Below are 57,062 nucleotides of genomic sequence, written 5' to 3' on the forward strand. Positions count from 1 at the left end.
ATAGTGAAAGGCAGCCATTCGTAGGGGAGAATGAAGAAAGAGAGAATAGGAGAGGAGCCGGGTGAGGCACACCTACACGCACCGGGCGCACCGGTTACCTGCAGCCTCTGGTTGTAGGGGCAGTGCTTACTCAGCCGTAAGAAAATCAGGCGCTATAGCTGTAGCAGTGGCACGCCGCGCATAGCCTGCTGAAATAATACCACTACTAAGCCAGTGTAGGCAGCAGCGCCCAGCCAGGTCAGGAGCACGGCGCGGCGCGGCAGCCGGCTGCTTAGCCACCAGCCCAGCAGCGGCACCACCTGCAGACTGTGCAGGCCCAGAAAATGGGCAATGCGCAAGTCGCCGGCGCGGGTGCTCCAGCCGATGCCGGGCAGGCCGGCGCCACCATCCGGTGCGCCCACCGTGTGCTGGTTCAGATGAATCATCATACCGCCCAGAATACTGCCTGCCAGAAACAGCAGCAGACCCAGACGCACGCCCCAGACGTAGCCGGCCGGGCCGTGGGGCCGGTGCCGCCATACCAGATACACGGCCCAGACGGTCAGCAGCGTGTTCAGCATAATCATCACGCCCATCACCTGAAACAGGGTGGCATCGAAGGTACTGGCGATGTTGAAGTGTGACGTAGTGCCGCGGGCTGCCTGCACGAAAATGCACGCTTGCTCGGCCAGCATGCTCAGGGCCACTCCCCAACTCAGCACACGTACCGAGCGTTGCGCTTGCGCCGGCAGGTCGGCCAGCAACCAGCCTAGTGTCCAGACAAAGGCTATAATGGACAGGCAGAACTTGATGGGCTTAATCCAGACGAGGCTGCCGGTTACTACCCGTGTATCGAGCGGGAGCAGTACCAGCGCTACCGCCAGCAGCCCCACGTTCAGCCAGCCGGCCCAGCTAAGCACCGGATTCGCGCGGTGCAGTGTGCGCAGCCAGGCCGCGACGTTGGAAACTAGGGAAGTAGTGCTGCCAGCCGCTGCGGTGGCGGGGGAGGCAGTGGTTTTCAGGGAGAGGGAAGCAGCAGACATGGCGCAGAAAGGCTAAAGGACAGCAGCAGAAACCGAAGCGGCAGACACAGAGGCAGCGCGCGGATAGAAGCGCCGCACCAAGGCGTAGAGCAGTAGCCCTACCGGCCCAAACAGAAACGTAAGCAGCAAGCACGGCACCAGCAGTAGATGGGGCACGCCACGCCGCCGCGCATCCAGGCTTTCCCAGATGCCCATACCCAAATCGAAGCACAGATAATGTACCCAGCCGGCCAGCAAGGCCCACGGGCTGCGGAACAGCGCCGCTACCTGCTGCAGCGAACTGAACCCACCTTCTGACGCGTGCGGCCCCAGGTAGTGGCTCCCAATCAGAAGCGCGTAGGCCGCGGCCAGCACCAGTGGTAATGCCCCGCTCAGCACTAGCCGCCGCGTGAAGCTCCAGCGTGGGGCCAGTACCAGCAGCGCCCAGCCCAGCATGGCAACCGGGTTAGCCAGCGAAAATAAAAAGTCGGGAGTGAGCAGCATAGTAGTGAGTCTGGATGACAATTCTAAAGTACAAAGTGCCCGGCCTAAAGTCAGCGGCAAAAGCGGTGAACCGTCACCAGCGCTAGGGTGAACCGGAAGGCTGGATCAGTGAACCGGATGCCCGTTCGGCGGTTAGTAAAGCCAGCTTCAGTAACTCCGGCCCGATTCGGCCGTACCTTTGCCCCGTGGAAGAGTCAAGTTCGCCTATCCGATGGCCCGTAGTGGGCGCGCTCAGCCTGGTGTTGCTGGCCGGCTCCGCTGCTGCCCACCCCCTCACGGCTCCTTCCGCTCCCGATGATGACAGCGTAACTGTGCGCCAGCCGCACCGCCGCCCGGTGTTTCAGCTGGATATCCGCAACTCCATCATCAACCATCAACTGGTAACGGTACCGGGCCTGAAGCTGGGCATTGAATGGCGCGGCCGGCTCCGCACGGGGCTTGGGGTGTACCTGCTTAGCAACGGTATTCCCTCGCGGCAGCCTATCCCGTCGGAGCTGCCGGCTGCTACTACCTCGGAGCTGCGGCTGCGCTATGTGGCCGGCTATGGCGAGTATGTGGTACTAGGTAATCCGCGCTGGGAAATTGCCAGCCAGCTCCAAATTGGGGTGGGCAAAACCTACGCCCGCTATGCGCTGCCTGATGGCAGCCTCGTTCGTTCACCCAAACGAATTATCTGGCTGGTTGAGCCTTCCCTAACGGCCCAAATGCGGGTCTACCGTTGGCTGGCCCTGGGCACCGGCGTGGGCTGGCGCCAGCCGGTATTTATCAACCGATTTACCCAGCGCGAACTGAACGGGCCCGTGTTTTACGGCCGCGTCAAGCTTTCCCTCGGCGACGTGTATAAGGTAATGCGAGGCCGGCAGCGCCTGTTCACGCAGCAGGGGCTGCGCCGTGCTGACTGGTAACGCACCCTGTCGCCTACACTACCTACGTGTTTAGCGCTACCAACTTCCAACTGCAAAAAGCCCCCATTCCGCTGACCGAAATGGGGGGTTTTGCTGGTGAAAATTTCCCGGAAGTGTGCTTAGGGCTTGCTTACGTTTACACCCTGTGAGGAACGCAGGCGGCGCAGCATGAAGAACTGCTCCTTGTTGCGCAAGTTGCCCTGCGCCACATCACCGTACACCTGCACTACGTCCCAGCCCAGGGAGCCCATATAGTTGAGGGCGCTGATGTGGGTGGCAAATACCTGCAACTTGCCCGCTTCCAGCTTGGAGAGGGAGCCGCCGCCCAGCTTCTCGGGGCCAAAACCGAAGTCCACGAATACGTCACCGCTTTTCAGATGTAGCTCGCAGTATTCGTAACGGGCAACAGTTGGGGCGTTTTGGGCGTGCAGGGCAGGTGCCGTCAGAAGCAGAGTCAGCAGCAACAAGCAAGCAGAAAGGTGTTTCATGTAGAAGGTGGTTGTGAGGAGAGCGAAAAGTGTGCGTCATCCTGAGCGCGCTCAGGATGACGCACGGCATATCAGCTAGTTGTAGTTTGGCAGCAGACGGTATTTGCGACCGTAATCCAGCATTTGCTTAGCAAAGTCGGTGGGGTATTCCACCTTCACGTCCACGATTTTGCCGTCCTGCTCCACCGGCACCAAGCGCGGCTGAATGAAGCCAGCATAGGGCGCTATGTTGAGCGTGGCGTAGCGAGCCAGCACTTCCTTGTGCAGCACAGGGTCTACTTTCACGCCGTAGGTTTCGATGAGGGCTTTGCCGGCGGCGTAGTCGCCTTCACTCGTGATGCGCTGCAACTCGCGCAGCAACTGCCCAAACAGGCCACGTAGCTTCTCATAGTCGTTCACGCGGAAGTAGGTTTTGCCGTCGCGCATCACCTTCTCCACCACTTTCTCCTGCTTGCCTTTCTCAAACACCCATTTGGCCACCATCTGGCGGTTGCGCATGTGGGCTTCCTCCACGGTTTCGCCCAGCTGCAGCCGCACAAGCTGGGTCATCAGGCCGTTGCGGATGTAGTTGTCGTACTCGGCTTTGGCTACATCAGCCGAAGGCACCACGCCCAATTGCTGAAGTTTGGCATCGGGTAGGTAGTAAAGGGCCACGAGGTCAGCGCGGGCTTCTTCCAGCGCCGAAGCGTAGCTTTTCAGGGTTTCCTTGGGTGTGCCTACGCCTTTGTTGATCTGGCCCGAAGCATGCCCGATTACTTCGTGCATATCCGTGTGGAGCTTGCCGGCCAGGCCCGCATACTGCCGGGCGCGCTGCTTCTCAGCTTCGTCGTAAGCAAACTCGTCGAGCATGCCACCAGCATCGGCCGCGCCGTAAGCATCCACAATGTTGCCCAGGTTTACCGACTTCGAGCCGTGCTCTTTGCGAATCCAGGTGGCGTTGGGCAGGTTGATGCCGATGGGCGTGCTGGGCGCGGCATCACCGGCTTCTACTACCGTCGTAATCACCTTAGCCGTGATGCCCACCACGTTTTTCTTTTTGTGCTCAGACTTGATCGGCGAATTGTCCTCGAACCACTGGGCCTCGTCGCCGATGGCACTGATGCGCTTCGTCGCCTCCAGATCCTTGAACGACACCACCGACTCGTAGGAGGCCCGGTAGCCGAGCGGGTCGCCGTACACTTCGATGAAGCCGTTCACCACATCCGTTAGCGACTTGGTATCGTGCACCCAGGCTATGTTGTACTCGTCCCACTTCTTCAGGTCGCCGGACTGGTAGTATTCCACCAGCTTCTGCAGCGCCAGCTTCTGTTCAGGATTTTCGGCTACGTCGGTAGCTTTTTTGAGCCAGAACACTATCTGCTTCAGGGAGCGGCTGTACATGCCTTCTACGCGCCACACCCGCTCCTGCACCACGCCCTGCTTGTCCTTCACCAGCTTCGAGTTGAGGCCGTAGGAAATGGGCTGCGGGTCTTTCTGGTTGATTTTCTTCTTGTAGTACGCCTCAGCTTCGGCCTGGCTCACGCCTTCGTAGAAGTTCATGGCCGACGTCTTTAGCAGGTCCTTACCGGCCTCTTGGTTTACGCGCTTGGCCGCCACGTTCGGGTCGAACAGGATAGGCGTCATCGAGGCCACAAACTGGTTTACCGACTCGCCTTTTTCCAGCGGCAGCAGCTTGGAGTCGGTGGCAAAAATCAACTCCTTGAAGTAGGCCGGCGTGCATTCCGGCACAAACTTGCGGGTGCTGTAGTGGTGATGAATGCCGTTGCTAAACCACACTCGCTTGGTGTAGGTGGCAAAGCCGTTGGCGTGGGCAATCTGCTGCTGGTTAGTGCTGGCCGTGCGGCGCTCTTCGTTAGCGGCCCACACCGCTTCCAGCGTACGTAGCACGCGCAGGTTGTGCTTGTAATTCTGGTCGTAGATGATGTCGCGTCCGCTCAGTGCCGCCTCGTAGAGGTAATAGAGCAGCTCTTTCTGCTGCGCGCTCAGGGCCTCGAATCCGGGCACCTGGTAGCGCAGAATGCGCAAATCAGCAAACTGCTCGCTCACCACCTCAAACGGCGGCGTGGTGGGGGTAGACGCTGCTGGTGCCGGCTCTGCCGCTACGGCCGTAGCCAGCTGACTTGCAGCCTCCGTAGTGGCCGTGCTGACGGCAGTGGTGGGGGTAGTAGTGGTGCTGGAAGTGCTGGCACAGCCGCCGCCAAGCTGAGAAGCCAGCAGCAGCGCCGCCACAGAAATACGGGTACGCTTCATGGAAAACAGGCAGAAAAGGAACAGCCGCAAAGCAACGGAATATTTCCCGATGTATAGGTGGAAATTGTACTATAGGTGGGCTTGTGGCTTTTGTGGAGTAATACAAATGAGTACACACTCCAATAACCAGCCTTCCACCTGACCTGCTGCCTGCTACCGGCCGCCGGTGCTGGGGGCGGCTGTGAGGCTACGCACCGTGTTCAGCCTGTCAAGCTTTCCGGAAGCCGTGGTACGAAACTGGGGCACGTACACAAAGTCACGGGGCACTTCGTATTTGCTGAGCCGCTGGCTGAGCAGGGTGCGCAGGTGTTCCTGCTGGGCGTGGGTCAGCTTGGTGCCTTCTAAAAACGCCGTCACCTGCTCGCCAAGGCGGACATCGGGGCGGCCGGCCACAAAGGCCCGGCGGCCCTGGCCTAGTTCGGTGAGGGCCACTTCCAGCACCTGTTCCACTTTCTCGGCTTGCACCTTCACGCCGCCGCTGTTTATCACGAAGTCGGCGCGGCCCAGCCACTCAAACGTGTGCGCATCGAGCAATTGTATCCGGTCGTTGGTGGTGATAAGCTGGTTGTCGGTCACGTCGGCGCGCACTGTCAGGCAGCCGCGGGCGTCCTGTGCTACCTCTATGCCGGGCAGCACGTGGTAGGTAGTTTGCACATCGGGGCCATTGAGGCGGCGCAGGGCAATGTGCGAGGCAGTTTCGGTCATGCCGTAGGTGAGGTACACCGGCACCTTCAGCTTCTGAATTTCCTTCTCTAGGCTTTTCTCCACAGCCGCGCCACCCACCAGAATGCCTTTCATGCGGTTGAGGCGCGGCGCGTGGCCAGCCTCCAGCACTGCGCGCAGCTGCAGCGGTACAAAAGAGGCAAAATCGAACTCTGCGCCCTGCGGCAATAACGCCAGCGGATCGGCGTGCGGCTCCACAATAGTCAAGTGCATGTTCCGCTCGAAACCGCGCACCAGCATCATAATGCCGCCTACATACTCGCAGTTCAGGCACACCAGCATCCGGTCGCCGGGGCCCAAGTCGAAGTAGTCGCCGGTGCGGCGGGCCGACGCTGTCAGCTGCTGCCGCTTCATCGTAAGCGACTGGGGCTGGCCTGTGGAGCCGGAAGTGCGCAGCCCAAACTCCAGAGTGCCATTGAGCCACTGCCGGCAAAAGTCGAGGACGCGGGCCTCATAGCCGTTGAGGTCTTTGGGAGCCTGCGCGGGATACTTCTGGATATCGGCGTAGCGGAATTCGCGGCCATTAAGCAGCAGGGAGTCGGGCAGGGTAGGAGTATGGAGAGCAGCAGCCATGGAAAGGAGCGAAAAGCGGAGGCGTAAAGATTTTCAGAAACAACCACATCCGCATACGAAGCTCCCACCCAAATGGCAGGAAAATCAGCTATGGCTTGACATTGAGAGGATTAAAGCCGTAACTTAACCTTGTCCACCAAGCCTCAACCGCCATGACTACTCCCGTCGCCAGCCCTTTTGCCTTGGTCCGCACCTTCGTCTTTCGGCGCTACCTCACGCTGCGCCGCCATATTGCCACGCCCGCCGTTGATCTGGCTGCCAAAGCGGCCCGCCGCGCCCGCAAGCTGCGGAAGAAAGAAGCCAAGGATGAAAGGTTGCGCAACTTCTTCGGCTGGTGTGCCGGCTGCGAGGCCTATGGCTCCATATTCTAACGAACCTGCTAGCAACAGAAAGCGCCATTCCTGAATAGGAGTGGCGCTTTCTGTTGCTAGCAGGTTCGGTGAACAAGCCCTTACGCCGTTGCTGCAATGACTGTCATCCCCGTTACGATGCTCATGTAGTAGTTCGCACAGTGTACGGTTGTCAGCAGCAGCAATGCGTGGTTGTCAAAGGCATCAAACTCAGCGGTAGCCGAAAGACTATAGTCGTGGTTGATGTTGCTCCACTTGAAGTCGGGCTGAATGGTCAACATTTCTTGGCCGTCCTTATCCTGGAGGATATACGTGTTTTTAAACAGGCTTTTCTGTTTAAAAATGAAAGCTTTTCGGTGAATTCTTGACTTGATAAGAATATTGCCGCCCCAGTTCATTCTGAAGTTCAGGACGACAGTATCATGAGCTTTTACCTCGATTGTGGTTCCCCAAGCACCACGAGGCGCAATTTGAAAAGTGGAACCGTCTGCGAGTGTGATGACGGCTTTAAACGAAAACCACTCGGTATACTGCAAGGTCCCCAATACCAGCTCATCGGCCACCAGCTGGAAGTCCCGTTTTCCGCTAGCTGTTACCTTATATGCTGCCATAGTATTCATACATCAGGGTGCCAAAACAGTACAAGATGGCCTCGCTTTATCGGGTGCGTTCCGGCTTTGGCAGGAGTTGAAAATATGTGGCTCGAAATCGGTTGTTCACCACTTCGCCCTGCACCTCCGCCTTGCGGATGGCATTGCAGAACCCATCAGTGGCATGGGCGTCGCCGTGCGAGTCGATAGTAGTCCCGTCCACGAAGTAGGCCTTGCCATCCAGCCGTACCGCCAGGTCGCAGCCCTTACCGGGCAGTCCGAGGCGGCACTGCCCACAGCCCGCCTCCGCCAGCAGCACTGGTTTGGCCGAATCGGGTGCAGGCGCGCTAGCAACTGGTTGGGTAGATTGAGCCTGTACGGTAGCCGCCGTAGGCAAGCTAAGCAGAAGCAGCATCCACAAAGATTTCATAGCCAGAGGAGTTGAGCGTTGGTCAAGCGAAGATAGGTACGCGTGGATAAGCTAGGTAAAAAAACTGCCCGCCCGCAAGCGGGCAGGCAGCAATCCGGCAACTGCTAACTGCAGTGGCTCATGGGAACTTGGGGTACTTCGAGAAGTCGGGCTTGCGCTTCTCGATGAAGGCGTTTTTGCCTTCTTTGGCTTCCTCCGAAAGGTAGTAGAGCAAGGTGGCGTTGCCAGCCAGTTCCTGAATACCGGCCTGGCCGTCCAACTCCGCGTTGAAGCTGGATTTTAGCATGCGCAGGGCCAAGGGGCTTTTCTCCAGAATCTTGTGGCACCAGGCCACCGTGGTTTCCTCCAGCTTGTCGAGGGGCACTACCTTGTTCACTAGACCCATGTCGAGGGCTTCCTGGGCGTCGTACTGGTCGCAGAGGAACCAGATTTCGCGGGCCTTCTTCTGGCCTACCACGCGGGCCAAGTAGGAGGCGCCAAAGCCACCGTCAAACGAGCCCACGTTCGGGCCAGTCTGGCCGAAACGGGCGTTATCGGCGGCAATACTCAAGTCGCAGACCACGTGCAGCACGTGCCCGCCACCAATGGCCCAGCCAGCCACCATGGCTACCACCGGCTTCGGGATGGAGCGAATCATTTTCTGCAGATCCAGCACGTTCAGGCGCGGCACGGTGTCCTCGCCGATGTAGCCGCCGTGGCCACGCACGCTCTGGTCGCCGCCCGAGCAGAAGGCTTTGCCGCCTTCGCCAGTGAGAATGATGACGCCGATATCCGTGCGGTTGCGGCAGATATCCATGGCTTCAATCATCTCCTGCACCGTGAGCGGGGTGAAGGCATTGTGCACCTGCGGGCGGTTGATACTGATTTTGGCGATACCGCCAGCCTGCGTGAAGAGAATTTCGCGGAACTCCTTGATAGGGGTCCAGGTAAGTTGTTCGGCCATAAGGAAAGAGGAAAAGAGAAACAAAAATACCTGTCATCCTGAGCCTGCGAAGGACCTGATTATGTCACTGCGAGTCGTTGTGACGATACTCGTGGGAAGTGCATAAGGTCCTTCGCAGGCTCAGGATGACAACGGCATGGTATTACGCAAAAGATGACTTTACCGCGGCGCGGTACTGTTCGAAAAACTCGGCGTTGGTCTTGCTGTCGGTGGTGATTTCGAGCAGACTGGCGCCGGATTCGGGTGCAAAGAAAACGGGTAGCACCGATTCCAGCTCCGCGAAGCTCTGAGCTGTGAGGTAGCGCAGGTTGAAATCCCGCGCCGTATTGGCGGCCGTAAGTGGCTGGCGCGTCTCGAAAAACTCCTCCAGCTCCGGTTGCTGGCGCGGTCCGTCAATGAGACGGAAAATGCCACCGGCGTGGTTGTTGAGCAGAATCACGCGCAGGTTGGGCGTGGCGTAGTTGTGCCAGAAGGCATTCCGGTCATAAAAGAAAGCCACGTCGCCGGTCAGCAGGACCACCGGCCGGCCGGGTTGAGCTAGTGCCGCCCCTACAGCCGTACTCGTGCACCCATCAATGCCACTGGTGCCGCGGTTAGCAAATACCTCCACGAAGCGGCCGGCCGGCACCCCCAGAATATTGGCGTAGCGCACAGCCATGCTGTTGGCCAGGTGCAGCGCCGTACGGTCAGGAAGCTGCTGCAGGGCGTGGTAAATGGCCGTAAATTCGTTGAAGGGCTGTTTTGGCGCCCGCATAAAGTCCTGCAGAAACCCGGTAGCCCAGTTCTCGGCCGCCAGCCAGGGCTTGAGATAAGCCGCTTTGGCCAAAGCCTCAGTGTCGCTGAGCTGCCCGCCGCTGCCGGGCCACACCAGCCGCGGCGTTCCGGCCGGAGCAGCGGGTCGGGCTACGCGCGTGGCGTCCTGCGCGGCCGTGTGGTTGGGTGTGGTCGTGTAAGAAGCTGAACCGGTAGAAGTGGTGGTCCCGCTAGGAATCGAACCTGGATCTGAGGACTTTGAGCCTATTATACTCTCCGTTGTGCCAGGCATCTCCGTTAGCGCGGCGAAAAAGTCTGCTGGCTCCATGCGCACCACTTTCGTGAGCGACTGAAACGTGTCGGCTACGGGGCCGGCTGATTGAATGTGCCAATGCTGAGCCGGCCGGGCGTTGCGCAGATACAGCTTGAGGGCTTTGGAGATGAGCGACTGGCCGAAGGTGATGAGCAGCTCCGGTTTCAGGGCTTCCTTCAGGCCCGGCTCCGGCACCGCCATAAACACGTCCTGGCGGCCCAGCGGGCGCAGACGCTGGTCGTAGTCGGGCGCGGCAGGCAGGTGCAGATTCGCAATCAGGTCGCCCACTACCGGCACCTGGAAGGCGGCGGCAAAGCGGTGCAAAGCCAGCAGCAGCTCCGTATCGGCCGGGTGCTGGCCGGCTACCAGCAGCACGCGGCTGGTACTCCGGATAGCGTCGCGCAGCTCGGCCAGCGCGGTGGCTGGCAGCTGCGGCCGCCCGGGCAGCTCGCGCGTCACCTTCACCGCTTCAAACCGCAGCTCCTCGCCGGGTTTAGGGTAGAACGGCTCCCTCAGCGGCACGTTAATCTGCACCGGTCCGGCCGGAAACTGCTCAGCCAGCCCAATGGCCTCCGACACAATGCGCGCGGCATGCCACTGCGCATCTGCATGAGACGTGTCGGCCGGAAACTGGAACGAGCCTTTGGCGTGGGCTCCGTACAAATCAGCCTGCCGGATGGTCTGGCCATCAAGCTGATCTACCCACTCCGGGGGCCGGTCGGCAGTGAAAACTATCAGCGGAATCTGCTGGAAGTAGGCTTCGGCCACGGCCGGCGCGTAGTTCAGCCCAGCCGTGCCGGAAGTGCACACTAGCGCTACTGCCCGCCGTTGTGCCTGCGCCAGCCCCAGCCCGATGAAGGCCGCGGCCCGCTCATCTGGCACCGTGCGCACCTGTATGCTTGGGTGGCGCGCAAACGCAATGGTGAGCGGCGCGCACCGGGAGCCGGGCGAAAGCACCACGTCCGTGATACCCAGCTGGGCGCAGATTTCGGGGATGTTGTGGATGGCTTGCAGCGACATAGGAACAGATAACCGGCGGAAGAGAAAAAAGTAACTGCCTTATCAACCCCGATGGCAGCACTTGACCACGTTGAAAACAACCTTAACTACTCATGCAGAATAGCCCCGGCCGTGCGCAACTTCAACTCCGTTTCCTGCCACTCGCGGGCAGGGTCGGAGTCTATAGTGAGGCCGGTGCCGGCGTAGAGAATGGCCTCGGTAGGACGTAGCTGGAAGCACCGCAAATTCACGAAAAGGTGAGCCGCGCCGGGTTGCGGCAGGTTTACAGGGCCCAGAAAGCCGCTGTAATACGCTCGGTCGTAGCCTTCGTGCTTCTCGATAAAGTCCAGGGCTGCCTGCCGGGGCATGCCGCCCACGGCAGACGTCGGATGCAGGAGCCGCAGCATATCGGTGCCGAGCGTGGGAAACGGTACCTTGCGCAGGTCCACCATAAAATCGGTGCGTAGATGCAGCACCTCGCCGGCCGCCACCGTGCGCGGCCCGGTTTCCTGGTAGTCGCGCAGGCGCAACTGCTTGAAGCAGCTCACCACGTAGCGTGCCACTAGGGCCTGCTCCTCAATTTCCTTCTGCCGCCAGATGGCTTCACTGGGTTTGTGGCCCGGTTGCAGCGGCTGCGTGCCGGCCAGCGCCATCGTGCAGAATTTGCCATCCTGCGTTACCTGGGCCAGTATTTCGGGGGTAGCGCCGAGCCACGTACCGGCGCCGGGTGCACTCACCAGAGAGCAGAAGGCGGTAGGATAGCGGCGGGTCAGCTCCAGGAAGGCGTTCAGGGCATCGAAGTGAGGCGGCAGCGGCTGGCTGGCGGCCCGGCTGCTTACCACTTTCAGCACTTCACCGTTTTCTATGGCCTCCACGCTGCGCCGCACCAGCGCAGCATATTCTTCCTGCGGTGCCATGTGCGGTACCGGCTGCGGACTGATATGCCAGGGAAGGGACGGATTATACTGCTGAGCAGAAAAAGAGTTTGGATTGAGCCACTCCAGCAGCGCGGGCGCCAAGGTGTCGGCTCCTTCCGCGTCCTCGTTCACCTCCAGCAGTTCTAGGTGTTCTGTATTGAACACCACATCGGCCGGTAGGAAAAGGGCGGGGTTATGGTCGGTGTCGCGGAAGGGGAAGAAGGCGAAACCGGCCGGCGCGGTAGGCTCCAGGGCCGGCGTCAATCCAATGAGAGCAGCCTCCGCCGAAAAGCTCAAACACAGTTGCACTGCCTCAGCATTCGGCAGGCGCCACAGGGCTACGGGCAACCCGTGCTGCAGCGCAAACGCCACCAGTTGCCGTAGCCGCTCCGGTGCAGAGCTCGTGCCGGGCCAGGTCAGGCGGCTTCTCATGCCTGAGGCTGGGCCGCAGGTGGCAAATCGATGACGGCCATGGTGATCCGGCTTACACAGACCAGCACGCCCGTTTCCTCGTGCGTAATCCGGATTTCCCAGACCTGCGTGCTGCGCCCCACATGTAGCGCCGTAGCGCGGCCCACCACATAGCCCGAATGCACGCCTTTGAGGTGGTTGGCATTGATTTCCAGCCCCACGCAAGCCTTCTTCCGTATATCCACCTGCAGTTGAGCTCCGATGCTGCCCAGGGTTTCGGCCAGGGCCACCGAGGCGCCACCGTGCAGCAGGCCCATGGGCTGGTGGGTGCGGTGGTCAACAGGCATGCGGCCGGTCAGCGTCCGCTCACCTACTTCCGTCAGCTCTATACCCAGGTGCTCGCCCAGCGTATTGCGGCACCAGGCATTGAGCTGGGCCAGATCAGGAGAAAGGCGTTCGGTGTCCATTGGCAGAGAAAAAGATGTCGAATCAGGGATTTGGGGGGTGAGAAACTACTTTTGCCCCCAAACCAGCAAAGCTAGCGGGAAAGTGAGCGTCAAAAAAATATACCTTATCCGGCACGGCCAAACCGATTTCAACGTGCGCGGCATCGTGCAGGGCAGCGGCGTTGATTCGAGCCTGAACGAAGCAGGTCGCCGGCAGGCGGCGCGTTTTCACGCGGCCTATGCGCACCTGCCATTCGACAAAGTTTACACCTCGGCGCTACGCCGTACCCACGAGTCGGTGCAAGGGTTTCTGGATATGGGCCTGCCGCACGAGCAGCATACAGCCCTGAACGAAATCAGCTGGGGCGTGCGTGAAGGAACGCGCATCACACCTGAAGAAGACGCCGAATACCAAGGCGTGCTAGACCAGTGGGGCGCCGGCCAGACCCACGCCCGCCTTACTGGTGGCGAGAGTCCCGACGAAGTAGCTGCCCGCCAGCGCCCGTTCATTGAGTTGCTGAAAGCGCGGCCCGAAGAAGAAACGGTGCTGGTGTGTATGCACGGCCGCGCCATGCGGGTGCTGCTCTGCCAGCTGCTCAACTACCCGCTGCACCACATGGACTCATTTGAGCACCGCAACTTATGCCTGTATCGGCTGCATTATTCAGGTGGCATGTTCACGGTGAGTAGTTTTCTGGATGTGGCGCACCTGCAGGAAACAACCGCGTGACAGGGAAGCTGGCGGCATAGTGAAAGAGCTTGCCGACCCCCATGCAGGCGCCTCAAACAGGCCCGAAGCAAGCGGGCCCTGCGGGTGGGCTGACCAGTGAAAAAGCAGTTTAAACCCGTGCAGGCGAAAATTCGCTTAGTCGAAGGTCTTTCCGGAACACAGAGTTTCGTTTGCACCCCCGGATTTTCGGGCTAATTTTGACCCCACTCAATTCAACCGCAGACGCAGATGGCCGAAATCATAAAAATGCCCAAAATGAGCGACACGATGACCGAGGGGGTCATTGCTTCGTGGCTCAAAAAAGTAGGCGACAAAGTGAAATCCGGGGACATTCTGGCCGAAGTCGAAACGGACAAGGCTACGATGGAACTCGAAAACTACGAGGACGGCACCTTGCTTCATATCGGTCCGAAAGAAGGTGATGCCGTGCCTGTAGACGGTGTGCTGGCCATTGTAGGCCAGGAAGGCGAAGATATTTCTGCTTTGCTCAGCGGCAATGGGGCGGCTCCCGCGGCAGCTGCCCCAGCACCTGAAGCCCCGGCTCCTGAAGCTCCAAAAGCCGAAGAGCCTAAAGCGGAAGCCCCGGCTCCAGCTCCTGCTGCCCCAGCCGCTGCTCCTGCAGCCGCTCCAGTGGCGCCTGCAGCTAGCAATGGCAAAAAAGCCACCGTTATCCGGATGCCCAAAATGAGCGACACGATGACGGAAGGTACTATTGCTTCCTGGCTCAAGAAGGTAGGCGACAAAGTGAAATCAGGGGACATTCTGGCCGAAGTCGAAACCGACAAAGCCACGATGGAACTCGAAAACTACGAGGATGGTACGTTGCTCTACATTGGCCCCAAGGATGGAGAGTCGGTAGTAGTAGACGGTATCTTGGCTATTATCGGTGAAGAAGGAGCCGACGTGCAGGCCCTATTGGGTGGTCAGTCAGGCGGCAGTGCTGCACCGGCTGCTGCCGAGGCCCCCGCGCCAGAAGCAGCTCCAGCTGAGGCTGCTCCAGCTCCAACTGCTGCAGCACCTGTTCCGGCGCCAGCGGCGGCCGCTCCTGCGGCATCGGCTACGGTGGTTGCGCCGGCTCCTGCTGGCACCCGCATCCTCGCCTCACCGCTGGCCAAAAGCATTGCCAAAGACAAGGGCATCGACCTGAGCAACGTAAAAGGCTCCGGTGAAAACGGCCGTATTGTATCCCGCGACCTGGAAACGGCCCAGCCTGCTGCAGCTCCTGCTGCTCAGCCGGCCGCTGCTCCCGCTGCGGCCCCGGCTCCTGCTGAAGCACCCAAAGCCGAAGCTACACCTGCCCCGGCTGCTACTCCGGCCCCAGCTGCCGCCGAGGGCACCTACACCGACACTCCTGTGTCGCAGATGCGCAAGGTTATTGCCCGCCGGCTGTCGGAAAGCCTCTTCACGGCTCCTCATTTCTATCTGACGATGGAAATTCTGATGGACCGCTCGATGGAAGTGCGTACCCAGCTCAATGCTCTGTCGCCGGTGAAGCTCAGCTTCAACGACTTGGTTATCAAAGCGGCAGCTGTGGCTCTGAAGCAGCATCCTGCTGTAAACTCGTCGTGGCTCGGCGACAAAATCCGCCAGAACAAGGTGGTGAATATCGGGGTAGCCGTGGCCGTGGACGAAGGGCTGCTGGTGCCTGTAGTGCGCAACGCCGACGGCAAAGGCCTCTCCACTATTGCTACTGAGGTGAAGGAACTGGCCGGCAAAGCCAAGAGCAAGAAGCTGCAACCCGCCGAGTGGGAGGGAAGCACCTTCACCATTTCCAACTTGGGTATGTTTGGCATTGAGGAATTCACGGCCATCATCAACCCACCGGATGCCTGCATCCTGGCTGTGGGCGGCATCAAGCAGACGGCCGTCGTGAAAGACGGACAGTTGGCCATCGGCAACGTTATGAAAGTAACCCTCTCCTGTGACCACCGCGTAGTGGATGGTGCTACTGGCGCCGCCTTCCTGCAGACGCTGAAAAGCTTGCTGGAAGACCCCATGCGCATGCTCATCTGATAAGTTGAGTGGGATAGTATCAAAAAAGCCGACCTGCAAGGGCCGGCTTTTTTGCTGTTTGCTAGCCACACGTTCTGGGCCTCGCATAGCGGAACAAGACGCTGGTACCTGTGCTTCGGGAAAGTCCGCAAGAATCGGGTTGAGGCCAGGAGGCTGGTGCGGTAGTTTTGTGTAGCATCAAGCACGTTTCTTATGTCACAATCCCAAGCTGAACTGGACTATGCCCGCGTGGAGCAGGCCATTGAATACATTGCAGCGCACTTCATGGAACAGCCTGCACTTGAGGATATTGCGTCCCATGTGCACCTGAGCCCGTTTCATTTCAACCGCCTGTTCACGCGCTGGGCAGGAACCAGCCCACAACGGTTTCTGCGGTTTCTTACCAAAGAATATGCCCGGCAGATATTGGCTGACTCAGGCAGTGTGCTGGACGCCGCCTACCAGGCGGGCTTGTCGGGGGCCGGGCGGCTGCACGACTTGTTTGTGACCTACGAAGCCATGACGCCAGCGGAGTATCGGGGGCAGGCTGCCGGACTGGTTATTCGCTACGGATTTCACCCAACTCGCTTCGGCGAATGTTTACTCAGCCTGACCGACCGGGGTATTTGCGGCCTCACATTCCAGCCGGCAGCTGACTGGGAAGCGGCCCTGAATCAGTTGCGTGCTGCCTGGCCGGGCGCTACCCTACAATCAGATTCTGCCGAAACAGGTAGCGTTGCGGCCCAGCTTTTTGCAGCAGAACAAGTCCGCAATAAGCCACTGCCGCTGCTGCTGAAGGGCACCAACTTTCAGATTAAAGTGTGGGAAGCATTGCTCCGGATACCGGCTGGTGCGCTGGTTTCTTACCGCGACGTAGCAGCGGCTATTGGGCAGCCCGGCGCAAGCCAGGCGGTAGGCGGAGCGGTAGGGGCCAACCACATCGGCTACCTGATTCCCTGCCACCGGGTGATTCAGCAGCACGGCGGCCCTGGCGGCTACCGCTGGGGAAGCGCCCGCAAACAGGCACTACTGGGGTGGGAAGCTACGCGTACAGAGCACATGCAGTCAGTAGACACATGCAGTCAGTAGAGTAGAGCTGCTCCTTAGTCTACCCTCGACGGTCAGTGCCATTCGCCATACACAGCACGAGGAAATAGCCGCAACTGAGCTGCGGCGTAGATGGAAGATGATGGTCGGTTTACTTCGCTAAATTGCAGCCCCGTTTCTGAGCAGAGGCCAGATGGTTTCATTAGACACGGCCGCTAACGGCAAACCCTCTTCCTTATATGAAAATACGTTCCACAACCGTGCTCGGCGTGCGCCACAACGGCGAAATTGCCCTCGGTGCCGACGGGCAGGCTACCATGGACAAGCACGTGGCCAAGAGCAATGTGCGCAAGGTGCGCAAGCTGCAGGATGGCAAAGTAGTGACTGGTTTTGCTGGCTCCACTGCCGACGCCTTCATGCTGCTCGATAAGTTTGAAGAAAAGCTTAACGGCTACGGTGGCCAGTTGCGTCGCGCGGCCATTGAGCTGGCCAAGGAGTGGCGCAAAGACCAGTACCTGCGCAAGCTGGAAGCCATGATGGTGGTCTGCGACAAGGACGAGTTGCTCATCATTGCCGGCACCGGCGACGTGCTGGAACCTGATTCCGACGTAGCTGCTATCGGCTCGGGCGCCATGTATGCCCAGGCCGCCGCGCTGGCCCTGAAAAAGCATGCGCCCCACCTCACGGCCCGCCAGATGGTAGAAGATGCCCTGCACATTGCCGCCGACATCTGCATCTACACCAACCACAATCTGATGATCGAACAGCCCAGCTAGGCTGGTTCTGCGTCATGGCTGAAGACCTGATTTACTACAACTCCCGCAAGCGTTATGCGCTGTTAGCTTTGGCTGGACTAGCGTTTGTCGCCATGGGGGTGTTCATGATTGTGACAGAAGGCAAATGGGGGCTGGGATTGGTAACCATTGCCTTTTTTGGGGCCTGCGCTGCCGTTGGAGCTTGGCAGTTTTTTGATACCCGCCCTCGGCTGCAAATCTCCGACGAAGGCATCCTGGACCGAACTTTAGGTGTGGGACTGATTCCTTGGGCCGACATTACGGGAGCCTATGTACAGTCTATCAACCAGGAATTCTTTATCTGCTTGCAAGTGCGCGATGAGCAAGCATACAGTAGCCGCCTCTCCCCATTGAAGCGCCGGCTGGCCAGTGCCAATAAGGCCTTGGGCTTCACTATGCTTTCCGTAAACCTGAGTGGCGTTGACCTTAACCCGGAGCAGCTTTTGGAGTATATCATAAAGCAAAGTGCTATGGCCCAACGTCCATCTGCTTCTGCTCTCACCTCCTGACCAAGTACTGCGGCGAAGCTTGCTTTTGTGAGCAACCCAGCCGCAATGGCACCTTATTCAGAATCTTCGATATACGAGTAACGTATTGAACGATTCCGAGGCCTTTTTTGATAGAACACGACACCCATTTACTTCTGAACCACGATTCGATGAACGTAACGAACTTCCTCAAGCACCACTACCGCCACTTCAACGCCGCCGCCCTGATTGATGCCGCCGAAGGCTACAATAAGCACTTGGCGGAAGGTGGCAAGATGATGATTACCCTCGCTGGTGCCATGAGCACCGCCGAAATGGGCATCCAGCTGGCCGAGCTAATCCGTCAGGACAAGGTGCAAATCATCAGCTGCACGGGTGCCAACCTGGAAGAGGACATCTTCAACCTGGTAGCCCACGACTTCTACGAGCGGGTGCCCAACTACCGCGACCTGACGCCCGCCGACGAGCAGGCCCTGCTGGAGCGCCACATGAACCGCGTGACGGACACCTGCATTCCGGAGGAAGAGGCTATGCGCCGCCTGGAGCACTCGGTCTTGAAGTTCTGGGAAAAGGCCGACAAGGCTGGTGAGCAGTACTTCCCTCATGAGTTCTTCTACCAGATCCTGAAATCGGGTGAGCTGGAGCAGTACTACCAGATTGACCCCAAGGACAGCTGGATGCTGGCTGCCGCCGAGAAAAATCTGCCCATCATCTGCCCCGGTTGGGAAGACTCCACGCTGGGCAACATCTTCGCTGGCCACGTCATTTCGGGCGACATCAAGAACGTGCACACCGTGCGCACCGGCATCGAGTATATGATTTACCTGGCCGAGTGGTACACCAAGCAGGCCACGGAAGAAAGCAAAGTAGGCTTCTTCCAGATTGGCGGCGGCATTGCCGGCGACTTCCCGATTTGCGTGGTACCGATGCTGCACCAGGACCTGGGCCGCACCAGTGTGCCGCTGTGGGGTTACTTCTGCCAGATTTCGGATTCCACCACGTCGTATGGCTCCTACTCCGGTGCCGTGCCGAACGAGAAAATCACCTGGGGCAAGCTGGGTCAGGACACGCCCAAGTTCATCATCGAGTCGGATGCTACGATTGTAGCGCCGCTGGTATTTGCTATGGTGCTGGGGCAATAAATGTCATAAGCCATAAAAAAAGCCCGCCGCTGGATTCAGCGGCGGGCTTTTTTATGGCCTACGGTAAGCCTGAATTTTACAGAAGCTCACCAGTCCACAAGTGGCTCTGGTATGCAGGCAAAAGCCTATGAATTTCTTCAAGCAGTTGCCTGCCACCTACAGTAACTGTCCCTTCATGAGAAAAGTAGAGCACGTAGTCGAAGGTAGCATTGGTGTACAAATGCTCAAGGCCATTGTAACCTAAAAAGCAGTCATTTAGATGCCGAGTGCTTACAGAGCCCCCCCTCCACAATTTCAAATACTTTATCGGTGTAAATCCTGTTAATGACACGACTTACTTCTCCTATCATGTTATTGAAAGTTTCAAAATAGTAGATTTCAGTATCGGGTATGCTGTAGTCTCCTGTCATGGGAATCCATCCAAAAGGAATATCGCAGCCCCAACGCGCATTTAACTCTAAAAGAACAAGGTCTTCATCCATCTTCTGTGTAGTGTGTAATAGACGTGCCGACAGACACTGTATATTTCTTCTTTTCAGGCAGAGTAAACTCTCCCAGGCGCCCGGCGGTGCCAAATGACGCCTACGCCTGAGCCGCTCTACCACGTATTACTCGCGCCAATGAAATGCCCTTACGGTTTAGGATGCTAGGGACAAAGCCATTACAATTTAATCGTTACTCGGTAATAGCCGGACGATTGAGCCATTGCACAAGGGTATTAAAAAGCCCGCCGCTGAACTTCAGCGGCGGGCTTTTTCGGGGTAATAAGCTAGGTCTACTTCTTGGTTACGCGCACGTCAACGCGCCGATTTTGGGCGCGTCCTTCGGGTGTGTCGTTAGAGGCAATGGGGTGTTCTTGGCCGTAGCCTTCGGCCGTCACGCGGCTGGCATCAATGCCGTTGTCCATGGCCGCTTTGCGGGCGGCGTTGGCCCGGTCGGCGCTTAGCGTCAGGTTCATGTCGGCGGCACCTTTATTGTCGGTGTAGCCGCCTAGTTTCACGGCCGCATTCGGGAAAGCCTTCAAGATGGCAGCCATGTTCTTCAGCTGCGCCTGCGACTCCGCCGTCAGCGTCGATTTACCCGTGTTGAAATACACCCTGTCGAGGCTCATCCAGCCCTGCGTCTTGTCGTCGCTGACCGTTTGGTTGGCGTCGTTCAGGAAGTTGAAAAGGCGCGACTCAAACGAATTGCTACCTACATTCAGGACTGTGCCATCGGGCAGCGTGATGTCGGTATTAGCACCCGTATCGTAGATGTAGTTGCCACTGGCCTCGTCGTAGCGGCCGGTGGCAGCCGCCGCTGCTGGCGCCGCAGCCACAGACGTGGTGGTGTCCGTCATGGTGGTTTCGGTGGTTGTTGAGGTAGCAGTTTCCGGCTCCTTGTTGCAGCCACGCATGAAGTAAAAGAGAGCCGCCAATACAGCAAGCAGCAGCAGCAGCCACGGCCACCGGCTAGGGGTAGAGGCTACCGTCTCTACGTCGCGGGCAGTGTTGCGGACCGCGTCGCCGGTGCGGTTAGCAGCCGCCGAAACGGTATTGCCAACATTGTGGGCCGTAGCACTGGCCGCGTTGCCCATGCCCGTAGCCGCGGCTCCCAGGCCCAGGCCGGAAAGCACAGTACCTAGGCCGCCTGGCAGGCTGCTCAGAGCCCCCATGATGCTGCCCTTCTGGCTATTGAGGTAGCTGCCGAATCCGTTGGCATCGAGGTGGTTTTCCGCCGTATGCTTGCCTAACAGGCCCAGTACTACCGGCACTGCCATGTTCATCAGGCTGCTGGTGGTAGAGGTGCGCACTCCGGCCTGCTGGCTCACGCCTTCTACAGCGGTAGCGTAATGCGAACCAAATACGGAGCGCAGCATTTCGGCTCCTTTGTTCAGCAACCCACCATCGGAGGCTGGTGCCGAGCTATTTACGCTCATGCCGCCCAGCAGACTGCTCAGGTTGCCCAGAATACCGCTGCTGTGCGCCTGGTTGGCTAGTCCGAACAACTCTGATGAGCCACCGGGCTGCTGCGAGCGAGCAAACAGCCCGCCCAGCACCAATGGGATAATACTACGCAGTGCTGTGCCGATACCGCTTTCATTTTCGCCCAGCGCGGTGCTGGTTTGGCGGACGGTGTCGCCGCCAAAGTAGTTTTGCGCAAGCTCTAATAGGTTCTGGCTCATGGGCTTTGGGAGTAAAAGGATGAGAATACAGCCGCATACGAATTATTGCTATTAAGGTCTGGTTTTATAGTGATATTTATATAATTAGTAATTGTGGGCTGGTATGCCAAGCCAATAGAAGGATAGTTGGGCGGTTGTAGCAAACACCCAAGCAATATCTTCCAGCTAAGCTGTGTGCAGGATCAGTACATAAATTCCACTGGTTACTCCACAAAAAAGCCCGCCACTGCATCCAGTGACGGACTTTTTGCAGAATACGTCTATAGCATGCCAAAATGAGCAGCGCTAAGGGCGCGCCGGAGCAGCTTGGGTAGAAGCGGTCTTAGGTTTCATCTTGGCTTGCAGATCCTGGCGTAAGCTAGGGTCTTGGCGCAGCAGCGACACCACCAGAAAGGTTATGTAGGCAGAGCAAGCCAGTATCAAGACTAAGAGTTGCAGTAGCGAAGCACCCACAGCCCGCAGGCTCCGGCTAGTAGCTGATAGCCGTGTGTGGGCCTGCATCTGCCAATACACCCAAATAGGGTACACTACGGAAGGAACCAGCGTAAGCAGCGACAAACTTCTTGCTTCAGGCACTTCTTTCGCCAGCAGCAGCAGCGGTATAGTGAGCACTACAGCCGGCAACGTGAGGGTACCCGTAACAAAGGCTTGACCAATCAGCATTTCCGCGTAGTTGTAGCGCGTGGCCCGTAGCAGCAGCCATGCCACCAGTGCATTGAGAGGCAGCAGCACGGTATAAATCAGGGTTGGATATTTATAGATTGTGGCCATGTAGCGGTCCATTGCTAGCACTAGCACTTTGGGCGTGTCGGCTACCTGCTCGGGCGGAATGGGTTGCAAGTGCAGCGCCGACATCAGCAGTGCCCCTAGGCCACCGAGCAGCAGTAAGTAGGTCACGGGCCGGAAGTGCTGTGCCCGTTGGCCCGCCAGGTACTCCCTAATGGCGTAACCGGGGCGCGTGAGCATCTGTCGCATAGTGTAGAGCACCCCTTTATCGACGTGCCAGATGCTGTGCGGCAAATCGTGCAGTAGCAAATAGCGCATCGTAAAGCGGTGCGTGTGGTGTGCATCCTGCCCGCATTGGCCGCAGTAGCGGTCCGATACCAGCATGCCGCAGTTCAGGCAGGCCGCCGGGCTGTGGTCTGATGCGTGGCCTGGCGCGGCATGAGCCGAATCAGCAAGCTCCGGGGCGAGAGCAACAAGGGGGGTAGACGTGGCTTCCATATATTCAAAGATGAATGTTTTTAACAGGAAGTCACTTATTCAGGGCGCCGCAAGCAAAAAGCCAGCCGCTGAAGTTCAGCGGCTGGCTTTTTACAAACTACCAGAAAGAATTATGAACGCACACCAAAATTCAATTGGAGAAGCAGTGTAAGTGTTTGCTTAGGCCAGTTCTGCCACGCGTACTTCTTTGGGCATGCCCACGGCCTCAAACGCCTGGCTCAGGTCCAGCATCAAATCCTGCGCGTCTTCTACGCCGATGCTCAGGCGAATCATCTGGGAGGTGATGCCCATTTCCAGCTGGTCGGCGGGCGTAATGTCGGAGTGGGTCATGGTGGCAGGGTGCTCGGCCAGGCTTTCGGTACCGCCCAGGCTCACGGCCAGCTTAATAAGTCGCAGCGCATTCAGGAAGCGGAAGGCTTCGGCCTCGCCGCCCCGAATGTCGAACGAAATCATGGAGCCGGGCGAGAGGCAGTGGCGACGGTAGATGTCCTGCTGCACGGGGCAATGCTCCAGGTGCGTGAGGTAGTAGGTGCGCGCTACCAGCGGGTGCGCACGCAGCCAGTCGGCAATAACCTGGGCCGAGGTGGCGGCGCGCTCCATACGCAGTTTCAGGGTTTCGAGGCTGCGCATCAACATCCAGCCGGTATTGGGGTCGCACATGGTACCCATAAAGGTGCGCATGCCCTTGATTTCCTTCATCAGCGCCTTGCTGCTGAGCGCAGCGCCCGCAATCAGGTCGGAATGGCCGCCGAGAAACTTGGTGGCCGAGTACAGCACTACATCGGCGCCATGCTTGAGCGGGTGCTGAAACACGGGTCCCAGAAAGGTATTATCAACCACAAAGCGCACCGGCTTATCGGGCGTGCTGTACTGGCGGGCCAGCGCGGCGCAGGCTTCCAGATCTACGAGGTGGTTGGTAGGGTTGGCGGGCGTTTCCACGAATATCATGGCCAAGCGGCCTGGCGCAATGGCCGCGGCCTGGGCAGCCAGCTCCTCAGGCGTGGCGGTGGGCAGGAAGCCCTGGGCCTCAATGCCAAACTTGCGCAGTACGTTTTTCAGAAAGAAGTCGGAGCCGCCGTACACGGGCTCGGAGTGCAGCACTACGTCGCCGGGCTGCAGCAGCGCCAGCAGGGTGGTGCTGATGGCTGCCATGCCCGAGGCGAAGCTAGCGGCCTCCTCAGCCCCATCCCAGAGGCAAAGGCGGTGCTCCAGAATTTCGAGGCTAGGATTGTTCAGGCGCGAATAAATCAGGCCCATTTCCTCCTCCGGGCCCTGCTGGCGCAGTCCGTAGGCCAACTCGAAGAAGGCTTTGCCCTCCTCTGCATTCCTGAAAACGAAGGTGGAGGTCTGAAAAATGGGCGGCTTGATGGCGCCTTCGCTCCAGGCAGGCGTGTAGCCGTAGCTCATCATCAGGCTCTCGGGGTGGAGGCGCTGCCCGTTGATACAGGCGTGGTCTTGGGGGGTAGTCATGACAACTGGGTGGGGTGGGTGGGAAGGTTGGAATTTGCCCCGAAGGTAGCTTTTCTCCGGGAGGGCCATTCTGCTGCCTTGCCTGCCACGCACCCCGGCCGCCCCGCCGACCTGCCGGACGAATGTTACCTTCGGGCCCTGGGCCACCTTACTTTCCTCGCCATGAGCATCGATACGTACAGCTTTCTGCAGCACACGACTGAGGCCGAAAAAACGACGGTCTATCTGCACACCGACGACGATACGGTGACTTCCTGCGAGGCGCTGCTCATCGCGCAGACCAAATACCAGAAGCTATTTATTACGCTGGAGCCCAAACGCCGCTACCTGACGCACACGCAGGTTCCCGGCGAAGAGGAACTGGAAATCGACTTTCTGCGGGATTATGAGGAAGTGGAAGCCTTGATGGAAGACGCCGGCCTCGATGGCATCCATGACGGTGAGCAGGGCATCCTCTACCACAACTTGCTGTTCCTGCTGATGAATCCCTAATGGTACTCTACCGGCGGGTGTAGTCGGCAATCAGGCCTTCACAAATCCAGTTGGCCAAAGCTTGGCGGTTATCCGGCACCACAAAGCGGCGCTGGTCTTTCTGGTTGCGGATGTTGCCTAGCTCCATGAACACGGCCGGCGCGTGGCTGGTACGTACCTCATACAGGCTGCTCCGCACCGACACGTTGCCGGAGTACGGCCGGTTGGGCTGAGCGCGCTTGTAGCGGTCCGTAAACACCTTGTGAATGTTTTTGGCCAGCCGCAGGCCCGTCTGGCTGTTGGCATGATGATAGAAAAACACGTCGATGTTCTGGCCCGCGCTGCGGCTATCTACGTGCAGGGCCAGCAGCCGCTGGTAGGCACCTTTGTGGTGGGCATGGAGCTTGTTTACCTGCGCAATGCGCTGGCGCAGGCGGCCCAGCTGGCTCAGCGGAATCTTCTGGCGCGGATAGGTCACCTCGTCGTAGTCCATGGGCAGCACGTTGGCGTCGCGGATACCGTCGTTGGGGTCCTGCACCATCACGTATACCGTAGCGCCATGCTCCATCAGCACACGGGCCAGCCGCACGGTTACGTCATAGGCATATTCGTCTTCGGCCAGCTTGTAAGAACCGTACTGCCCAATGGCACCCGGGTCGGGGCCGCCGTGGCCCGCCGAGAGATAATACACGGCCCCCCGCAGTGCCCTGTCGCGGATAGGGACGGGGCTGTAGCTGGGACCGAACAGGTTAGCGGTGAGCAGGGGAGTAGTGCTTTGGCCGTGCGACGTAGGATTGGTGGCTTTAAGGCGAGAAGCCGCTGAAACAGCGGGCGGCAACAAATAGCTACGGCCTGCCACCAAGCCGCCACCGGGCGCCAGCGCCGCTTTGTTCAGCTCCTTGAATTTCTGCTGTTGCTGGCTGGAGATCAGGCCGTAGCGGCGCAGCAGCGTCTGAACTCCGTCGCCGCGCCGGGCCACCACTTTACGGACTTTGCTCTGGCCGAAAACCCCCAGACACATCAGGAAAAGCAGAACGAGGAGAGGAGCTGTGCGCAAAAGCAGAAGAACTAAAGGTGGCGCAGATGAGGCTGCCGCCAATGAAACAAGAAATAGCAGCAAGGACCGTGAGAGCAATTAATGGCCACTGTGCAGCAGTGGCTCCAACTGATACGGAACTACAAAAAAGGCAGTAAATCTTCGGATTGCGAATTACAGAGCCTCACGGCGAAGGAGCATACCCTTTCGTTTTTCCAGAAAGCCACCGTAATTGTGTTGTTGCGTTAGAAAGAGGGTAAAACCAACTTGGGCAACCAAAGTGTCTACGGGCCAACTACCGGCGGTAGTTACCTCGCACAGTTCGGGGCACGAACAATACGCAGGTGCATTGGATTTAGAAAATCATGGCAACGACACCCATCCCGAAAAAGATTCTGGCGCGCCAGCACGAAATAACGGCTGATTTCACTCGCCTCGTGCATGCCCACGTCGACGAATTACTGGCCGGCCATGCTACAGAAGCACTGGAAATCAGAGATTTTGCTGGTCAGCTCTGCATTCATCCCACGCACCTTAGCAACACGCTGAAGCTCACTACCGGCGAGGCGCCTTGTGCCATTTTTGAGCGCAGACTGGTGGCCGCATCTAAGGAGTTGCTGGCCAACTCGCGCCTGACAGCGGCCGAGGTAGCGGCCCGCCTCACTTACGACCCCTCCAACTTTACGAAGTTCTTCAAACGCTTCGTGGGCGTCACGCCCAAGCAATATCGGGAAGAGCTGTGGGCTGCGCGGCGGGTTGCAACATCGGAACCTGTCACCATTTAATCTGAACTACTCACCAGAAAACAGCGGCTCATTCTCTGGAACTTTGCGGTATCACGTAACCTAAGATTTCCCATGAGCACCAACAAAATAGCCCTCATTACCGGCGGTAGCCGCGGACTTGGCCGGAACATGGCACTGAGTCTGGCCGGCAAAGGCATTGATGTCATGCTGACCTACCACAGCAGGAAAGACGAAGCCGACGCCGTAGTAGCCGAAATTGTAGCGCAGGGTCGCAAAGCCGCCGCCCTGCAATTGGATGCTTCCGCTCCCGCAACCTTCGATGGTTTCTTCGGCCAGGTAAAAACTGTACTGCACGAAAGCTTCGCGGCCGAGCGGTTTGATTTCCTGATCAACAACGCCGGCACGGCCTTGTATGCCCTGTTTGCCGACACCACCGAGGCGCAGTTCGATGACATGGTGAATATTCACCTCAAAGGGCCGTTTTTCCTGACTCAAAAGGCTTTGCCGCTCCTCAACGACGGAGGCCGCATCATTAATATCTCGTCAGGTCTGGCGCGGTTTGCCAATCCTGGCTCCTCGGCTTATGCCAGCATGAAAGGGGCTATGGAGGTACTGACCCGCTATCAGGCGAAGGAGTTGGGAAGCCGCGGTATTGCGGTAAACATTGTAGCGCCAGGGGCTATTGAAACCGACTTTGGGGGCGGCCGGGTCCGCGACGACAAGCAGATCAATAAGCATCTGGCCAGCGTCACGGCGCTGGGCCGCGTGGGCCTGCCCGATGATATTGGGCCAGTGGTAGCCTTCCTATGCACCGAAGACGCGCGCTGGATCAATGCTCAGCGTCTGGAGGCTTCGGGCGGCATGTTCCTGTAAGCAGCTGGTTAGCGTTAATAAAAAAGCCCCCTGAAGTCGTTCAGGGGGCTTTTTTATTAAGGTTAACTCGCAGTGCCTAGAGGCGGAACGCAGGGCGCTCCGGATTCCAGATTCCCCACGGAATCATCACCAGCACCAGCAGCAGCGCAATCAGAAACCAGGTAAAGGCTTTTTTGTGCTTGATGATGGGGTCAACGGCCTTTTTGGACAGTGTGCGGCCGACCTGCGCGGCTACCACAGCCAGTAGCATACCTACTAGATGCTCAACGCCCCAAAAGCGGCCTATTGGGTCTTTCATCACGGCGCCGCCGGCCGTTTCAAAGGCCTTCATTCCGAACGGGCTCAGACCGAAATACAAGATCAGACCGAGCAGCAGCTGCAGGTGCATAGAACCCACGAAAGCAGCGCCCATGCCATTGTCGGCACCCACAAAGGGTTTGCGGCCCTGCCAGCCCGAAAAAGCTCGGAAAAGGGCAATCAGTCCGAAAACGAGGACGAGCCAACGCGTCCAGGAGTGTAGCAGCAGTACGGTTGAGTACATAAGCAGAAATCAGTAGGTGAGGTGGAGAGTTGAGCGGTAAAGGTCGGCGGCAACTGCGGAAATGCCGCGCCACCGTGCGAAAAATTGCATTGCCAGCCGATTAGGCCTCGCAGGAAAGCTCCGGGTTTCCCTGCTGCGGTGTGGGCCTCTCAAATAGCGTAGGTACCAGATCATGCTTATGCCCTTCAAAAGCAAAGCGCTTTTCCTGCACAAACAGCTCGCCTTCCTGCCGCAGAATGGCAATATTGTTTATGGTCAGTTTCAGGTTGAAGGTGTGCTGGTTGAGGTACTGCATCACAGGACCCAGAAGCTCCGGTGTGGTATCGTGCAGAGCCAGGGAAATATGCGGCAGCCAGCAGTCGGGCCCGCTGAATTTGTCGGTGCGCAGGCACAACGGCACCGTTACTTGCAGAATGCGGTGATGCAGCTGGTTGAGGTCATCGGAGCGCAGCACCGGAATGTAAATAACCGGATTAGGTCCCGGAAACACGCCCAGCCCGGTGGTATGAGCCACAAAGGGGCGTGTGGAGCGCGCCACGTCGCGCAGCACCTGTTTCAGGGCCGAGAGCTTGCGCACACCGGCCAGCTGGTAGGTGATGTGCGGGTCGGGGGTAGCCTGCACGTCGTCGAGCCCAAACTCGGTTTCCAGGCTTTTGATGAGGCGGTTGATACGCTCCGCGCTCTGGGTATTCAGAAGGGAGGTGATGGCGAGCATTGGTTCTCTAACAGGTAACACACACTATTGGTTGGCTTGGGCCTAGATGACTGCCGTGAAAGTTCCGGTCTGGCCACACAACACACGCAGGGTTTGCTGAGCAGTACTACCTCTGCTTTGGCCGGAAGGTATACTAGCCGCCGGACTGTTGTAGCGTTGGTAAGGGCAGTGGAAGGAGGCTAGCAGGGCGTTGCCTGGGTAGGAAGTGGGAGGCGCCATAGCAGGAACACGAGAAAATAGAAGACCTGGCGGCTAAGGTAGCCTATCCGGCGGTATACGCCGCCGCGGGCCCGCCGTGGGTGTTCAGGCCCAACGAAAACCGGCCTGACGCAGCCATGTTGGGTTGCTTTCCGTAAGCGGATGGCTATTACCCATCTGTGTCTGCTTCATCAACCGTCTCTTCCGCTGCTCCTGCCACCACTGCGCCGCGCCGCCGGTGGGGCAAAACCGTCCTGTGGCTTCTGCTGGGGCTGGTAGTAGCTGCCGTGGTAGCCGTGGTGTTTTTTCTGGACCCCTGGCTGCGGCGTGCGCTGGAAAGACAGGTGACAAAAGCCAGCAACGGCCGCTACGAGCTGTCCGTCAAAGAGCTGGAAACCAGTCTCTGGAAGCGCAGTGCTACCGCTCGGGGAGTGCAACTGCTCACCCGCACTGGCGCCCCAGCCGACACAGCCGCTCTGCCGGATCTTCGCCTCGACCTGAAGGAGCTGCGGGTGCATGGTGTGGGGCTATTGGCTATCCTGCGGCGGCAAGTAGTACCTGTTGATAGTGTAGTAGCTGATTCTGCGCAATTGCGACTGGCAAAGCTGCCAGCCACATCCGGTCCTGAAAAACCGCTTTATTCTCGTTTGCCGCTTGGGCTGCCGGGGCTGCAAGTAGGCTTTGTGGCGCTACGGCATGTGCGGGCGCGCTACGGTACTTTGCAACGGGCCGAAGGACATCTTGAACAGGCCACCTTACAGGTCCGAGACTTGCTGCTAAGCGCCGCAGGTGCCGCCGATACCAGCCGGCTCGGCTACGCCAGGCAGGTGCAGCTGGATGTAAATAGGGTAGTAGCACGAGTGCCCGGTCATCTGATACAGGTACAGCGCGGCACTTTCTCTTCCGACTCCCAACAAGCATTGGTAGGTAGCCTTCGAGTGGTTCCGCTGCGGCCTATAAGTTCACAGCGCACCTCCGAAGCCCGCATTGATCTGGACGTATCCGACGCTAAGCTGCTGGGCCTGCGGGCGGCGGCTCTGGCCCGCGGAACCCTCCGCGCCGATTCGCTGGTGTTGTTGCGCGGGCGGTTGGCTGTCACGCTCCCCACCGTGGCACCACCACCGCCGCACAAGCTGCTGGCCGCCTTTCTGCCGCGTGTTCTGGTGAATGGGGTGCGGGTAGCAGGAGCCAGCGTGCGGGTGGCTGGTACCGAGTGGGCCCCAGCGGTGTACGACATCTACCTGACCGGCACCGACCTGCGCCTCAACTCCCAAACCTACAATGCTCCAGGCTATTTGTATTACGCCCGTGCCTGGGCCCTACGTACCGGGCGCGCTTATGCCTCGCTCAATGCCCCCTATTATCAGTTGGCTTGTGAGGCACTGCGGGCTGATACGCGCCGCGGGCTACTGGCGCTCCGGATGGTGCGAGTAACGCCCACCATGACAGTAGCGGAGCTGGCGCGGCGCAAAGGACACCAAACTGCCCACGTTACCGTCCGGCTGCCTGAGCTGAATGTGCAGGCGCTTGACTTTGCCGCGCTGCTGCGCAAAGGCAGCCTGCTGGCTCGCCAGTTGGAACTGAAAGGAGGGCGCATCGTGACGATGAGTGACGGGCGCTTTCCTATCAACCCTAACAACTCTGTGGCTACCCCCGATGCTATTGGCCGGCTGCCGTTCCGGGTTGATGTGCGCCAAGTGCGTATTCAGGATGCCGGCATCCGGATGAGCTACCGTTCCCCACGCAGCGCCCAGCCCGGCGTGATGGCCATTCAGCAGTTCACGGGCACCCTACGCAACTTCAGCAACGACCCCCAACGGATGAGCGCAGCGCACCCGCTTACGGGCGAGGCAACGGGCGTGCTCCAGAAGCAAAGCCGCGCCCGCATGGTGCTGCAAGCCAATCTGCTCGACCCCAACGGCCGGCATACGCTGCAGGGCAGCTTCACGGCCACGCCGCTGGCCGCCCTGAACCCCATGGTGGTGCCTACACGTGGTATCCGGTTCAGAAGCGGCCAGGTTCAGCATATCCGGTTCGAGATGCAGCTAGACCGGCAGCAGGTGCTGGGTACCATGTGGGCCGAATACCGTGACCTGAAGCTGGACCTACTCAATAAAAAGAACAAGCGCGGTGTGCTGCACCGCATAGAAACGTCGCTGGCCAATGGCATCTTTCTGCGCGATAACAACCCACGGCAAACGGGCCAACCTCTGAAATCCGGGCAGATTACTTCCCGGCGGGAGCTGCGCTACTCCGTGTTTTCGCTGTGGCGGCAGGGGCTGGTTAGTGGGCTGCTCAACAGCGCTGGCGTTCCAAAGCCTCTGGCCAAAAAGCTTAGCGAATCGGAATAGGGAACGTGCGTTACTGAGCATACGATGTGGTGGAATAAATCAACGAACTGAGTATAAAGATACTGCCCAGCTTACGTACTGAAAATGACGGAATAATTGAACTCTTTCATAGTTTTATGCCTTGGCAGCAATACGCATATAGCTGTTGGGTTGTGATGAAGATGTACTACCGTTGTTTCCGCCTACCCTCATTTTATGTCTGAAGTCTTATTCGATGTCAACTTGCAGCAGATGCCCGAGGAATACCTCACCGGCGACTGGTGCGTGGCTGACCGGGTACTGAACCGTAACAGCCCCGATACGTCGCTGGCGCGGGCCACAAAGTTTCTGTTGCGCCCAGGGACGGTGCAGGTGCAAGCGCCTGAGCTGCAGGATTCGGGCCACTGGAGCATGGAGCGCGACTCCTTGCTGAACCGGCCTTATCTGGAACTGCAGCTACTGCAGGAAGGTACCCGCGCCCTGATTACACGGCTGCGCCGCTCTACCGATGGCCAGCATAGTCAACTCAACCTTTACTTTCAGTCGGGCATGGAAATTCAGCTCGCCCGGCCCTGTTAAGCTTTCCATTGCATGAATACCGCATCTATTTCCAACGAGGAACAACTGCGCCAGCAAGCTGATGAACAACTGCGCTTTCTGGCCGATTTTATCCCGCAGCTGGTCTGGTTCACGGACGCTACTGGTTCGCACACCTATTTCAACCAGCGCTGGACGGACTTCACGGGCTACACCCTCGCCGACAGCGTGGGACCCGATATGTGGAACAACCTGCTGCATCCCGACGACCGACAGCGTGCCCGCGACGTGTGGGGCCATTCGCTGGCAACCGGGGAGTTCTACGAAATAGAATACCGTTTCAAGTCCAAAGAGGGGGGCTACCGCTGGTTTCTGGGCCAGGCACAGGCTCAATTCGACGAAAACGGGCAGATAAAACAATGGTACGGCACCTGCACCGATATTCAGGAGCAGAAGGAAACCGAATTTGCCCTGCGCCACCGCGAACAGGAACTGGAACGCGCCTACTCTGATCTGGAAGTGAAAGTGACATTCCGGAACCTGGAACTGGAGCGCGAGGTCCGAGAATTGCGCCAACGCCTAACGCAGTAATGCACTGAAATACTAATTCATAGAAAAAGGCCGCCCCGATGAAGGGCGGCCCTTTTTGTGGGCGTAGAAACCAACTGACTGGGAAGCTTCAGTACGTCTAAAACTTCACTTTCACGATGCTGAACTGCGCTACCGGAGGCTGCTGATTGGCTTGCAGGGCGTTGAGATTGGAATAGAGCACATAGCTGTCAGCACCTTCGCGACGGGCCAGCGTGGTAGGGTATTGGGGCTGCGTTGTGAAAGTGCCGCTAGTGGTAGCGTTGGCCCACGCATCGGTGGTAGTGAGGCGGTACACTTTGGCCTGCGAGTTCGTCACGACCTGCAGCGTGTTGTTGTCCTGTAGCAGCAGGCCATCGGCGGCCTGCAGGTTTTGGCTGGTTGTCACGCGGGTAAAGCTGCTGGGGTTGGCCAGCGGTATTTTGAACAGGGCTCCTTCATTGGACTTGGCCACCAGCAAGTAGCCGTCCGGGTGGAACACGATGCCATTGAGCCCAAATGCCCCGGCCGGAGCTCCCAGCCGGCTGTTTTCCAGGAAGATAGTGGCCACACCCAGCGGATCTACTTTGTATATGACAGGGGCGAAGCTGTCGGTTACGTAAGCATTGCCCTGCCCATCAACTGCAATGTCGTTGGCAAAATGGTTGGGCGCCGAGCTCAATCCGCCCAAGTCTACACTACGGACCAGCTGGCCATTGTCGCGGTTGAGAATAACGAGGCGGGCCAGTTTGCGCAGTGTAGTGCCCAAGGTGCGTTGCTTATTGTAGCCGGGGTCTGAAACAGCCACTAGCAGCCGGTTGCGGCTGTCGTCTAGGTGCATACCAATGCTGGAAACCAGCGCCGCATCACTGGACAGCGCCGTGTAGCTGCCATCGTCCTGCACAAAACCTACTGTACCGGCCGTCTGCGAGCCCACCAGGAAACGGCTGTTTTTGGCATCGTACTGCACACCTTCGGGGTAGAGATTCGGCTGCGTGAAAGCCACGACTTCCGGTAGCGGCACGGGGTCCGGCGGAACACGGTCATCGTTGTCGTTGCAGGCCATGATAAGCAGGCTGCCTAGCAGAACAGACGTGGCCAAGCGAGTAAAAAGAGGAGAAATTCGGAAAGGAGCCATGTAGCGGTAGCGGATAAGACGATAGTATCTGCTTTCGGATACGGGAAAGCGGCGGTGGTAGGTTCGTATAAGATTGCGCCGCACTAGCGAAGCCATCCAACTATTTGCTGGCCGGCAGGTTTGCGCAATACAAAATACCGTCCCATGTCCAGCCCGAAAAAGCCCACCAAGAGCAATCTGCCCACCAAAGTATGCCTCACCTGTGGCCGGCCGTTCGAGTACCGCAAGAAGTGGCGCAACAGCTGGGATGAGGTGAAGTACTGCGGGGAGAAGTGCCAGCGCAACCGCCCGAAACAACCTGCCGAGCCAGCCACATAAGTTGCCCGGAAACGACTCCGGCCCACAGCTACTTTCCTGTTCTATCTTACCCAAAAAATTTCCCGATGAACCGAAGAATATTCCTGCGCAACAGCTCCCTGACCGGCTTGGCACTGTCCACGTTTGCCCTCAATGCTTGCTCGTCGCAGGAGAAGCCGGATACCGCGGCAGCCAGTCCTGACGACATTGCGGCTGAGGCGTTTGAGTTGCACGAGGCCACCGTTGCGGAGCTGCAGGAAATGATGCGCAGTGGCAAGCGGACGGCGCGAGACATCACGCAGCTATATCTAAAGCGCATTGCGGCCATCGACAGAGCCGGACCTACACTAAAAGCGGTGCTGGAAACCAACCCCGATGCCCTGGCCATAGCCGACCAACTCGACCAAGAGCGCAAAGCCGGTAAGCTGCGCGGCCCGCTCCATGGTATTCCGGTGCTCATCAAAGACAACATTGATACCGCCGACCAGCAACAGACCACCGCTGGCTCCGTGGCGCTGGCCGGGCATAAGGCCGCGCAGGATGCCTTCATCATTAAAAAACTGCGTGATGCGGGGGCCATTGTGCTGGGCAAAACCAACCTGAGCGAGTGGGCCAACTTCCGCTCCACGCGCAGCACCAGCGGCTGGAGCAGCCGCGGCGGCCAGACCAAAAACCCCTATATCCTCGACCGGACGCCCAGCGGCTCCAGCTCGGGCTCGGGCGCGGCGGTGGCCGCTAATCTGTGCGCGGTAGCCATCGGCACCGAAACCGACGGCTCGGTGGTGTCGCCGGCGTCGTGTAGTGGCGTGGTAGGCATCAAGCCTACAGTAGGCCTGCTAAGCCGCTCCGGCATCATTCCTATTTCGGCCACCCAGGATACGGCCGGCCCCATGGCCCGCACCGTCCGCGACGCGGCGCTGCTGCTGGGCGCTTTGGCCGGAGTAGATGCCGCCGATGCTGTGACGCAGGAAAGCGCCGGCAAAGCACAGCCCGACTACACGAAATTTCTGGATGCCAATGCCCTGAAAGGAAAACGTCTGGGCGTAGAGAAAAACCACCTAAAAGGTACTTCCGATGCAATTCCGCTGCTGCAGGCGGCCGTAATGCTACTCCGCGCACAGGGCGCTACGGTAATGGAGGTTGAGGTGGAAAAGCTGACTGATCCGCTGGGCGAGGCAGAATACGATGTGCTGCTCTATGAGTTCAAGGATGGCCTGAACAAGTACCTAGCCGGTGCTAGTGCCTTTGTCAAATCCCTGGCCGATGTTATCCGTTTCAACACGGCCAACAAGGCGAAGGCTATGCCCTTTTTCCAGCAGGAAATTCTGGAAGTTTCCGAAAAAACCGAGGGCCTGAAAAGTGAGAAATACCTGGCGGCCCTGCGTAAGTCGCATAATGGGGCGCGTACGGCGCTAGATACTGTACTGCGCGAAAACCGCCTCGATGCCTTGGTAGCCGTCACCAATGGCCCCGCGCCCTGCCTCGACCTCATCAACGGCGACTCCTGGAAAGGCCCGGGCTTTTCCTCGCCCGCGGCTATGGCCGGCTATCCGCACATTACCGTGCCAATGGGGCAGGCGCACGGCCTGCCAGTAGGCCTGTCGTTTGTGGGCGGCGCGTATCAGGAGCCGGTGTTGCTGGCTTTGGCGTATGCCTATGAGCAGGCGGCAAAACAGCGCAAAGCTCCTGCGTTCCGAGCCCCGTTCGTAGGGTAAGTGGAGCTGCTCACATACAGCAACGAAAACGCCCTCCGAAACCAAGTCTCGGAGGGCGTTTTCGTTGCTGTAGCAAATGCTATTTATTCTCGTCTTCGGATGACTGGCGCGGGGCCTTACTGGTAGCGGAAGAGGCACTGCCGGAGCCGCCTTCGTCGCCTTGCTCGTCGTCGAGGTTCAGCTCGTAACCGCCGCTGCCGTAGCTGGGACGGCCACTGCTCTGGCCTACTGTGCCGCCATCTTGTTGGCCCTTGGCAGCTTGTGCGGTGCGGTCATCGTTTTCTTCGGGTGTCTGGGAGGGGGCGTTGGTTGCCATAGTCGTAAGTCGTTAGGAATGGATAGACACTCTCCTATACGAGCCTTCTGCGCACTGCAGCTACTACCGGTCAGCTCTCTGCGCCAACTATGGCACGTATTGTTCTGATAGGCTGGTTACAACGCCTTGGCGGGTTTCGATGATGAACGGGGAAAGGGTGAGCACCTTGGGCACGTTGGCCTGCACTTTGGCGGGCGTGGCCGGGTAACGTTCCAGCCCGTTTTCGCCGGTGCGCCAGAACGTAAATTTCGCCTCATCATCCAGCCGGAGCGCGCGCACTTGTGGGTTGTCGTTGACGATGTAGTAGTCGTTGAAGACGGAGTACACGGTGTCGCCGTTTACGACGTCCACGGCCGCGTCGCCCTTGCGGCGGGCAGCGGCTACGGCCGCCTCGCCGCTCAAAAACTGGATGTAGTCCACGTCCACGAAATACTGCCCGCCCTGCTGGTAGAAGCGCCGGATGTAGCCGTGGCTGCGGCCGGTTTCGCCCACGGTTTCCGTCGTAGACTCCTCACTCTTGATGTCGGTCGGAATAGCCTCAGCCATGCCCCGGCCCGACGACTCCCGTTCGGTGGAGCTGCAGGCGGCCAAAGTCAGCAGGAGGGAGGCAAGCAGAAACGGTTTCATGCGGAGTTGTACGAGGTGAATGATGCAGGTTTGGGGGCAAAGATGTCCATTTGCGGGTGTTGGCCGTGCCTATTGCTCCACAACATTGTAATCATACACAACCCAGCCCTCTTTTTGCCGGACAAAGCGCGCCCGGCAGAGTACTCCTTCAATAGGATAAGCCAGCGTGTACATGAGCGTGTCGGCGGTGGTGCGGGCGGGGAGCTTCCGGATACTGATATAGTCTGTTGCTGCCTGCTGCTTTGCCTGAGCAGGAGTAAGCGACAGAACCGGCCGCCCAAATTTCTCTAGCTGTAGACCCTGCGGCATACCCGGGGTTTGGAGCAGCTTGATTGGTAGCCGGCCGGGTAATTCTACGTGAAAATACTGTTGCAACTCCGGCAAATCGAGCAACTGCTGCAGAATAATCTGCTCAGAAACACCCTGACAATAAGCTATGCTACTCGGTAGCAGGAGGCAGGCAGTGAGCAACAGGCGGGTTCTTCTGATCATACTGGTTGGCATAAACGAGTAACACAACACAGAAACAGTAATGCCCTTCTGCTAAACCTGTACCTTTGCGGCTTCATAGCCCGCAAAGTAGGATGATTTCGATTACTGACTTAGATTTTCATTTCGGCTCCCGTACCCTTTACGATAAGGCCAGCCTGCACATCAAGCCCAAGGATAAGATTGGCCTGATTGGCCTCAACGGCCGGGGCAAATCCACGTTGCTGCGCATTCTGGTGGGCGAGTACAAGCCCGACGGTGGCAGCATCTCCATGAGCAAGGACGTGAGCCTGGGCTTCCTGAACCAGGATTTGCTTTCCTACGACTCGCACGAGTCGATTCTGGTGGTGGCCATGCAGGCCTTTGCCGAAGCGCTGGACCTGCAAAAGAAGATTGACGCCATTCTGGTAGAGTTCGAAACCAACTACACCGACGACCTGGTCGAGAAGCTGGCTGATTTGCAGGAGCGGTTCGAGGCGCTGGGCGGCTACACCATGCAGGCCCGCGCCGAAGAGATTCTGGAAGGTCTGGGCTTCACGACCGAAGAGTTGCAGCGCCCCCTCAAGCTGTTTTCGGGTGGCTGGCGCATGCGCGTGATGCTGGCAAAAATCCTGCTTCAGCAACCTTCGCTGCTGCTGCTCGACGAACCGACCAACCACTTGGACTTACCTTCCATCAAGTGGATTGAGAACTACCTGGCCGGTTACGAAGGCGCCGTTATCATCGTCAGCCACGACCGGGAATTCCTGGACCGCACCACCAATACCACCGTGGAAGTAACGGGCGGCAAGCTGGTGCCGTACGCCGGCAACTACTCTTACTATCTGGAAGAGAAGGAGGAGCGCAACGCCATCCAGAAAGGCGCTTTTGAGAACCAGCAGGCCCAGATCAAGCAGGCCGAGCGGTTTATTGAGCGGTTCAAGGCCAAAGCCAGCAAGGCCAAGCAGGCCCAGAGCCGCGTGAAGGCCCTCGATAAGCTGGAGCGCATCGAAAACGTGGCCGGCGACGACGCCAAAGTGAACATCAAGTTCAACTTCACTGTCACGCCCGGCCGCCATATCCTGCGCATGGAGCACGTGGGCAAGAAATACGGCGAGAAAATCATCTTCCGCGACACGCACGTGCACATTGAGCGGGGCGACAAAATTGCCCTCATCGGAGCCAACGGCAAAGGCAAATCGACGCTGATGCGGCTGGTGGCGGGCCAGGAAGCGCCCACCAACGGCAACCACCAGCTGGGCCACAACGTCATCATGTCGTTCTACGCGCAGCACCAGCTCGAAAGCCTACGCATCGAGAACGAGATTCTGCAGGAAATGGTAGAAGCCGGCTCGAAACGCTCCGAAATGGAGCTGCGCTCGGTGCTGGGCTCGTTCCTGTTCACCGGCGACGAGGTGTACAAGAAAATCAAGGTGCTGAGCGGCGGCGAGAAAAGCCGCGTGGCGCTGGCCAAAACCTTGATTTCGGAAGCCAACTTCCTGCTCCTCGACGAACCGACCAACCACTTGGACATGCAGTCGGTGAACATCCTGATTCAAGCCCTCGACCAGTACCAGGGCACCTACATCGTGATTAGCCACGACCGGTTCTTCGTGGAGAATGTGGCCAACAAAATCTGGTACATCGAGGACTTCCAACTCAAGGAGTACCCCGGCACCTACGCCGAGTACGAACAGTGGCAGGAAGACCGCGAAAAGGCGGCCAAGAAAGCCGGCCTGCCTTCGCCTTCGGCCGCCAAGCCGCTGCCCAAGGAGGAAAAGAAAGTAGAAGCCGCACCGGCCAAAACTCCTTCGCCCGACCAAAAGAAGGCCCTTAAGGAGCTGGCCGAAGTGGAAAAGAAGATCGAGGAAAGCGAGAAGGAGCTGGCCCGCTACGAAACGCAGCTCGCCGACCCGCAGATCTACCAGAACGCCGCGCAGCTGAAAGACGCCACCCTCAAATTTGAGCAGGTGAAAAAAGAGCTGGCCCAGCTAAATGACCGTTGGGAAATGCTGGCGGAAGTATAAGCGTTAGCAGTTTTGAAAAATAAAAAGCCCCGCCGGAAGCATGTAGCTTCCGGCGGGGCTTTTTGCTGCCACTATTTTGCTCGACGATACAACTCGTTTATATCAGCTACTACGTCTTGATTTTGAAGATTCGCTCTGCATTGCCATAAGCAATCTTTGCGCGCTCAGTTTCGCTCAGAGCTGCCGTCTTGATGAAAGCTACGGCGGGTGCAGTAGGCTGGAAAGGGTAATCAATAGCCCACATAATATTCGATACCCCTATTTTATCGATGCAATACCGGAGGGCCAGCGGGTCTTCCACGCCGCTTGTCGTGATGGTTATGTTACGCCCAAAATATTCGCTGGGCTTTAGTTGATTTTTGCGCCCGGCGCGGGCGCCCGGCGCGCCCATGAAGTCGAGCCGGCCCAACCAAAAGGGTAGTGCTTCGCCCATGTGCCCGATAACTACCTGTAACTTCGGGAAACGGTCGAAAATGCCGCCAAATATGAGGCGCAGTATGTGAGTTGCCGTTTCCACCCCGTAGCCCCATACGGCGCCTTCCAGGCGGTAATCCTGGAAAGGGGCCGCCATACCATCAGAAGGAGCCCGCGGATGAATGTAGAGAGGCGCTCCAAGTGCTTCTGCTGCCTCCAAAATGGGCGAGAACTGAGCGTCGTCGAGGTAGGCGTTGGCGGTGTGGGAATTGACAATAAATCCGTGGAGCTTCAGCTTTTTGATGGCCCGTTCCATCTCCTTCGCTGCGGCGTTTGGGTCCTGTGGAGCGAAGCTCGCTAGGCCGGCAAAGCGTTTAGGGTAGCGGCGTATAGTTTCACTTAGCCGGTCGTTGGCTAGACTGGCAAGTTCGGTGGCCTGTGCCCGTTCGAAAAGTTGCACCCCAGGCATAACCAACGACAGAATATGCATATCAACCCCATTGGTATCCATGTTTTCCAGCCGCACCTTGTCTAAGTCCAGTAGCCTGGGCAGCATATCCTTAGCTGCACGGTCACGGTTGGAAACCTGGTTGCTTTCTGACGCCGCCGGCGTAGTGCTCGAAGGCTCGTAGAGTTGCTTCAAGAGAAGCAGGTCCAGATTCGGTCCCCCTTGGCGTACTCTGGTCCGGATGGCTTCCGCTATTTCCGGAATGGTAAAGGCTTCTTCGGTTGCAATCTTCCGCAAATGCTGCCCTGCTGGCACGCGTAGCATCTGGCTCTGTGCAGCTTCGCTAGCCTGCAAAAAGCTTGGTAGCGCTGAGGCTGCGGCAACAGACGATAAATTTTTTAGAGCAGATCTGCGGTTCATAGCAAAGATATTTTGGTCTGAAATAGAGCTATTGGGCAACTTAGAGTTAGGCATTCGCCGCTCAGGATTACGGTTAATGGTTTGCCGTTTTGGTGGGCTAGGACGTTGCGTTTTGGCTGGTGCTTAGATAGATACAATATATAGATAATGCTTAATAATTGGGCCGCGGCCTGCCAATACTCCTCATGCCAAGACTAAAGCCCGCTGCCTCCTGTATCTTCGCCGGTATGCGTCTTCCCGCCTTCCTGCTTCCGCTGCTACTCCTTGCCTCGGCCTGCGTGCCGCTCGGTACGCCCATCACCGACCCTAACGCCGCGCGCCGGCCTGCCACGACCGGGCAGGTGGCGTCTACAGAATACTACGCCGACAAAACCCTGCGCTATCAGGACTACGTCTACGACCCCAACGTGCGCACCGTGCTGTGCTACGTGCAGTCGGGCACGACCAACGAAATATTTACGCCGCCCGTGGTGCCGCTCAGCCAGGAACAGCCCATTGTGCTGGAATTCGACCTGCTCGGCGACCAGAGCCAGCGCCTTACGGCCAAAATCGTGCACTGCGACGCCGACTGGAAGCCATCCATCCTGACGGATATGCAGTTTCTGAGCGAGATAAACGACATTCTCATCACCAACTACCGCACCTCCGTCAATACTAAAGTGCCTTACTACCACTACAGCATGCGGGCGCCGCGCGTGAAGCTGAGTGGCAACTACCTGCTGGTAGTGCAGGGGGCCGGCGGTACACCGCTGCTCAGCCGCCGCCTGCTCGTATACGATAACAGCGTGCAGATTTCGATGAAGCAGGGCATTCCGGTGGGAGGGCAGGAGCGCTACACCATGCAGCAGATTGATTTCGGCATCCGCTACAGCATGCAGCTCGTGAATCCGGCACAGGAAGTGAAGGTGGTGCTGCGCCAGAATTTCCGCTGGGACAACGCCAAGTATAACCTGCGCCCCACATTCGTGCGCGACATCGACCGGCAGCTCGACTACCAGTATTTCAACTTCGAAAACGCCTTCCCGGCCCTGAGCGAGTTCCGGTTTTTTGACCTGCGCACATTCCGGTCCATCGGCATTGGCGTAGCGGCTCTCGATGCCGAAGCCTCGCCCCGGCAGGCGCTGCTGCAGCCGGATGCGTCGCGCAACGGGCAGGGCTATACGCAGTTCGAGGATATCAACGGGCAGCGCGTGATTGAGAGCCGTGAGTACGGCAACGGCGCCACTAACGCCGACTACCTCGACGTGACGTTTCAGCTGCGGGCAGCGCAGCCAGCAGCTGGCCCCGTGTACGTGCTGGGTGCCCTCACCGACTGGCAGCTGAAAGACGAGTTCCGGCTGACGTATGACGCCGAAAAGCAGCTCTACAGCGGCCACGCGCTGCTCAAGCAGGGCTACTACAACTTCATCTACGCCACCCAGACGCCGCAGGGGCCGAACAGTGTGCAGTGGGAGGGTAGCCACCAGGAAGCCGAAAACCAATACGACCTGCTGGTGTATTACCGCCCACCGGGCACTCGCGCCGACCTGCTCATTGGCTACCAGAGCCTCGACGTAAACAGCCGCCGGCCCTGAGGCCTGGGCGGCGCAAGTAGCTAAATGCAGCAGGCCTGCGTACAGGGAGTACAGTTCAGCTGACTCTCTTTCCTGCTTATGTCGCTCTACAATCTGATTTTGGTGGTGCTGGGCGTGGCCATCTTGGCAGTGGCCTGGCTGCCTTCGCTGCTGCGCAAATACCCGCTTTCCTACCCCATTGTGTTTGTGGGGCTAGGGGCGCTGGTGTTCTGGCTGCCGCTGGGCCTGCCCACTCCCGACCCGATCAAGCATTCTACCTTCGTTACCCACCTCACCGAAATCTGCGTGACGGTGGCCCTGACCGGTACGGGCCTCAAGATTGACCGGAAATTTTCGTTGTGGCGCTGGCGGGCACCTCTGCAGCTGGTACTGGTACTGATGGTCATCACCATCGGTATTTTCATGGTAGTGGCGTGGCGTTTGGGCGGGCTGCTGCCGGCCTCGGCGCTGCTGCTGGCCGCTACGTTGGCCCCTACTGACCCAGTGCTGGCCGGCGACGTGCAGGTGGGCAAGCCCGGCGAAGGTGGCGAAGACAACGTGCGCTTTTCCCTTACCGGCGAGGCTGGCCTCAATGATGGTTTGGCGTTTCCATTCGTGCATCTGGCGGCGCTCCTGCTGCCGGTGGCCCTACTGCCTTTTTCGGAGCAGCTGCTGCATTGGGCCTGGATGGATGTGCTGTTTCGGACGGCGGTGGGCGTGATTGGCGGCTGGCTGGCTGGCAAGGTACTGTCGTTCCTGATTTTCGATTTGCCCCACCGGGTGCGCATCAACCCCGAAGCCTATGGATTTGTGGCGCTGGCTGTCACGCTCACCGCCTACGGCCTGATTGAGCTGCTGCATGGCTATGGCTTTCTGGCCGTGTTTGTAGCGGCCGTTACGCTGCGGGCGCACGAGCGGAGCCATGAGTACCACACCGAGATGCACGAATTCACGGACCAGCTGGAGCGGTTGCTCATCGTAGTGATTCTGATTCTGTTTGGTGGCGCGCTGGTGCGCGGCTTGCTGGAGCCGCTCACGTGGTCGGGGGCGGCGCTGGGACTGTTTCTGCTACTAATTTTGCGCCCCATAGGCGGTATCCTGACGCTGGGCCGCAGTCGCGTGACGTGGCCCGAGCGGCTGGTTATCTCGTTCTTTGGTATTCGCGGTATCGGCTCGTTTTTTTATCTGGCCTACGCACTGAGCAAACACGATTTTCCCGATGCCCCGCAACTCTGGGCCATTACTGGATTTACGGTGCTAACGTCTATCATTCTGCACGGTGCGCTGGCCACGCCCGTCATGGACTGGCTGGACCGTCGCCACGGCCGCCCTACGGCGCTGGAGCTGGAAGAAAAGCATTTGGCGGAGCAGGAGAAACAAGCCGCTTCCTGAGTTGCTTAGGCCGTAGCCAACCACCTCCAGAGTAAAAGGAAATTGAAACTGGCACAGTAGTGGCCTTTCTATTCTATAAGGGCGGCTGTAACCTTTGCACGGCTTAGGTTCGTTGCAGTCCTGTTCCTTTCCCGCTTACTCTCCCTACTATGCAACCCACTCTCTCATTTGTTCTGCGTGCCGGTGCCATCATGGCTGTTTTGCTGCCGTTGGGCAGCACCCGCCCGGCTGTTTCGCACTGGAGTGCCATCCGGCCGGTGCTACCCGTGCAAGGGGCTCAGCCCGACCCGCAGGTAGTTGCGCAGTTTGGCCTGCTTAACAATACCAAACTACAGAGCTACATCGACAGCAAGGGCATGCAGATGGGCAAAATATCTGACCGCCCAGCCGATGTCAAGGGATTTACCATCGTCGATTCGCCCATTATCAACGCCTTTGCTACACCTGATGGCCACGTGTACTTCACGCGCGGCATCATGGCCCATTTTAATAATGAGGCGCAGTTCAGCGGCGTACTCGGCCACGAAATAGGCCATATCACGGCCCGCCACGGCCAGAAGCAGCAGACCCGCTCCACTATTGCCAACGGAGCCCTGATCTTAGGCTCTATCCTGTCGAAGCGAGTGGCTTCTATTGCCCAGCCAGCCTCGCAGGTCGTGGGCCTGGGCCTGCTGAAATACGGCCGCGACGACGAAAACGAATCGGATAAGCTAGGGGTGAAGTACTCCAGCGCCATCGGCTACGACCCAGCCTCCATGGCCGATTTTTTCCTGACCCTTGCGCGCACCGAGCAAAGCAGCGGCGCCGCTACTGTGCCCACCTTTCTATCGTCGCACCCCAACTCCGCCGACCGGTACACGAACGTAAAAAAGCTGGCGCAGCAAGCGGAGCAACAAGCAGGCCGCCAGCTGGCCGTGAACCGCGACCAGTATCTGCGCATGATTGAGGGCTTGCCCTACGGCGACAACCCGCGCGAGGGCTACGTGGAGGGCAGCGTATTCTACCACCCCGACCTGAAGTTTCAATTTCCGGTACCACAGGGCTGGAAGTCGCAGAACTCACCCAGCCAGTTTCAGATGGCCGAGCCCAATGGCAAGGCTGTTATCGTGCTGCTGCCAGCCGGCAACAAAGGCCTAGATGAAACCGCGCAGGCACTGGTAGAACAGCTGAAAATCCAGAACGCGCAGGCCCAGAAAACGACCATCAACGGCTTCCAGGCCATAGCCATCCAGGGTGACCAGGTAGGGCAGGACCAGCAAACCGGCCAGCAGGCTATTACGGCCCGCACGCTGAGCTTCATCATCCAGGATGGCCAGAACCTGTACGCTTTCGTCGGCCTCACGTCGCCTAACGATTTCAACACGTATGCGCCGCAGTTTCAGCGCACGGCTCAGGGCTACAAGCGCCTCACGGATGCCGCTAAACTGAACCGCCAACCCGAGAAGGTGCGCATCAAAACCGCCAAAGCCGGCCAGACGTTGGCCCAGGCCTTAGCGGCTAATGGTATTCCATCTAAGCGCTACGAGGAAATGGCCATCCTAAACGGCATGAAAACTACTGATAAAATGACCAGCGGCATGCTGTTTAAGGTGGTAGGGAAGTAATTTACTATGCATTAAACCACTGCAGGATTCGGGAAACTATTCCTGAATCCTGCAGTGGTCTTTGAGCAAGTCCATTTTCAGGAAATAGTACTGCTGATAAATCAATTGGAAGTAAGTCTCCGGCTGCGGTGTACAGTAAGATTCTGATTTTTTCTGCGTGTACGCAGGAATAGATACCGCCTAGCGTTTCGATATCAGTGCGGTGGATAGGCGGCTTGACCTTCTTCCGCAGTTGAATAGGCACAATGCCTAACTCTGTGACCATGCTGCTCCACGCAGCTACTTTTGAGTCAGGAAGCAGGTAGGTTGCAGCTCGGCTAACAGTTTTTTCTGTGTCCTCCTCAGGCAAAAAGCCATAAAAGCTGCATAGTACTTCACTGATTTCGAGTAATAGATAGGGCCACTCATCTTGGTGATGGCAGAATGCTTTGTTCCAGAAGGAATCTAGCCGAAAGACTAGTAGCAGCGAATTTTCTGCCTGCGAGATGGTCTGGCACCAAAGGGAGTCATGCAGCGTGATGCCATCCAGCAACAGCGAAAATGTAGTGTCGGTAGCTTTGCTCCAGTCAAAAGAACCATTGACTATACCGTTAGCCAGCCATTCTGGAGAAGTATCATTCAGCATACTGGTGCATAGAACAGAAAACGCCCTGGCCAACTACTGGCTGGGGCGTTTAAGGTACTGAGCAGCTACGGAAGCGGCGCTATGTCGTTCTCAGGACTGCGTGTAAGGCCTACTGTTTAGGAGGCCGCAGTATACGCCGCAGAACCGGCCAGAGCAGCAAAAGAGCCAGTATAATCACCAAGATCAGATTGCCATCCAGCACCCGGCCATTCGCCTCAATCGTAAAGTTTGCTAGGAAAGGGTGGGTCCGCATCTGTTGCTGCTTTTAGGTGCCGGCTACTGTCTAATATCAAGAAAATCCGACATTCTGGCATCCTGTATCCTTGTCCAGACTTCTGGAGGCCACTTCCTGCAAAAAGGCCGACTGCCAGAACAGCTGCTTACACGTGCAGATGGCACGGATGCTTTGCTGCCGCTTCACATAGGCGCAAGGACACCGCAGAGTACAGGAGTGTTAGCCAAACAGATACTCCTTTCTTGAGACGCAATCCACTTTCATTGCCTCCTGATTCTGTGATGCTGCGCCGCCTTTCCCTGCTCTGTGTGTTGCTGATTCTGTTGGAAGCGGGGCTGGGCAGTGTAGGCGCGCACGCCCAGGTGCTGCGCCGCCCCGTGCCCGACAAGCTGGTGGTACTCACCTTCGATGATGCTGCTCTTAGCCATGCCACCTACGTTGCGCCCCTGCTAAGGCAGTACGGGTTCGGCGCCACATTTTTCGTATGCGAATTCCGGGAGCCGGCTTTTGCCGACAAAACGAAGTATATGAGCTGGGCGCAAATTCGGCAGTTGCACCGGCAGGGCTTCGAAGTCGGGAGCCACACGCTCACGCATCGGCACGTCAACCGTCTGACGCAGGAGCAGCTGGGGGCCGAGCTGGATTCAATAGAAGGCCGCTGCCACAGTAACCGGATTCCCCGGCCTGTCACTTTCGCCTATCCGGGCTACGACACCGCACCCACCGCTACCACGCTACTGCCGGCGCGCGGCTACCACCTGGCCCGCGCCGGTGGCAACCGCCCCTACGACCCTGTCACCGATAATCCGCTCCTGATTCCCAGCTTCAGCACCTCCGGCCCCGACACGGCGAAAGTGCTGCCTGCCCTGCGGCAGGCGCAAAACGGCCGCATCGTGGTGCTGACAGTACACGGCGTACCCGATGTGGCCCACGACTGGGTGAGTACGCCGCCCGCACTGTTCGAACTGTACCTACGCTACCTACACGACCATCACTATACGGTGGTGGCGCTGCGCGATTTGGCTCGCTACGTGAACCTGCCCGAAGCTATTCGAACCATTCCGCCCCGCTACGAGAATCTGAAATAACCGCCCTGCCATCCTTTCTGACCTATGAAAACCCACCCGTTTATTACTGTATTGAGCGGCCTGGCGCTGCTAAGTACCGGCGCGCTGGCCCAGGCCAAGCTCGTGACCGGCGCGCAAACGCCCATGCCTGCCGCCGAGTGGATCGACCAGGACACCGGCCACCGCGTGATGCGCCTTACGCCACTGGGCGGCAACAACAACAGCTTCTACTTCCACAACAAGCCCTTTCTGGCGGCTAAAGGCAGTGACGGCGACCAGATGGTGTTCTACCACTCCGATGCCCAGGGCAAGCAGCTGCGCACCATCAACCTGAAGACGCGCGCGGTGCAGCCGCTCACGCGCTACTTCCAGAAGATGAGCGGCGAAATTGTGGCGCCCAAGCGCCGGGAGGTATTCTACCAAACCGGCGACTCGGTGTACGCCACCCATGTCGATACCCGAAAGACACGGCTGGTGTTCGTGTTTCCCCAAGATTTCCGGGCCAGCATCACCACCCTCAACGCCGACGAAACTCAGCTCGGCGGGGCCTGGGCTTCTGATGCGGAAAAGGAGATTTCGCGGCAGTACCCTGAAAAGAAAGATTACTTCCGCCGCATCTACGAGTCGAAGCTGCCACGCACCTTGTTTACGGTGAGCACCGAGGGCGGCCAACTCAGCAAGCTGTTCACGGACACGGCCTGGCTGAACCACGTGCAGTTTTCGCCCACTGACCCGAAGCTGCTCATGTTCTGCCACGAAGGCCCTTGGGAGTTGGTGGACCGCATCTGGACCATCGACACGAAAACCAAGGCGGTGAAGCTGGTGCACAAGCGCACGATGGACCGCGAAATATTCGGTCACGAGTGGTTTGCGCCCGACGGCAAAACCATCTGGTTTGACCACCAGCTGCCTCGCGGCGCCACGTTCTTCGTGACGGGCACCAACCTGAAAACCGGCAAAGAGAAGAAGTACGAACTGACCCGCGACGAGTGGAGCGTGCACTACACCATTTCGCCCGACCAGAAGACGTTTGCTGGTGACGGTGGCTACCCCAGCTCAGTGGCGCACTCGCCCAACGGCCAGTGGATCTACTTGTTCCGGCCCAATGGCGACAAGTTTAAAGCCGAGAAGCTGGTGAACCTGGCCAAGCACAACTACCACCTGGAGCCCAACGTGCATTTCTCCCCCGACGGCAAATGGCTGATCTTTCGGGCCAACTTTGAGGGCGAAAACCAAGTGTACGCCGTGGAAATAGCCAAAGCCGCCTCGTAAAAACCGACACAAAACACCGTCATGCTGAGCTTGTCGAAGCATCTCTACCGCTTCGTCTGTCCCATTTCAACGAAGCGGTAGAGATGCTTCGACAAGCTCAGCATGACGAACTGGGTATCATAACCGACGACCTCAAACCCACCCAATGCTCAAATCCATTCTCACGGCCGGCCTGCTGGCCATGCTTACGCTGACGACGCAGGCCCAGAAGCTGCCCAAAAAGAAGGCCATCCTCAAAACGATGACCCGCGCCAACGACTACTTCATGCAGAAGTGGCCCGATACCGGCAAGGAAATCACGACCAACAAAACCCGCCCCAGCCACATCTGGACCCGCGCCGTGTACTACGAGGGCCTCATGGCGCTGCACAGCGTAGATAAGCAGAAGCGCTACTACGACTACGCCGTAGACTGGAGCCAGAAGCACCAGTGGGGCCTGCACCGCGGCATCGAAACCCGCAACGCCGACAACCAGTGCGCCGGCCAGACCTACCTCGCCCTCTACGAAATCGACCCACAACCCGAGCGGATGCGCGACATCAAAGCCAGTATCGATTTGATGGTGAAAAGCCCGCAGGTAGACGACTGGTGGTGGATTGACGCCCTGCAAATGGCCATGCCTATCTATGCCAAGCTGGGTGCTATGACCAAGGATACGGCTTATTACGAGAAGATGTACCGCCTCTACAACTATTCGAAAACCCGGCACGGCGGCAACGGACTCTACAACCCGCAGGACCAACTGTGGTGGCGCGACAAGGACTTCGTGCCGCCTTACAAGGAGCCTAACGGCGAAGACTGCTACTGGAGCCGCGGCAACGGCTGGGTGGTGGCAGCCATGGTGCGCGTGCTGGAAATCATGCCCAAGGGCGCCCCGCACCGCGAAGAATACGAGCAGATGTACCTGGCCATGATGAAGGCCTTGCCGCCCCTGCAGCGACCCGATGGCTACTGGAACGTGAGCTTACACGACCCCACCAACTACGGCGGCAAGGAGCTGACCGGCACGGCGCTGTTCACCTACGGCATGGCCTGGGGTATCAACCACGGCCTGCTCGACGCCAAGCAGTATCAGCCCATCATCACGAAAGCCTGGAACGCCATGGCTACCGAATGCGTGCACCCGAACGGCTTTCTGGGCTACGTGCAAGGCACCGGCAAAGAGCCCAAAGACGGCCAGCCCGTGAGCTACACCAGCAAGCCCGACTTCGAGGACTACGGCCTCGGCTGCTTCCTGCTCGCCGGCACGGAGCTGGTGAAGATGAAGTAAAAGTGTAAGAAATGAACGTCATGCTGAGCGAAGTCGAAGCATCTCTACCGCTTCGTTGCAATAGCATCAGCTAGCCAGGGGCAGAGATGCTTCGACTTCGCTCAGCCTGACGTTCTGAAATATCCATTGCCACCCCGCCCCATGAAACCCACTCTCGCTTTTTCCCTACTCGTTGCCGCCACTCTAGCCCAGGCGCCCGCCCGTGCCCAACAGGCGCCGCGCTGGCCGGAAATCACGCAGCAGCACAAGCCCTGGACGCGCTGGTGGTGGCAGGGCAGCGCCGTGAACGAGCAGGACCTCACGCGCCTGCTCACCCAATACCAGCAGGCGGGGCTGGGGGGCGTGGAAATCACGCCGATTTATGGCGTGAAAGGCACCGAAAACCAATTCATCAGCTTCCTGGCGCCGCGCTGGATGGACATGCTGCAGCACACGCTCACGGAGGCCGGGCGGCTGGGGCTGGGCGTGGATATGGCGCAGGCGTCGGGCTGGCCGTTCGGTGGGCCCTGGGTGACGCCCGATGACGCCTGCAAGTACGTGGCGCACCAGACCTACACCGTGGCCGGCGGCGCCCAGCTGCAGGAACCCGTACGCTTTATGCAGAAGCCGCTGGTGAAAACCGTCGGCCAGCCTATCGATATCAAGCAGCTGGCTGACCCTATCACCAAGAATCCTAATCTGCAGCTCCACGCCTTCGACCAGGTGCGCTTCGAGAAGCTGCTGCCGCTGCAAGCGTTGGTGGCGTATTCCGATAAGGGCCAGACGCTGGATTTGACCAGCAAAGTAGACGCCGCCGGTAAACTGATCTGGACCGCCCCGACGGGTGCCGCCTGGACGCTCTACGCCGTGTTTGAGGGCTGGCACGGCAAGCAGGTGGAGCGCGCCGGCCCCGGCGGCGAGGGAGACGTAATTGACCACTTCTCGAAAACCGCAACCCAGCACTACCTGGCGCGTTTCGATGAGGCGTTCAAGGGCCGCAACGTGCAGCCTATCCGGGCCTTTTTCAACGATTCGTATGAAGTAGACGACGCGCAGGGTGAGGGCAACTGGACGCCACAGATGTTCAGTGAGTTCCAAAAGCGCCGCGGCTACGATTTGCGCCAGCATCTACCGGCCCTGTTCAGCAAGGAGGCCGAAGACCAGCCGCACCAGCGCGTGCTCAGCGACTACCGCGAAACGGTGTCGGAGCTGCTGCTCGAAAACTACACTCAAACCTGGCACGACTGGGCTAAAACGCACGGCGCGCTCATCCGCAACCAGGCCCACGGCTCCCCGGCCAACATCCTCGACCTCTACGCCGCCACCGACATTCCGGAAACCGAAGGCGAGGATTTGTTACGCCTGAAATTCGCCTCATCGGCGGCGCACGTTACCGGCAAACTGCTTACCTCGTCGGAGTCGGCGACCTGGGAGAATGACCATTTTCTCTCGAAGCTCAGCGACGTGAAGAAGGCCATGGACATGATGCTGCTCGGGGGTGTGAACCACACGTTTTACCACGGCACCAACTACTCGCCGCAGGCCGCGGCGTGGCCAGGCTGGCTGTTCTACGCGGCCGTGCACTTCAACCCCAACAACACCTTCTGGAATGATTTCGGGCAGCTGAACCGCTACGTGGCGCATTGTCAGAGCTTTTTGCAGGCCGGCCAGCCCGCCAACGACGTGCTGGTGTATCTGCCCATCTACGACTCCTACGCCCGCCCCGGCAAGGTGCTGCTCCAGCACTTCGACGGCATCAGCCATGGCTTCAAGGGCATGCCGGTGGGCGCTACCGGCGAGGAGTTGCTCAAGCAGGGCTTTGGCTTCGATTTTATTTCTGACAAGCAGCTGCGGCAGACGAAAACCATCGGCCGCACTCTGCAAACCGGCGGCGGCACTGCCTACCAAACCCTATTGCTGCCCGATGCGCGCCTCGTGCCGCTGGCTACGTTGGAGCACTACCTGCAACTGGCCCGCAACGGTGCTACGCTGGTAGTGCAAAACCAGCTGCCCACCGACGTGCCCGGCCTGGGCCAGCTCGATAAGCGCCGCGCCGCCTTCCGCAAACTGCTGGCCGAGCTGAAATTCCAGCCCAGCGGCACGGCCGGCGTTCAGAAAGCCAAGCTGGGCAAGGGCGCGGTGCTGGTAGGCAAAGACGTAAGCCAGTTGCTGGCGGCGGCCGGTGTGCAGCGTGAAACCCTGACCGACAGCGGCCTGCAGTTCGTGCGCCGCCGCCACGCCACCGGGCATTACTACTTCCTGGCCAACTCCACCGATAAGTTGCTGGATGCCTGGGTGCCGCTGCAAACCGCCGCCAAATCGGTGGCGCTCTACAACCCCATGACCGAGCAGCTGGGTTTGGCCAACTGGCGTATGTCAGCCAAGGGCATGCCGGAAGTGCGTGTGCAGCTGGCTCCCGGCGAGTCATGTGTGCTGGAAACCAACAGCGCCGCACTGACCGGCCCCGTCTACGCCTACCAGCAGGCGGCTGGCCCCGCGCAGCCCATTCAAGGCACCTGGAACGTGCGCTTCGTGTCGGGCGGCCCGGCGCTGCCGGCTCCGGTGCAGATGTCGGAGCTGAAATCGTGGACGGATTTCGGCGGTGACGCCGGCCGGAAATTTTCCGGTACGGCGGCCTATACCATCAGCTTCCCGAAACCCACCGGCGCTGGCGAAGGCTGGCTGCTGAACCTGGGCCGCGTGGCCGAAAGTGCCCGCGTGCAGCTGAACGGCCAGGAGCTGGGCACGCTCATCGGCCCCAGCTACCAGGTGTTCATCCCGAAAAACCAGCTGCAGGCCAGCAACACGCTCACCGTCAGCGTCAGCAACGGCATGGCCAACCGCATCATTGACATGGACCGCAACCACGTGCCCTACAAGAATGCCTACAACATCAACATGTCGTCGAAGCTCAAGGAAAATCGGGGCACCGATGGCCTGTTCACAGCCGAGAAATGGGACCCTAAAGAGTCTGGTTTGCTGGGCCCGGTAACGCTGACTCCTGTATCAACCAGCGGCGCGGGCAAGATGCAATAGATCGGTAAAACGCAATTCAACTCTTTTATCCTGAGTTTGCGAAGGACCTTGTCACAGGAGAACGAGACGTAGCAACGGCTGTCGTTCATGCAGAATAAGATCCTTCGCAAGCTCAGGATGACAGGATGTTTTTCTCCTCCACTTATGCCTACCCGCCGTCATTTCCTTGCTACGCTTGCACTGGCGCCTTTTGCCCGGGCGGCGGTGGGAGTTGCGGCCGGGCGGCTGATTGACTTCCCGAAGGCGGATTTTGCCAAGTTCAGCAAGCACCTGCAGCCTGTTGGGCGGGCCTTGGAAATGGAGGGCTACTACGTGTGGTGCAATAGCCCAATCTACGGGCCTGATGGCCGGGTGCACGTATTTTTTTCGCGCTGGGATGCCCGCAAGGGGATGGGCGGCTGGCTCAACGGCTGCGAAATAGCCCGCGCCGTGGCCGACACGCCTGCCGGGCCGTTTGTGTACCAGGAAACCGTGCTGGCCCCGCGCGGCCCCGGCTTCTGGGATGCCACCACCTGCCACAACCCCAGCATTCAGCTCGTGGATGGCCAGTACTGCCTGTTTTTCATGGGCACCAGCAATGGCAAAACCGACACCAAGCGCATCGGGCTGGCCACTGCGCCCACTCTCGAAGGCCCCTGGACTCGCCCCGACGCGCCGCTGCTGCTGCCCGGCCCCACTGGCGCCTGGGACGACCATTGCACTACCAACCCCGCCTTTGTAAAGCACGAGGGCAAATATTGGCTGTACTACAAGTCGTGGAATACGGCCGAGTATGTGGCCTCGACAGACCCCACCATTCGGGGCAACCGCAAGTACGGGCTGGCCGTGGCCGACCAGCTGGCAGGGCCCTACGTGAAGTACGCCGGCAACCCCGTCATCGACTTCTCCCGGCAGGGCCACAACAAGCAATTCGAGGATGCTTTTGTGTGGCGGCAAAACGGCCGTTTCTGTCTGCTGGCCCGCGACATGGGCGTGTACAACCATGAAGTCGGCCTCTACCTGGAATCCCGCGACGGCAAGGAGTGGAGCTACCCCAAAATTGCCTTCCGCGCCCTGCGCGACTACGGCGTGCAGGAGCCGCCCGCCCCGCCCAAACTCAAGCGCTACGGCCGCCTGGAGCGTCCCCAGCTCCTGCTCCGCGACGGTAAACCCGAATACCTGTTCTGCGCCTCGCAAGGCGGCAAATACATGACCGCCTCTTCGTTCGTGTTTCGGATTACATGAGTGAGAATTTCAACTCGCAGAACATCATGCGGGCAAAGGCTTGCATGTAACAAATAGGCCGTCATGCTGAGCTTGTTGAAGCATCTCTACCGCTTCGTTGTAATGCCATTAATTAGTCAGAGGTAGAGATGCTTCAACAAGCTCAGCATGACGGCCACTGCGTTAATTATCATGCGCTCCGCTCAGCCTGATACACCCCTCGTCTTATACTCCCCGCCCAAAAAAAACTCCATGCATCATTCTTCCCGACTCACCGGTTTCCTATCCGCCTTTCTGCTGGCCGGCGCCCACACTGCCCTGGCCGACGTTACGCTGCCGGCGCTCATCACCGACAACATGGTGCTGCAGCAGAAATCAGAGGTGGCGCTGTGGGGTTGGGCCGCGCCCGGCGAGGCCGTGACCGTGACGGCCGGTTGGGCGAAAAAGCCCGTGCAGGCTACAGCCGACGCGCAGGGTAACTGGCTGGTGCGCGTGCCCACCACCAAGGCCGGCGGCCCCTACACGCTCACGGTGCAGGGGAATAACAAGCTCACCGTCAGCAACGTGCTGCTCGGGGAAGTGTGGCTGTGCTCGGGGCAGTCGAATATGGCGTTTCCGGTGGCGAAGGGCGTTTCCAAATGGATGACGGGCGTGCTCAACGAGGCCGAAGTGGTGCCGAAAGCCACCAAGCCGAATATCCGCATGTTCACGGTAGCGCAGCGCGTATCCGACGAGCCCCAGCGCGACGTGCAGGGCAGCTGGGTGGTGTGCAGCCCCCAGACGGTGGGCAACTTCTCGGCCGTAGCGTACTTTTTCGGGCAGGAAGTCCAAGAGAAAACCGGCGTGCCGGTGGGCTTGATACATTCGTCGTGGGGCGGCACGCCGGCCGAGTCGTGGACGCGGCGCGAGGTGCTGGAGCAGAACCCCACGCTGCTCCCGATTCTATCCCGCTACGCCGACGGCCTCACCCAACGCCCTGCCTACGAAACCGCGCTGGCCGCCTGGAAACTGGAGAAGGAGCGCAACCCGCAGACCACGCAGCCCAAGCCCAGCGAGCCGCTGAGCGCCACCAGCAATAAGTCGCCGGCCAAGCTCTACAACGGCATGATCCGGGGCCTGGAGCCGTACACACTGCGCGGCACCATCTGGTATCAGGGCGAAAGCAACGCCGAGCGCGCCTACCAGTACCGCACGCTGTTCCCGGCCATGATTGCCAGCTGGCGCCAAGCCTGGCAGCAGCCTGACATGCCATTCTACTTCGTGCAGATAACGCCCCATAAAGGCCAGAACCCCGAAATCCGCGAAGCCCAACTGCTTTCCTGGCAAACCGTGCCGCACACCGGCATGGTCGTCACGACCGACGTGGGCGACTCGCTCGACATTCATCCGCGCAACAAGCAGGCCGTGGGGCACCGGCTGGCGCTGTGGGCGCTGCGCAACGAGTACGGCGAGAAAAAGCTGGTGACCTCAGGCCCGATCTACAAAGCCCTGAAAATCGACAAGAACACCGCCCGCCTCAGCTTCGACTACGCCGAGGGCCTGAAAGCGGAAGGCGGGGCGCTGCGCGAGTTTACCGTGGCCGGCGCCGACGGCGTGTTCCATCCTGCCCAAGCCGCCATTGAGGGAAATACGGTGGTGGTGAGCAGCGCGCAGGTGCTGCAGCCGGTGGCCGTGCGCTTCGGCTGGCGCAAGTCGCCGATGCCGAACCTGTTCAACGCCGCCGGTTTGCCGGCTTCGCCTTTCCGCACCGACACCTGGCCCACGCCTACGCAGGATAAAAAGTAAGTACTCACCAACAAAATTTCTGCAAAAAGCGAATTGCAGGTGAGTGCGGGAGGGTGCCGAGAATGGAAAATGGCAGCTTTGGATGAGTGAAGTAAGAGAGCAAAAACCTGATGCGTAGCTGGGCATCGGAGCTGCGGCCGTGGGAATCCGTTGTTCCACCGCCCGGCTACCATCAGGTTCTTTGCTTTATAGGTTTCTCCCGATCTGCCAACCCACCTGCCTGCCGATATGAACCTGATCCTTTCGCTGCTACTGCCGCTGCTGGCCTGGCTGAATTACCTCGGGACGCCGCCCACTGCCGCCCCCGCCGACCCGACCTGGGTGAAAGAAGTGGGCGCGAAATCCATGCCCGCCACCAAAAACACTTTCCTAGTCGCCAAATACGGCGCGGTGGCCGACGGCAAAACCCTCAACACCCAAGCCATTCAGAAAGCCATTGATGCGGCGGCCAAAAAGGGTGGCGTCGTGACGTTTGCGCCGGGCCAGTACCTCACGGGCTCCATCTTTCTGAAGAAGGGTGTGACGCTCAACATCCCGCAGGGTGTGACGCTGCTCGGCAGCCAGGAACTGAAGGACTACCCCGAAATTCCGTCGCGCATTGCGGGCGTGGAAATGGTGTGGCCTGCGGCTCTTATCAATATCCTCGATCAGGAAAACGTGGCCATCACCGGCCAGGGCACCGTCGATGGCCAGGGCAAGCCGTTCTGGGAGAAATACTGGGCCATGCGCAAAGAGTACGACGCCAAAGGCCTGCGCTGGATTGTGGACTACGACGCCAAGCGGCCTCGTACGCTGCTGGTTTCCAACTCCAGCAACGTCACGCTCAAGGGCATCACGCTGCAGCGCGCCGGCTTCTGGACGGTGCACATTCTGTACTCCAAGCACGTAACGGCCGATGGCCTCGTGGTGCGCAACAACATCGGCGGCCACGGCCCCAGCACCGACGGCATCGACATCGACTCCAGCTCCTACGTGCTGGTGCAGAACTGCGACATCGACTGCAACGACGACAACTTCTGCCTGAAAGCCGGTCGCGACTGGGACGGCTTGCGCGTGAACCGCCCCACCGAGTACATCCTCATTCAGAACTGCGTGGCCGGCGCCGGCGACGGACTGTTCACCTGCGGCTCCGAAACGTCGGGCGGCATCCGCCACGTCATTGCCCGCGGCCTCAAGGCGAAGGGCACCAAGTACGGTATCCGGTTGAAATCGGCCACCAACCGCGGCGGCGTGGTGGAGGACATTGTGGTGGAAGACATTCAGATGGATGGCGTGCGCGTGCCCATCATCATGACCATGAACTGGAACCCGGCCTACAGCTACTCCACGCTGCCGGCCGGCTACACCGAGGCCACGCTGCCCGAGCACTGGAAGAAAATGCTGGCCAAAGTGGAGCCCGTGGAGCGCGGCACGCCGCATTTCCGCAACGTGCGCATCAGCAACCTGCGCGCCACCGGGGCCGGCGAAGCCATTTCAGCCGAGGGCTTGGCCGTGTCATTGCTGGAAAACTTCACGCTGGAGAACATCAGCATCACGGGTAAGAAAGCCGGCAAAATCGACTTTGCCCAGGGCTGGAGCGTCAAGGGCCTCGACATCAAGGCCGAAAACCAGGAGCCGGTGGCCGTGCAGAACAGCGCCGGCATGAAGTTCTAAAACTGTCTGCTGTTCGCCTGTCATCCTGAAGCCTGCTTGTCATCCTGAGCCCCGCGAAGGATCTTATCACACCAGAACGGCACCGTTCAACGCTAACCCAGCCGTGACAAGGTCCTTCGCGGAACTCAGGATGACAGTTACCTAGCTGCTGCTGCTCATTCTGCCACCGATGAAGAAAAACCAGAACCTGTTTGCGGTAGCCCTGATTACCTCGCTGTTTTTTCTGTGGGGCTTCGCCGTGAACCTGAATCCGGTGCTGATTCCGCACCTCAAAAAGGCCTGCCAGCTTACCGACACGCAGTCGGCGCTGATTGACTCGGCGTTCTTTGCGGCCTACTTTCTGGTGGCGCTGCCGGCCGGGCAGTTCATGAAGCGTTTCGGCTACAAAGGCGGTATTCTGGTGGGGTTGGGCCTGTTTGCTACGGGCGCCTTCCTGTTTTATCCGGCCGCTGAAACCCGGGCCTACGGCTTCTTTCTGGTGGCGCTGTTCATCATTGCCAGCGGCCTCACATTCCTGGAAACGGCCGCCAACCCCTACATCACCGTGCTCGGCGACCCGGCCGGTGCCACCCAGCGGCTGAACTTCGCGCAGTCGTTCAACGGGCTGGCCGCTACGCTGGCGCCGCTGCTGGGCGGCAAGCTGATTCTGTCGGGCCAGAGCCTAACGGCCGGGCAGCAGGCGGTCATGGCCCCAGCGCAGTTGAGCGCCTACCTGAGCCAAGAAGCCTCGGCGGTGCAGCTACCGTATCTGGTGATTGGGGCCGTGGTGCTGCTGGTGGCCGTTGTGCTTTACTTCACCCGCCTGCCCGACATCATCGAGGCTGCGGCCACTGACGATGCCAGCACGCAGGGCTCGT

At 58.9% G+C, this 57,062-nt stretch carries 53 protein-coding genes (2 of these 53 running past the window's edge); 28 read left to right on the forward strand and 25 right to left on the reverse strand.

The window, feature by feature from the left end:
* From H4317_RS06665 to H4317_RS06675, 3 genes are all read right to left on the reverse strand, one after another.
* A protein-coding gene (locus tag H4317_RS06665) for an alpha/beta fold hydrolase (protein WP_185889349.1) crosses the window boundary here: on the reverse strand, positions 1–18 show its 5' end (the start). It extends 927 nt beyond the left edge of the window; 18 of the gene's 945 nt are visible here — the first part of the coding sequence; its start codon is at positions 16–18; the stop codon falls past the left edge of the window.
* A gap of 134 nt (positions 19–152) precedes the next feature.
* On the reverse strand, positions 153–1,022 hold the full coding sequence (locus H4317_RS06670; RefSeq protein ID WP_185889350.1) for a hypothetical protein: 870 nt from the start codon (positions 1,020–1,022) through the stop codon (positions 153–155).
* A gap of 12 nt (positions 1,023–1,034) precedes the next feature.
* Positions 1,035–1,505, reverse strand: a complete 471-nt coding sequence (locus H4317_RS06675) for an ABA4-like family protein (RefSeq protein ID WP_185889351.1) — start codon at positions 1,503–1,505, stop codon at positions 1,035–1,037.
* 185 nt (positions 1,506–1,690) lie between these two features.
* Between H4317_RS06675 and H4317_RS06680 the strand changes: the two genes are divergently transcribed.
* Positions 1,691–2,410: a hypothetical protein gene (locus H4317_RS06680; protein WP_185889352.1), complete on the forward strand. Its 720-nt coding sequence runs from the start codon at positions 1,691–1,693 to the stop codon at positions 2,408–2,410.
* A gap of 119 nt (positions 2,411–2,529) precedes the next feature.
* Here H4317_RS06680 and H4317_RS06685 read toward each other — a convergent pair whose 3' ends face one another.
* From H4317_RS06685 to H4317_RS06695, 3 genes are all read right to left on the reverse strand, one after another.
* Entirely contained in the window at positions 2,530–2,898 is a 369-nt protein-coding gene (locus H4317_RS06685) for a hypothetical protein (protein ID WP_185889353.1), read from the reverse strand.
* A gap of 75 nt (positions 2,899–2,973) precedes the next feature.
* Positions 2,974–5,148, reverse strand: coding sequence for a dipeptidyl-peptidase 3 family protein (locus tag H4317_RS06690; protein WP_185889354.1), 2,175 nt, complete (start codon positions 5,146–5,148; stop codon positions 2,974–2,976).
* A 153-nt stretch (positions 5,149–5,301) separates the two neighbouring features.
* On the reverse strand, positions 5,302–6,444 hold the full coding sequence (locus H4317_RS06695) for an AMP-binding protein (protein WP_185889355.1): 1,143 nt from the start codon (positions 6,442–6,444) through the stop codon (positions 5,302–5,304).
* A gap of 152 nt (positions 6,445–6,596) precedes the next feature.
* Here H4317_RS06695 and H4317_RS06700 point away from each other — a divergent pair, with 152 nt between their 5' ends.
* Positions 6,597–6,815, forward strand: coding sequence for a hypothetical protein (locus tag H4317_RS06700; RefSeq protein WP_185889356.1), 219 nt, complete (start codon positions 6,597–6,599; stop codon positions 6,813–6,815).
* A gap of 80 nt (positions 6,816–6,895) precedes the next feature.
* Here the strand turns inward: H4317_RS06700 and H4317_RS06705 are convergent, their stop codons facing one another.
* From H4317_RS06705 to H4317_RS06730, 6 genes are all read right to left on the reverse strand, one after another.
* Positions 6,896–7,405 (reverse strand): hypothetical protein, encoded by a 510-nt coding sequence (locus tag H4317_RS06705; protein ID WP_185889357.1) that lies wholly within the window; start codon positions 7,403–7,405, stop codon positions 6,896–6,898.
* Between the two features lie 46 nt (positions 7,406–7,451).
* On the reverse strand, positions 7,452–7,814 hold the full coding sequence (locus H4317_RS06710) for a DUF6370 family protein (protein WP_221899185.1): 363 nt from the start codon (positions 7,812–7,814) through the stop codon (positions 7,452–7,454).
* Positions 7,815–7,932: 118 nt separating this feature from the next.
* Complete coding sequence (gene menB, locus H4317_RS06715; protein ID WP_073284434.1) at positions 7,933–8,757, reverse strand: 1,4-dihydroxy-2-naphthoyl-CoA synthase; 825 nt, start codon at positions 8,755–8,757, stop codon at positions 7,933–7,935.
* Positions 8,758–8,899: 142 nt separating this feature from the next.
* Positions 8,900–10,843 carry a 2-succinyl-5-enolpyruvyl-6-hydroxy-3-cyclohexene-1-carboxylic-acid synthase gene (menD, locus tag H4317_RS06720; RefSeq protein WP_185889358.1) on the reverse strand — a complete coding sequence of 648 codons (1,944 nt, stop codon included), beginning with the start codon at positions 10,841–10,843 and terminating at the stop codon, positions 8,900–8,902.
* An 86-nt stretch (positions 10,844–10,929) separates the two neighbouring features.
* A complete protein-coding gene (locus H4317_RS06725; protein ID WP_185889359.1) occupies positions 10,930–12,171 on the reverse strand; it encodes a chorismate-binding protein in 1,242 nt (413 codons plus the stop codon).
* Positions 12,168–12,617, reverse strand: coding sequence for a hotdog fold thioesterase (locus H4317_RS06730; RefSeq protein WP_185889360.1), 450 nt, complete (start codon positions 12,615–12,617; stop codon positions 12,168–12,170). Before H4317_RS06730 ends, H4317_RS06725 begins: the two co-directional genes overlap by 4 nt.
* 82 nt (positions 12,618–12,699) lie before the next feature.
* Here H4317_RS06730 and H4317_RS06735 point away from each other — a divergent pair, with 82 nt between their 5' ends.
* From H4317_RS06735 to H4317_RS06760, 6 genes are all read left to right on the forward strand, one after another.
* A complete protein-coding gene (locus H4317_RS06735; RefSeq protein ID WP_185889361.1) occupies positions 12,700–13,326 on the forward strand; it encodes a histidine phosphatase family protein in 627 nt (208 codons plus the stop codon).
* A 228-nt stretch (positions 13,327–13,554) separates the two neighbouring features.
* Positions 13,555–15,339: a pyruvate dehydrogenase complex dihydrolipoamide acetyltransferase gene (locus H4317_RS06740; protein WP_185889362.1), complete on the forward strand. Its 1,785-nt coding sequence runs from the start codon at positions 13,555–13,557 to the stop codon at positions 15,337–15,339.
* Positions 15,340–15,531: 192 nt separating this feature from the next.
* Positions 15,532–16,407 (forward strand): bifunctional transcriptional activator/DNA repair enzyme AdaA, encoded by an 876-nt coding sequence (locus H4317_RS06745; RefSeq protein ID WP_185889363.1) that lies wholly within the window; start codon positions 15,532–15,534, stop codon positions 16,405–16,407.
* A gap of 197 nt (positions 16,408–16,604) precedes the next feature.
* Positions 16,605–17,141 carry an ATP-dependent protease subunit HslV gene (hslV, locus tag H4317_RS06750; protein ID WP_185889364.1) on the forward strand — a complete coding sequence of 179 codons (537 nt, stop codon included), beginning with the start codon at positions 16,605–16,607 and terminating at the stop codon, positions 17,139–17,141.
* Between the two features lie 14 nt (positions 17,142–17,155).
* Positions 17,156–17,668 (forward strand): STM3941 family protein, encoded by a 513-nt coding sequence (locus H4317_RS06755; RefSeq protein WP_185889365.1) that lies wholly within the window; start codon positions 17,156–17,158, stop codon positions 17,666–17,668.
* Positions 17,669–17,817: 149 nt separating this feature from the next.
* Positions 17,818–18,789 (forward strand): deoxyhypusine synthase family protein, encoded by a 972-nt coding sequence (locus H4317_RS06760; RefSeq protein WP_185889969.1) that lies wholly within the window; start codon positions 17,818–17,820, stop codon positions 18,787–18,789.
* Between the two features lie 251 nt (positions 18,790–19,040).
* Here the strand turns inward: H4317_RS06760 and H4317_RS06765 are convergent, their stop codons facing one another.
* The 4 genes from H4317_RS06765 to H4317_RS06780 form a co-directional block, all read right to left on the reverse strand.
* Positions 19,041–19,271, reverse strand: a complete 231-nt coding sequence (locus H4317_RS06765) for a hypothetical protein (protein ID WP_185889366.1) — start codon at positions 19,269–19,271, stop codon at positions 19,041–19,043.
* A gap of 293 nt (positions 19,272–19,564) precedes the next feature.
* Positions 19,565–20,953 carry an OmpA family protein gene (locus H4317_RS06770; protein ID WP_185889367.1) on the reverse strand — a complete coding sequence of 463 codons (1,389 nt, stop codon included), beginning with the start codon at positions 20,951–20,953 and terminating at the stop codon, positions 19,565–19,567.
* Positions 20,954–21,238: 285 nt separating this feature from the next.
* A complete protein-coding gene (locus tag H4317_RS06775) occupies positions 21,239–22,177 on the reverse strand; it encodes a DUF3667 domain-containing protein (protein ID WP_185889368.1) in 939 nt (312 codons plus the stop codon).
* 159 nt (positions 22,178–22,336) lie between these two features.
* Complete coding sequence (locus H4317_RS06780; protein WP_185889369.1) at positions 22,337–23,647, reverse strand: cystathionine gamma-synthase family protein; 1,311 nt, start codon at positions 23,645–23,647, stop codon at positions 22,337–22,339.
* A 78-nt stretch (positions 23,648–23,725) separates the two neighbouring features.
* On the opposite strand from H4317_RS06780, the gene H4317_RS06785 reads away from it, so the two are divergent.
* Entirely contained in the window at positions 23,726–24,139 is a 414-nt protein-coding gene (locus tag H4317_RS06785) for a hypothetical protein (RefSeq protein ID WP_185889370.1), read from the forward strand.
* A gap of 7 nt (positions 24,140–24,146) precedes the next feature.
* On the opposite strand, the gene H4317_RS06790 is transcribed toward H4317_RS06785, so the two are convergent.
* Complete coding sequence (locus H4317_RS06790; RefSeq protein ID WP_260625847.1) at positions 24,147–25,175, reverse strand: N-acetylmuramoyl-L-alanine amidase family protein; 1,029 nt, start codon at positions 25,173–25,175, stop codon at positions 24,147–24,149.
* Positions 25,176–25,519: 344 nt separating this feature from the next.
* On the opposite strand from H4317_RS06790, the gene H4317_RS06795 reads away from it, so the two are divergent.
* Complete coding sequence (locus H4317_RS06795) at positions 25,520–25,939, forward strand: helix-turn-helix domain-containing protein (RefSeq protein ID WP_185889371.1); 420 nt, start codon at positions 25,520–25,522, stop codon at positions 25,937–25,939.
* A gap of 72 nt (positions 25,940–26,011) precedes the next feature.
* Positions 26,012–26,773 carry an SDR family oxidoreductase gene (locus tag H4317_RS06800; protein ID WP_185889372.1) on the forward strand — a complete coding sequence of 254 codons (762 nt, stop codon included), beginning with the start codon at positions 26,012–26,014 and terminating at the stop codon, positions 26,771–26,773.
* 76 nt (positions 26,774–26,849) lie between these two features.
* Here the strand turns inward: H4317_RS06800 and H4317_RS06805 are convergent, their stop codons facing one another.
* Entirely contained in the window at positions 26,850–27,314 is a 465-nt protein-coding gene (locus tag H4317_RS06805; protein WP_185889373.1) for a hypothetical protein, read from the reverse strand.
* 100 nt (positions 27,315–27,414) lie between these two features.
* Positions 27,415–28,029 carry a 2'-5' RNA ligase family protein gene (locus H4317_RS06810; RefSeq protein ID WP_185889374.1) on the reverse strand — a complete coding sequence of 205 codons (615 nt, stop codon included), beginning with the start codon at positions 28,027–28,029 and terminating at the stop codon, positions 27,415–27,417.
* A 377-nt stretch (positions 28,030–28,406) separates the two neighbouring features.
* Here H4317_RS06810 and H4317_RS06815 point away from each other — a divergent pair, with 377 nt between their 5' ends.
* The 3 genes from H4317_RS06815 to H4317_RS06825 all read left to right on the forward strand — a co-directional run bounded on the left by H4317_RS06815 (position 28,407) and on the right by H4317_RS06825 (position 31,685).
* The gene (locus tag H4317_RS06815) at positions 28,407–30,578 is read left to right on the forward strand and encodes a DUF748 domain-containing protein (protein WP_185889375.1); all 2,172 of its coding nucleotides are present in this window, start codon (positions 28,407–28,409) and stop codon (positions 30,576–30,578) included.
* A gap of 195 nt (positions 30,579–30,773) precedes the next feature.
* Positions 30,774–31,136, forward strand: coding sequence for a hypothetical protein (locus H4317_RS06820; RefSeq protein ID WP_185889376.1), 363 nt, complete (start codon positions 30,774–30,776; stop codon positions 31,134–31,136).
* A gap of 12 nt (positions 31,137–31,148) precedes the next feature.
* Complete coding sequence (locus tag H4317_RS06825) at positions 31,149–31,685, forward strand: PAS domain-containing protein (protein ID WP_185889377.1); 537 nt, start codon at positions 31,149–31,151, stop codon at positions 31,683–31,685.
* 97 nt (positions 31,686–31,782) lie between these two features.
* Here the strand turns inward: H4317_RS06825 and H4317_RS06830 are convergent, their stop codons facing one another.
* Positions 31,783–32,763, reverse strand: coding sequence for an SMP-30/gluconolactonase/LRE family protein (locus H4317_RS06830; RefSeq protein ID WP_185889378.1), 981 nt, complete (start codon positions 32,761–32,763; stop codon positions 31,783–31,785).
* Between the two features lie 180 nt (positions 32,764–32,943).
* On the opposite strand from H4317_RS06830, the gene H4317_RS06835 reads away from it, so the two are divergent.
* Both H4317_RS06835 and H4317_RS06840 read left to right on the forward strand, forming a co-directional pair.
* Positions 32,944–33,117, forward strand: a complete 174-nt coding sequence (locus H4317_RS06835; RefSeq protein WP_185889379.1) for a DUF2256 domain-containing protein — start codon at positions 32,944–32,946, stop codon at positions 33,115–33,117.
* 65 nt (positions 33,118–33,182) lie between these two features.
* Positions 33,183–34,811: an amidase gene (locus H4317_RS06840; protein ID WP_185889380.1), complete on the forward strand. Its 1,629-nt coding sequence runs from the start codon at positions 33,183–33,185 to the stop codon at positions 34,809–34,811.
* A 79-nt stretch (positions 34,812–34,890) separates the two neighbouring features.
* Here the strand turns inward: H4317_RS06840 and H4317_RS06845 are convergent, their stop codons facing one another.
* From H4317_RS06845 to H4317_RS06855, 3 genes are all read right to left on the reverse strand, one after another.
* Positions 34,891–35,127, reverse strand: a complete 237-nt coding sequence (locus H4317_RS06845) for a hypothetical protein (RefSeq protein ID WP_185889381.1) — start codon at positions 35,125–35,127, stop codon at positions 34,891–34,893.
* An 87-nt stretch (positions 35,128–35,214) separates the two neighbouring features.
* The gene (locus H4317_RS06850) at positions 35,215–35,754 is read right to left on the reverse strand and encodes a hypothetical protein (RefSeq protein WP_185889382.1); all 540 of its coding nucleotides are present in this window, start codon (positions 35,752–35,754) and stop codon (positions 35,215–35,217) included.
* A 69-nt stretch (positions 35,755–35,823) separates the two neighbouring features.
* On the reverse strand, positions 35,824–36,246 hold the full coding sequence (locus H4317_RS06855; protein WP_185889383.1) for a hypothetical protein: 423 nt from the start codon (positions 36,244–36,246) through the stop codon (positions 35,824–35,826).
* Positions 36,247–36,338: 92 nt separating this feature from the next.
* Between H4317_RS06855 and H4317_RS06860 the strand changes: the two genes are divergently transcribed.
* On the forward strand, positions 36,339–38,249 hold the full coding sequence (locus H4317_RS06860) for an ABC-F family ATP-binding cassette domain-containing protein (protein WP_185889384.1): 1,911 nt from the start codon (positions 36,339–36,341) through the stop codon (positions 38,247–38,249).
* Positions 38,250–38,358: 109 nt separating this feature from the next.
* On the opposite strand, the gene H4317_RS06865 is transcribed toward H4317_RS06860, so the two are convergent.
* Positions 38,359–39,408, reverse strand: a complete 1,050-nt coding sequence (locus H4317_RS06865; protein WP_185889385.1) for an amidohydrolase family protein — start codon at positions 39,406–39,408, stop codon at positions 38,359–38,361.
* Between the two features lie 350 nt (positions 39,409–39,758).
* Here H4317_RS06865 and H4317_RS06870 point away from each other — a divergent pair, with 350 nt between their 5' ends.
* From H4317_RS06870 to H4317_RS06880, 3 genes are all read left to right on the forward strand, one after another.
* Positions 39,759–41,105: a type IX secretion system plug protein gene (locus H4317_RS06870; RefSeq protein ID WP_185889386.1), complete on the forward strand. Its 1,347-nt coding sequence runs from the start codon at positions 39,759–39,761 to the stop codon at positions 41,103–41,105.
* Positions 41,106–41,183: 78 nt separating this feature from the next.
* Complete coding sequence (locus H4317_RS06875) at positions 41,184–42,476, forward strand: cation:proton antiporter (RefSeq protein WP_185889387.1); 1,293 nt, start codon at positions 41,184–41,186, stop codon at positions 42,474–42,476.
* Positions 42,477–42,625: 149 nt separating this feature from the next.
* Complete coding sequence (locus H4317_RS06880; RefSeq protein ID WP_185889388.1) at positions 42,626–44,080, forward strand: M48 family metalloprotease; 1,455 nt, start codon at positions 42,626–42,628, stop codon at positions 44,078–44,080.
* Between the two features lie 4 nt (positions 44,081–44,084).
* On the opposite strand, the gene H4317_RS06885 is transcribed toward H4317_RS06880, so the two are convergent.
* Entirely contained in the window at positions 44,085–44,705 is a 621-nt protein-coding gene (locus H4317_RS06885) for a hypothetical protein (RefSeq protein WP_185889389.1), read from the reverse strand.
* Between the two features lie 498 nt (positions 44,706–45,203).
* On the opposite strand from H4317_RS06885, the gene H4317_RS06890 reads away from it, so the two are divergent.
* From H4317_RS06890 to fucP, 8 genes are all read left to right on the forward strand, one after another.
* Positions 45,204–46,028, forward strand: coding sequence for a polysaccharide deacetylase family protein (locus tag H4317_RS06890; RefSeq protein ID WP_260625849.1), 825 nt, complete (start codon positions 45,204–45,206; stop codon positions 46,026–46,028).
* Between the two features lie 24 nt (positions 46,029–46,052).
* Positions 46,053–47,279: an oligogalacturonate lyase family protein gene (locus tag H4317_RS06895; protein ID WP_185889390.1), complete on the forward strand. Its 1,227-nt coding sequence runs from the start codon at positions 46,053–46,055 to the stop codon at positions 47,277–47,279.
* A gap of 145 nt (positions 47,280–47,424) precedes the next feature.
* Positions 47,425–48,549 (forward strand): glycoside hydrolase family 88/105 protein, encoded by a 1,125-nt coding sequence (locus H4317_RS06900; protein WP_185889391.1) that lies wholly within the window; start codon positions 47,425–47,427, stop codon positions 48,547–48,549.
* Between the two features lie 141 nt (positions 48,550–48,690).
* Entirely contained in the window at positions 48,691–51,564 is a 2,874-nt protein-coding gene (locus tag H4317_RS06905; protein WP_185889392.1) for a glycosyl hydrolase, read from the forward strand.
* 144 nt (positions 51,565–51,708) lie between these two features.
* Positions 51,709–52,788, forward strand: a complete 1,080-nt coding sequence (locus H4317_RS06910; RefSeq protein WP_185889393.1) for a glycoside hydrolase family protein — start codon at positions 51,709–51,711, stop codon at positions 52,786–52,788.
* 231 nt (positions 52,789–53,019) lie between these two features.
* Entirely contained in the window at positions 53,020–54,552 is a 1,533-nt protein-coding gene (locus tag H4317_RS06915) for a sialate O-acetylesterase (RefSeq protein ID WP_185889394.1), read from the forward strand.
* A 228-nt stretch (positions 54,553–54,780) separates the two neighbouring features.
* Positions 54,781–56,205 carry a glycoside hydrolase family 28 protein gene (locus tag H4317_RS06920; protein ID WP_185889395.1) on the forward strand — a complete coding sequence of 475 codons (1,425 nt, stop codon included), beginning with the start codon at positions 54,781–54,783 and terminating at the stop codon, positions 56,203–56,205.
* 169 nt (positions 56,206–56,374) lie between these two features.
* Positions 56,375–57,062: the 5' portion of an L-fucose:H+ symporter permease gene (fucP, locus tag H4317_RS06925; RefSeq protein ID WP_185889396.1), read on the forward strand. Its footprint extends 581 nt past the window's final position; 688 of the gene's 1,269 nt are visible here — the first part of the coding sequence; the start codon lies at positions 56,375–56,377; its stop codon lies off the right edge, out of view.

The organism is Hymenobacter sediminicola, assembly GCF_014250515.1.
GTDB lineage: Bacteria > Bacteroidota > Bacteroidia > Cytophagales > Hymenobacteraceae > Hymenobacter > Hymenobacter sediminicola.

Excerpts from the sequence above, each read along its gene's own strand:
- H4317_RS06745 (WP_185889363.1), top strand. The coding sequence starts at position 15,532 with ATGTCACAATCCCAAGCTGAACTGGACTATGCCCGCGTGGAGCAGGCC.
- H4317_RS06705 (WP_185889357.1), bottom strand. The coding sequence starts at position 7,405 with ATGGCAGCATATAAGGTAACAGCTAGCGGAAAACGGGACTTCCAGCTG.
- H4317_RS06910 (WP_185889393.1), top strand. The coding sequence starts at position 51,709 with ATGCCTACCCGCCGTCATTTCCTTGCTACGCTTGCACTGGCGCCTTTT.
- H4317_RS06880 (WP_185889388.1), top strand. The coding sequence starts at position 42,626 with ATGCAACCCACTCTCTCATTTGTTCTGCGTGCCGGTGCCATCATGGCT.
- H4317_RS06670 (WP_185889350.1), bottom strand. The coding sequence starts at position 1,022 with ATGTCTGCTGCTTCCCTCTCCCTGAAAACCACTGCCTCCCCCGCCACC.
- H4317_RS06780 (WP_185889369.1), bottom strand. The coding sequence starts at position 23,647 with ATGACTACCCCCCAAGACCACGCCTGTATCAACGGGCAGCGCCTCCAC.
- H4317_RS06710 (WP_221899185.1), bottom strand. The coding sequence starts at position 7,814 with ATGAAATCTTTGTGGATGCTGCTTCTGCTTAGCTTGCCTACGGCGGCT.
- H4317_RS06900 (WP_185889391.1), top strand. The coding sequence starts at position 47,425 with ATGCTCAAATCCATTCTCACGGCCGGCCTGCTGGCCATGCTTACGCTG.
- H4317_RS06915 (WP_185889394.1), top strand. The coding sequence starts at position 53,020 with ATGCATCATTCTTCCCGACTCACCGGTTTCCTATCCGCCTTTCTGCTG.
- H4317_RS06675 (WP_185889351.1), bottom strand. The coding sequence starts at position 1,505 with ATGCTGCTCACTCCCGACTTTTTATTTTCGCTGGCTAACCCGGTTGCC.
- H4317_RS06825 (WP_185889377.1), top strand. The coding sequence starts at position 31,149 with ATGAATACCGCATCTATTTCCAACGAGGAACAACTGCGCCAGCAAGCT.
- H4317_RS06730 (WP_185889360.1), bottom strand. The coding sequence starts at position 12,617 with ATGGACACCGAACGCCTTTCTCCTGATCTGGCCCAGCTCAATGCCTGG.
- H4317_RS06920 (WP_185889395.1), top strand. The coding sequence starts at position 54,781 with ATGAACCTGATCCTTTCGCTGCTACTGCCGCTGCTGGCCTGGCTGAAT.
- H4317_RS06795 (WP_185889371.1), top strand. The coding sequence starts at position 25,520 with ATGGCAACGACACCCATCCCGAAAAAGATTCTGGCGCGCCAGCACGAA.
- menD (WP_185889358.1), bottom strand. The coding sequence starts at position 10,843 with ATGTCGCTGCAAGCCATCCACAACATCCCCGAAATCTGCGCCCAGCTG.
- hslV (WP_185889364.1), top strand. The coding sequence starts at position 16,605 with ATGAAAATACGTTCCACAACCGTGCTCGGCGTGCGCCACAACGGCGAA.
- H4317_RS06855 (WP_185889383.1), bottom strand. The coding sequence starts at position 36,246 with ATGATCAGAAGAACCCGCCTGTTGCTCACTGCCTGCCTCCTGCTACCG.
- H4317_RS06805 (WP_185889373.1), bottom strand. The coding sequence starts at position 27,314 with ATGTACTCAACCGTACTGCTGCTACACTCCTGGACGCGTTGGCTCGTC.
- H4317_RS06685 (WP_185889353.1), bottom strand. The coding sequence starts at position 2,898 with ATGAAACACCTTTCTGCTTGCTTGTTGCTGCTGACTCTGCTTCTGACG.
- H4317_RS06835 (WP_185889379.1), top strand. The coding sequence starts at position 32,944 with ATGTCCAGCCCGAAAAAGCCCACCAAGAGCAATCTGCCCACCAAAGTA.
- H4317_RS06725 (WP_185889359.1), bottom strand. The coding sequence starts at position 12,171 with ATGAGAAGCCGCCTGACCTGGCCCGGCACGAGCTCTGCACCGGAGCGG.
- H4317_RS06860 (WP_185889384.1), top strand. The coding sequence starts at position 36,339 with ATGATTTCGATTACTGACTTAGATTTTCATTTCGGCTCCCGTACCCTT.
- H4317_RS06775 (WP_185889368.1), bottom strand. The coding sequence starts at position 22,177 with ATGGAAGCCACGTCTACCCCCCTTGTTGCTCTCGCCCCGGAGCTTGCT.
- H4317_RS06845 (WP_185889381.1), bottom strand. The coding sequence starts at position 35,127 with ATGGCAACCAACGCCCCCTCCCAGACACCCGAAGAAAACGATGACCGC.
- H4317_RS06905 (WP_185889392.1), top strand. The coding sequence starts at position 48,691 with ATGAAACCCACTCTCGCTTTTTCCCTACTCGTTGCCGCCACTCTAGCC.
- H4317_RS06850 (WP_185889382.1), bottom strand. The coding sequence starts at position 35,754 with ATGAAACCGTTTCTGCTTGCCTCCCTCCTGCTGACTTTGGCCGCCTGC.
- H4317_RS06885 (WP_185889389.1), bottom strand. The coding sequence starts at position 44,705 with ATGCTGAATGATACTTCTCCAGAATGGCTGGCTAACGGTATAGTCAAT.
- H4317_RS06755 (WP_185889365.1), top strand. The coding sequence starts at position 17,156 with ATGGCTGAAGACCTGATTTACTACAACTCCCGCAAGCGTTATGCGCTG.
- H4317_RS06695 (WP_185889355.1), bottom strand. The coding sequence starts at position 6,444 with ATGGCTGCTGCTCTCCATACTCCTACCCTGCCCGACTCCCTGCTGCTT.
- H4317_RS06740 (WP_185889362.1), top strand. The coding sequence starts at position 13,555 with ATGGCCGAAATCATAAAAATGCCCAAAATGAGCGACACGATGACCGAG.
- H4317_RS06840 (WP_185889380.1), top strand. The coding sequence starts at position 33,183 with ATGAACCGAAGAATATTCCTGCGCAACAGCTCCCTGACCGGCTTGGCA.
- menB (WP_073284434.1), bottom strand. The coding sequence starts at position 8,757 with ATGGCCGAACAACTTACCTGGACCCCTATCAAGGAGTTCCGCGAAATT.
- H4317_RS06895 (WP_185889390.1), top strand. The coding sequence starts at position 46,053 with ATGAAAACCCACCCGTTTATTACTGTATTGAGCGGCCTGGCGCTGCTA.
- H4317_RS06810 (WP_185889374.1), bottom strand. The coding sequence starts at position 28,029 with ATGCTCGCCATCACCTCCCTTCTGAATACCCAGAGCGCGGAGCGTATC.
- H4317_RS06690 (WP_185889354.1), bottom strand. The coding sequence starts at position 5,148 with ATGAAGCGTACCCGTATTTCTGTGGCGGCGCTGCTGCTGGCTTCTCAG.
- H4317_RS06765 (WP_185889366.1), bottom strand. The coding sequence starts at position 19,271 with ATGGATGAAGACCTTGTTCTTTTAGAGTTAAATGCGCGTTGGGGCTGC.
- H4317_RS06800 (WP_185889372.1), top strand. The coding sequence starts at position 26,012 with ATGAGCACCAACAAAATAGCCCTCATTACCGGCGGTAGCCGCGGACTT.
- H4317_RS06770 (WP_185889367.1), bottom strand. The coding sequence starts at position 20,953 with ATGAGCCAGAACCTATTAGAGCTTGCGCAAAACTACTTTGGCGGCGAC.
- H4317_RS06875 (WP_185889387.1), top strand. The coding sequence starts at position 41,184 with ATGTCGCTCTACAATCTGATTTTGGTGGTGCTGGGCGTGGCCATCTTG.
- H4317_RS06700 (WP_185889356.1), top strand. The coding sequence starts at position 6,597 with ATGACTACTCCCGTCGCCAGCCCTTTTGCCTTGGTCCGCACCTTCGTC.
- H4317_RS06870 (WP_185889386.1), top strand. The coding sequence starts at position 39,759 with ATGCGTCTTCCCGCCTTCCTGCTTCCGCTGCTACTCCTTGCCTCGGCC.
- H4317_RS06820 (WP_185889376.1), top strand. The coding sequence starts at position 30,774 with ATGTCTGAAGTCTTATTCGATGTCAACTTGCAGCAGATGCCCGAGGAA.
- H4317_RS06760 (WP_185889969.1), top strand. The coding sequence starts at position 17,818 with ATGAACGTAACGAACTTCCTCAAGCACCACTACCGCCACTTCAACGCC.